This window comes from Leifsonia sp. C5G2 (assembly GCF_013359685.1).
Lineage (GTDB): Bacteria > Actinomycetota > Actinomycetes > Actinomycetales > Microbacteriaceae > Leifsonia.
The window spans coordinates 1-57,404 of the sequence record NZ_JABFMV010000011.1 but is presented as its reverse complement, the minus strand read 5'-3'; the positions used below and the strand labels follow the sequence as shown (position 1 = coordinate 57,404).

Annotated in this window: 51 protein-coding genes and 2 tRNA genes (1 of these 53 running past the window's edge); 23 read left to right on the top strand and 30 right to left on the bottom strand. The window is 71.6% G+C overall.

The annotated features are described in order from the left end of the window. Positions 1-462 carry the start of a cell division ATP-binding protein FtsE gene (gene ftsE, locus HNO83_RS14425; RefSeq protein ID WP_175338220.1) on the bottom strand. The gene continues 633 nt to the left of window position 1, outside the view, so 462 of the gene's 1,095 nt are visible here — the first part of the coding sequence; it begins with the start codon at positions 460-462; the stop codon falls past the left edge of the window. A 107-nt stretch (positions 463-569) separates the two neighbouring features. Further along, positions 570-1,688 carry a peptide chain release factor 2 gene (gene prfB / locus HNO83_RS14420; protein ID WP_175338219.1) on the bottom strand — a complete coding sequence of 373 codons (1,119 nt, stop codon included), beginning with the start codon at positions 1,686-1,688 and terminating at the stop codon, positions 570-572. 77 nt (positions 1,689-1,765) lie between these two features. On the opposite strand from prfB, the gene HNO83_RS14415 reads away from it, so the two are divergent. The 4 genes from HNO83_RS14415 (at position 1,766) to HNO83_RS14400 (ending at position 5,079) form a co-directional block, all read left to right on the top strand. Continuing rightward, a complete protein-coding gene (locus HNO83_RS14415) occupies positions 1,766-3,031 on the top strand; it encodes an MFS transporter (RefSeq protein ID WP_175338218.1) in 1,266 nt (421 codons plus the stop codon). A gap of 64 nt (positions 3,032-3,095) precedes the next feature. Beyond that, positions 3,096-4,133, top strand: coding sequence for an LLM class flavin-dependent oxidoreductase (locus tag HNO83_RS14410; protein WP_175338217.1), 1,038 nt, complete (start codon positions 3,096-3,098; stop codon positions 4,131-4,133). 17 nt (positions 4,134-4,150) lie between these two features. Next, positions 4,151-4,232 (top strand) — tRNA-Leu (locus HNO83_RS14405). A 127-nt stretch (positions 4,233-4,359) separates the two neighbouring features. Continuing rightward, positions 4,360-5,079 carry a DedA family protein gene (locus tag HNO83_RS14400; RefSeq protein WP_175338216.1) on the top strand — a complete coding sequence of 240 codons (720 nt, stop codon included), beginning with the start codon at positions 4,360-4,362 and terminating at the stop codon, positions 5,077-5,079. A gap of 72 nt (positions 5,080-5,151) precedes the next feature. Here HNO83_RS14400 and HNO83_RS14395 read toward each other — a convergent pair whose 3' ends face one another. The 4 genes from HNO83_RS14395 to murI form a co-directional block, all read right to left on the bottom strand. Beyond that, positions 5,152-6,054, bottom strand: coding sequence for a cation diffusion facilitator family transporter (locus tag HNO83_RS14395; RefSeq protein ID WP_175338215.1), 903 nt, complete (start codon positions 6,052-6,054; stop codon positions 5,152-5,154). A 69-nt stretch (positions 6,055-6,123) separates the two neighbouring features. Continuing rightward, positions 6,124-6,711, bottom strand: a complete 588-nt coding sequence (gene rdgB, locus HNO83_RS14390; RefSeq protein ID WP_175338214.1) for an RdgB/HAM1 family non-canonical purine NTP pyrophosphatase — start codon at positions 6,709-6,711, stop codon at positions 6,124-6,126. A gap of 2 nt (positions 6,712-6,713) precedes the next feature. Continuing rightward, complete coding sequence (gene rph / locus HNO83_RS14385; protein ID WP_175338213.1) at positions 6,714-7,472, bottom strand: ribonuclease PH; 759 nt, start codon at positions 7,470-7,472, stop codon at positions 6,714-6,716. Between the two features lie 35 nt (positions 7,473-7,507). Then, positions 7,508-8,326: a glutamate racemase gene (murI, locus tag HNO83_RS14380; RefSeq protein WP_175338212.1), complete on the bottom strand. Its 819-nt coding sequence runs from the start codon at positions 8,324-8,326 to the stop codon at positions 7,508-7,510. 63 nt (positions 8,327-8,389) lie between these two features. Here murI and HNO83_RS14375 point away from each other — a divergent pair, with 63 nt between their 5' ends. Next, positions 8,390-9,709 carry a nicotinate phosphoribosyltransferase gene (locus tag HNO83_RS14375; RefSeq protein WP_175338211.1) on the top strand — a complete coding sequence of 440 codons (1,320 nt, stop codon included), beginning with the start codon at positions 8,390-8,392 and terminating at the stop codon, positions 9,707-9,709. A 3-nt stretch (positions 9,710-9,712) separates the two neighbouring features. Here the strand turns inward: HNO83_RS14375 and HNO83_RS14370 are convergent, their stop codons facing one another. The 3 genes from HNO83_RS14370 to HNO83_RS14360 are packed head-to-tail and all read right to left on the bottom strand — an operon-like array spanning position 9,713 to position 12,604. Continuing rightward, positions 9,713-10,000, bottom strand: coding sequence for a DUF3039 domain-containing protein (locus tag HNO83_RS14370; protein WP_175338210.1), 288 nt, complete (start codon positions 9,998-10,000; stop codon positions 9,713-9,715). A 25-nt stretch (positions 10,001-10,025) separates the two neighbouring features. After that, complete coding sequence (locus HNO83_RS14365) at positions 10,026-11,567, bottom strand: hypothetical protein (protein WP_175338209.1); 1,542 nt, start codon at positions 11,565-11,567, stop codon at positions 10,026-10,028. Positions 11,568-11,578: 11 nt separating this feature from the next. Continuing rightward, a complete protein-coding gene (locus HNO83_RS14360) occupies positions 11,579-12,604 on the bottom strand; it encodes an ABC transporter ATP-binding protein (protein WP_249776756.1) in 1,026 nt (341 codons plus the stop codon). Positions 12,605-12,977: 373 nt separating this feature from the next. Between HNO83_RS14360 and HNO83_RS14355 the strand changes: the two genes are divergently transcribed. The 6 genes from HNO83_RS14355 (at position 12,978) to HNO83_RS14330 (ending at position 17,266) form a co-directional block, all read left to right on the top strand. After that, positions 12,978-13,670, top strand: a complete 693-nt coding sequence (locus HNO83_RS14355; RefSeq protein ID WP_175338208.1) for a phosphocholine cytidylyltransferase family protein — start codon at positions 12,978-12,980, stop codon at positions 13,668-13,670. 71 nt (positions 13,671-13,741) lie between these two features. Continuing rightward, entirely contained in the window at positions 13,742-14,605 is an 864-nt protein-coding gene (locus HNO83_RS14350; RefSeq protein ID WP_175338306.1) for an ABC transporter permease, read from the top strand. Continuing rightward, positions 14,606-15,340, top strand: a complete 735-nt coding sequence (locus tag HNO83_RS14345) for an ABC transporter ATP-binding protein (protein WP_175338207.1) — start codon at positions 14,606-14,608, stop codon at positions 15,338-15,340. A gap of 136 nt (positions 15,341-15,476) precedes the next feature. Continuing rightward, entirely contained in the window at positions 15,477-15,794 is a 318-nt protein-coding gene (locus HNO83_RS14340; protein ID WP_175338174.1) for a hypothetical protein, read from the top strand. 146 nt (positions 15,795-15,940) lie between these two features. Next, complete coding sequence (locus tag HNO83_RS14335) at positions 15,941-16,255, top strand: helix-turn-helix domain-containing protein (RefSeq protein ID WP_175338206.1); 315 nt, start codon at positions 15,941-15,943, stop codon at positions 16,253-16,255. A gap of 75 nt (positions 16,256-16,330) precedes the next feature. Then, positions 16,331-17,266 carry a hypothetical protein gene (locus HNO83_RS14330; RefSeq protein WP_175338205.1) on the top strand — a complete coding sequence of 312 codons (936 nt, stop codon included), beginning with the start codon at positions 16,331-16,333 and terminating at the stop codon, positions 17,264-17,266. Positions 17,267-17,328: 62 nt separating this feature from the next. On the opposite strand, the gene HNO83_RS14325 is transcribed toward HNO83_RS14330, so the two are convergent. The 4 genes from HNO83_RS14325 to HNO83_RS14310 all read right to left on the bottom strand — a co-directional run bounded on the left by HNO83_RS14325 (position 17,329) and on the right by HNO83_RS14310 (position 21,880). Beyond that, positions 17,329-18,213, bottom strand: a complete 885-nt coding sequence (locus HNO83_RS14325) for a glycosyltransferase family 2 protein (RefSeq protein ID WP_175338204.1) — start codon at positions 18,211-18,213, stop codon at positions 17,329-17,331. Continuing rightward, complete coding sequence (locus HNO83_RS14320; protein WP_175338203.1) at positions 18,206-19,024, bottom strand: CDP-alcohol phosphatidyltransferase family protein; 819 nt, start codon at positions 19,022-19,024, stop codon at positions 18,206-18,208. The genes HNO83_RS14325 and HNO83_RS14320 overlap by 8 nt, the downstream gene beginning before the upstream one ends. A 2-nt stretch (positions 19,025-19,026) precedes the next feature. After that, complete coding sequence (locus HNO83_RS14315) at positions 19,027-20,070, bottom strand: glycosyltransferase family 2 protein (RefSeq protein ID WP_175338202.1); 1,044 nt, start codon at positions 20,068-20,070, stop codon at positions 19,027-19,029. A gap of 118 nt (positions 20,071-20,188) precedes the next feature. Then, positions 20,189-21,880, bottom strand: coding sequence for a S1C family serine protease (locus HNO83_RS14310; RefSeq protein WP_175338201.1), 1,692 nt, complete (start codon positions 21,878-21,880; stop codon positions 20,189-20,191). 145 nt (positions 21,881-22,025) lie between these two features. Between HNO83_RS14310 and HNO83_RS14305 the strand changes: the two genes are divergently transcribed. Beyond that, a complete protein-coding gene (locus tag HNO83_RS14305; RefSeq protein ID WP_175338200.1) occupies positions 22,026-23,222 on the top strand; it encodes a pyridoxal phosphate-dependent aminotransferase in 1,197 nt (398 codons plus the stop codon). A 1-nt stretch (position 23,223) separates the two neighbouring features. On the opposite strand, the gene HNO83_RS14300 is transcribed toward HNO83_RS14305, so the two are convergent. Genes HNO83_RS14300 through HNO83_RS14270 form a run of 7 tightly spaced genes read right to left on the bottom strand, consistent with a single transcriptional unit; the run spans position 23,224 to position 29,280 of the window. Then, entirely contained in the window at positions 23,224-24,060 is an 837-nt protein-coding gene (locus tag HNO83_RS14300) for a carbon-nitrogen hydrolase family protein (protein WP_175338305.1), read from the bottom strand. Positions 24,061-24,092: 32 nt separating this feature from the next. Beyond that, entirely contained in the window at positions 24,093-25,871 is a 1,779-nt protein-coding gene (locus HNO83_RS14295; protein WP_175338199.1) for a sensor histidine kinase, read from the bottom strand. After that, on the bottom strand, positions 25,868-26,284 hold the full coding sequence (locus tag HNO83_RS14290) for a response regulator (protein ID WP_175338198.1): 417 nt from the start codon (positions 26,282-26,284) through the stop codon (positions 25,868-25,870). The genes HNO83_RS14295 and HNO83_RS14290 overlap by 4 nt, the downstream gene beginning before the upstream one ends. Then, on the bottom strand, positions 26,277-26,435 hold the full coding sequence (locus tag HNO83_RS14285) for a hypothetical protein (protein WP_175338197.1): 159 nt from the start codon (positions 26,433-26,435) through the stop codon (positions 26,277-26,279). Before HNO83_RS14285 ends, HNO83_RS14290 begins: the two co-directional genes overlap by 8 nt. Continuing rightward, positions 26,432-27,205: a PHP domain-containing protein gene (locus tag HNO83_RS14280; protein ID WP_175338196.1), complete on the bottom strand. Its 774-nt coding sequence runs from the start codon at positions 27,203-27,205 to the stop codon at positions 26,432-26,434. Before HNO83_RS14280 ends, HNO83_RS14285 begins: the two co-directional genes overlap by 4 nt. Then, positions 27,202-28,215 carry an ATP-grasp domain-containing protein gene (locus HNO83_RS14275; RefSeq protein WP_175338195.1) on the bottom strand — a complete coding sequence of 338 codons (1,014 nt, stop codon included), beginning with the start codon at positions 28,213-28,215 and terminating at the stop codon, positions 27,202-27,204. The genes HNO83_RS14280 and HNO83_RS14275 overlap by 4 nt, the downstream gene beginning before the upstream one ends. Then, positions 28,216-29,280 (bottom strand): response regulator, encoded by a 1,065-nt coding sequence (locus HNO83_RS14270; protein ID WP_175338194.1) that lies wholly within the window; start codon positions 29,278-29,280, stop codon positions 28,216-28,218. 119 nt (positions 29,281-29,399) lie between these two features. On the opposite strand from HNO83_RS14270, the gene HNO83_RS14265 reads away from it, so the two are divergent. Next, positions 29,400-29,476: transfer RNA gene (locus HNO83_RS14265), tRNA-Met, on the top strand. Between the two features lie 200 nt (positions 29,477-29,676). Here HNO83_RS14265 and HNO83_RS14260 read toward each other — a convergent pair. Both HNO83_RS14260 and HNO83_RS14255 read right to left on the bottom strand, forming a co-directional pair. Continuing rightward, complete coding sequence (locus HNO83_RS14260; protein WP_349627216.1) at positions 29,677-32,610, bottom strand: UPF0182 family membrane protein; 2,934 nt, start codon at positions 32,608-32,610, stop codon at positions 29,677-29,679. 84 nt (positions 32,611-32,694) lie between these two features. Continuing rightward, positions 32,695-33,834 (bottom strand): YlbL family protein, encoded by a 1,140-nt coding sequence (locus HNO83_RS14255; RefSeq protein ID WP_175338193.1) that lies wholly within the window; start codon positions 33,832-33,834, stop codon positions 32,695-32,697. Positions 33,835-34,003: 169 nt separating this feature from the next. Between HNO83_RS14255 and HNO83_RS14250 the strand changes: the two genes are divergently transcribed. Beyond that, positions 34,004-35,362, top strand: a complete 1,359-nt coding sequence (locus HNO83_RS14250; RefSeq protein ID WP_175338192.1) for a zinc-dependent metalloprotease — start codon at positions 34,004-34,006, stop codon at positions 35,360-35,362. A gap of 59 nt (positions 35,363-35,421) precedes the next feature. Beyond that, positions 35,422-36,222, top strand: coding sequence for a hypothetical protein (locus HNO83_RS14245; protein WP_175338191.1), 801 nt, complete (start codon positions 35,422-35,424; stop codon positions 36,220-36,222). Here the strand turns inward: HNO83_RS14245 and HNO83_RS14240 are convergent. Then, the gene (locus HNO83_RS14240) at positions 36,167-37,939 is read right to left on the bottom strand and encodes an ATP-dependent helicase (protein ID WP_175338190.1); all 1,773 of its coding nucleotides are present in this window, start codon (positions 37,937-37,939) and stop codon (positions 36,167-36,169) included. The two genes, HNO83_RS14245 and HNO83_RS14240, sit on opposite strands and share 56 nt — an antisense overlap. Further along, positions 37,936-38,955: an NAD(+) diphosphatase gene (nudC, locus tag HNO83_RS14235; protein ID WP_175338189.1), complete on the bottom strand. Its 1,020-nt coding sequence runs from the start codon at positions 38,953-38,955 to the stop codon at positions 37,936-37,938. The genes HNO83_RS14240 and nudC overlap by 4 nt, the downstream gene beginning before the upstream one ends. A 60-nt stretch (positions 38,956-39,015) precedes the next feature. On the opposite strand from nudC, the gene HNO83_RS14230 reads away from it, so the two are divergent. After that, a complete protein-coding gene (locus HNO83_RS14230; RefSeq protein ID WP_175338188.1) occupies positions 39,016-40,089 on the top strand; it encodes a phosphotransferase in 1,074 nt (357 codons plus the stop codon). Here HNO83_RS14230 and HNO83_RS14225 read toward each other — a convergent pair. Together HNO83_RS14225 and HNO83_RS14220 are read right to left on the bottom strand one after the other, a co-directional pair. Beyond that, a complete protein-coding gene (locus HNO83_RS14225) occupies positions 40,020-43,373 on the bottom strand; it encodes an ATP-dependent helicase (RefSeq protein ID WP_175338187.1) in 3,354 nt (1,117 codons plus the stop codon). The two genes, HNO83_RS14230 and HNO83_RS14225, sit on opposite strands and share 70 nt — an antisense overlap. Continuing rightward, positions 43,370-46,519 carry an ATP-dependent helicase gene (locus HNO83_RS14220; protein ID WP_175338186.1) on the bottom strand — a complete coding sequence of 1,050 codons (3,150 nt, stop codon included), beginning with the start codon at positions 46,517-46,519 and terminating at the stop codon, positions 43,370-43,372. Before HNO83_RS14220 ends, HNO83_RS14225 begins: the two co-directional genes overlap by 4 nt. 108 nt (positions 46,520-46,627) lie before the next feature. Between HNO83_RS14220 and HNO83_RS14215 the strand changes: the two genes are divergently transcribed. Both HNO83_RS14215 and HNO83_RS14210 read left to right on the top strand, forming a co-directional pair. Beyond that, on the top strand, positions 46,628-46,852 hold the full coding sequence (locus tag HNO83_RS14215; protein ID WP_175338185.1) for a DUF3107 domain-containing protein: 225 nt from the start codon (positions 46,628-46,630) through the stop codon (positions 46,850-46,852). 10 nt (positions 46,853-46,862) lie between these two features. Then, complete coding sequence (locus HNO83_RS14210; protein ID WP_175338184.1) at positions 46,863-47,165, top strand: hypothetical protein; 303 nt, start codon at positions 46,863-46,865, stop codon at positions 47,163-47,165. Positions 47,166-47,252: 87 nt separating this feature from the next. Here the strand turns inward: HNO83_RS14210 and HNO83_RS14205 are convergent, their stop codons facing one another. After that, on the bottom strand, positions 47,253-47,966 hold the full coding sequence (locus HNO83_RS14205) for a ferritin-like fold-containing protein (protein ID WP_175338183.1): 714 nt from the start codon (positions 47,964-47,966) through the stop codon (positions 47,253-47,255). Between the two features lie 123 nt (positions 47,967-48,089). Between HNO83_RS14205 and HNO83_RS14200 the strand changes: the two genes are divergently transcribed. Further along, positions 48,090-49,595: a DEAD/DEAH box helicase gene (locus tag HNO83_RS14200; RefSeq protein ID WP_175338182.1), complete on the top strand. Its 1,506-nt coding sequence runs from the start codon at positions 48,090-48,092 to the stop codon at positions 49,593-49,595. A gap of 107 nt (positions 49,596-49,702) precedes the next feature. Here HNO83_RS14200 and HNO83_RS14195 read toward each other — a convergent pair whose 3' ends face one another. Beyond that, complete coding sequence (locus tag HNO83_RS14195; protein ID WP_175338181.1) at positions 49,703-50,833, bottom strand: coiled-coil domain-containing protein; 1,131 nt, start codon at positions 50,831-50,833, stop codon at positions 49,703-49,705. Between the two features lie 140 nt (positions 50,834-50,973). Continuing rightward, entirely contained in the window at positions 50,974-51,843 is an 870-nt protein-coding gene (locus HNO83_RS14190) for a PHP domain-containing protein (protein WP_175338180.1), read from the bottom strand. Between the two features lie 61 nt (positions 51,844-51,904). Here HNO83_RS14190 and HNO83_RS14185 point away from each other — a divergent pair, with 61 nt between their 5' ends. Then, a complete protein-coding gene (locus HNO83_RS14185) occupies positions 51,905-53,491 on the top strand; it encodes an aminopeptidase P family protein (RefSeq protein ID WP_175338179.1) in 1,587 nt (528 codons plus the stop codon). A gap of 76 nt (positions 53,492-53,567) precedes the next feature. On the opposite strand, the gene HNO83_RS14180 is transcribed toward HNO83_RS14185, so the two are convergent. Next, on the bottom strand, positions 53,568-54,206 hold the full coding sequence (locus tag HNO83_RS14180) for a YflT domain-containing protein (RefSeq protein WP_175338178.1): 639 nt from the start codon (positions 54,204-54,206) through the stop codon (positions 53,568-53,570). A gap of 79 nt (positions 54,207-54,285) precedes the next feature. On the opposite strand from HNO83_RS14180, the gene HNO83_RS14175 reads away from it, so the two are divergent. The 3 genes from HNO83_RS14175 to HNO83_RS14165 are packed head-to-tail and all read left to right on the top strand — an operon-like array spanning position 54,286 to position 57,257. Further along, positions 54,286-55,608, top strand: coding sequence for a magnesium transporter MgtE N-terminal domain-containing protein (locus HNO83_RS14175; protein ID WP_175338177.1), 1,323 nt, complete (start codon positions 54,286-54,288; stop codon positions 55,606-55,608). After that, a complete protein-coding gene (locus HNO83_RS14170; RefSeq protein ID WP_175338176.1) occupies positions 55,595-56,116 on the top strand; it encodes a DUF1003 domain-containing protein in 522 nt (173 codons plus the stop codon). Before HNO83_RS14175 ends, HNO83_RS14170 begins: the two co-directional genes overlap by 14 nt. Further along, positions 56,109-57,257: an Mrp/NBP35 family ATP-binding protein gene (locus HNO83_RS14165; protein WP_175338175.1), complete on the top strand. Its 1,149-nt coding sequence runs from the start codon at positions 56,109-56,111 to the stop codon at positions 57,255-57,257. The genes HNO83_RS14170 and HNO83_RS14165 overlap by 8 nt, the downstream gene beginning before the upstream one ends. Positions 57,258-57,404 lie beyond the last annotated feature (147 nt).

Here is a 57,404-nt window from a genome sequence, read left to right as displayed (position 1 = left end):
GACCACCGCACGGGCGATCGCGACACGCTGCTGCTCACCGCCGGAGAGCTCGTGCGGCAGGCGCTGGGCCTTGCCGTCGAGTCCGACCATCTTCAGCACGTCCGGGACGGCCTCCTGGATGAAGCCGCGCGACTTGCCGATCACCTGCAGCGTGAACGCGACGTTCTGGAAGACCGTCTTGTTCGGGAGCAGGCGGAAGTCCTGGAAGACGACGCCGATGTTGCGGCGGAAGTAGGGGACCTTGCGGGAGGAGATCGTGCCGAGGTCCTGCCCCAGCACGTGGATCCTGCCCTTGGTCGGCTTCTCCTCTTTGAGGATGAGGCGGAGGCAGCTGGACTTGCCCGACCCCGACGCGCCGACGAGGAAGACGAACTCTCCGCGCAGCACTTCGAGGTTGATGCCGTTCAGCGCCGGGCGCGCTGTGCCCGGGTACTGCTTGGATACGTGTTCGAACCGGATCATGACTGTTCGAGACTATGCAGTCGCGCGGCGATCCGCAGTAGCGACATGCCCGGCGGCCGCAAGCCTGACAGCGAGCCGGACGGCCGCCGCACGTCGCCTTTGCGCGATCAGGAGTCGGCGTCGGCCTTGTTGCCCGCACGCCAGCGGATGCCCGCCGCGATGAAGCCGTCGAGGTCGCCGTCGAAGACGGCACTCGGGTTGCCCGACTCGTAGCCCGTGCGGAGGTCCTTCACCAGCTGCTGGCCGTAGAGGAAGTAGGAGCGCATCTGGTCGCCCCAGCTCGCGGTGATGGTGCCGGCGAGCTCCTTCTTCTTGGCCGCCTCCTCCTCGCGCTGCAGCAGGAGCAGCCGGGTCTGGAGGACGCGCATGGCCGCTGCACGGTTCTGGATCTGCGACTTCTCGTTCTGCATCGAGACGACGAGGCCGGTCGGGAGGTGGGTGATGCGCACCGCGGAGTCGGTCGTGTTGACCGACTGACCGCCGGGCCCCGAGGACCGGAACACGTCGACGCGGATGTCGCCCTCGGGGACCTCGACCTCGGTCGCCTCCTCCATGAGCGGGATGACCTCGACCGCGGCGAACGACGTCTGCCGCTTGTCGGCCGAACCGAACGGACTGATGCGCGCCAGCCGGTGCGTGCCGGCCTCGACCGACAGGGTGCCGAAGGCGTACGGCGCGTCCACCTCGAAGGTGGCCGACTTGATGCCCGCGCCCTCCGCGTAGGACGTGTCCATCACTTTGACCGGGTACTTGTGCTGCTCCGCCCAGCGGAGGTACATGCGCATGAGCATCTCGGCGAAGTCGGTGGCGTCGTCGCCGCCCGCACCGGACCGGATGGTCACGATCGCCGAGCGATCGTCGTACTCCCCGCTCAGCAGGGTCTGCACCTCGAGGTCGCCCAGTGCGGTCTGCAGCGACTGCAGTTCGGCGCGCGCCTCCGCGGCGGACTCCTCGTCCTCCGCCTCGTTGGCCAGCTCGACCAGCACCTCGAGGTCGTCGAGCCGCTGCTCGATGGCGGTGATGCGCGACAGCTCGGCCTGACGGTGACTGAGCGCGCTGGTCACCTTCTGCGCGTTGGCGGTGTCGTCCCAGAGGTCGGGCGCCCCGGCCTGCTCGCTGAGCTCGGCGATCTCGGCGCGCAGCTTCGGCACGTCGACGACCGCGGTGATGTCGGAGAAGGTGGAGCGCAGGTCCGCGATCTGGGAGGAGAGGTCGAGTTCGATCATGTCGGCATCCAGCCTACCGGCCCGAGCCTCACCGCCGGGCGGGAGACCCCCGCCGAAAGTTGTACGGTGTTAACGACATGACTTCCGACGAGCGCCCGTTCAGCTTCCGCTCCGTCGCCCTCGCCGCCTTCCTCCCGACGCTGCTCTTCTCGATCGGGGAGGGCGCGATCATCCCGATCATCCCCGTCGCCGCCGGCAACCTCGGTGCAGGACTGGCGATGGCCGGCTTCATCGCCTCCATGGTGATGCTCGGCGAGCTGGCCGGCGACATCCCGAGCGGCTGGGTGGTCTCCCGCCTGGGCGAGCGCACCTCGATGATCGGCGCGGCCGCCGTCGCCATCGCCGGCGTCGCGGTCTGCCTGGTCGCGCCGAACTACTGGGTGCTGATGGCCGGCATCTTCCTCGTCGGGATCGCGACCGCGGTGTTCGCGCTCGCCCGGCACGCCTTCATGACCTCGTACGTTCCCGTCCAGTACCGGGCGCGGGCGCTGTCGACGTTGGGCGGCATCTTCCGCGCGGGATGGTTCGTCGGGCCGCTGATCGCCTCCCTCGTCATCAGCGCGACGGGATCGACGCAGTCGGTGTTCTGGATCTTCATCGTCAGCTGCCTCGGCTCGGTGGTCGTGCTGATCGCCCTGCCCGACCCGGAGAAGATGTTCGGACCGTCCGCCCGCGTCGCCGACGAACGCGGCGAGCGCGTCACCGAGGGCGAGGAGGACGCCGAGGAGCGCACGCACGGGCTGTTCCGCACGATCTGGTCGTTCCGCGAGGTGCTGCTGCGGATGGGCGCGGGGGTCTCCCTGGTCGCCGCGATCCGCTCGGCGCGCACGGTGCTGCTGCCGCTCTGGGCCGTGTCCATCGGGCTGAGCGAGTCGAACACGGCGCTGATCATCGGCATCGCGGGGGCGGTCGACTTCGCCCTGTTCTACGCCAGCGGGCAGATCATGGACCGGTTCGGCCGCATGTGGAGCGCGATCCCGTCGATGCTCGGACTCGGCGCGGGGTTCATCGTCCTCGCCTTCTCCCACGACCTGCCGTCGAACGTCACCTGGTACATCGGCGTCTCGCTGTTCCTGTCGGTCGCGAACGGCATCGGATCGGGCATCGTGATGACGCTCGGGGCCGACCTCGCTCCGAAGGACCATCCTGCCCCCTTCCTCGGCGCGTGGCGGTTCTCGGCCGACGCCGGGCAGGCGGCGGCTCCCCTGTTCGTCTCGCTCCTGACCGCGCTCGTCTCCATCTCGTTCGCCAGCGGGGTGATGGGCGTGCTCGGGCTGGCGGGCGCCGCGATGCTGGCGCGCTACATCCCGCGCTACGTCCCGCGGAGGGCGCGCCCGGCTTGATCGGGAATACCCTCGAAACGCGTCGCGCTAGCATCCATGCAGACGCATGAATCGAGGGGATGACATGGCCGGGACACTCGAACTCGGGATCGACACGTTCGGCGACGTGACGCTGGACTCCGACGGGGCCGCGCTGCCCCAGGCGCAGGTGCTGCGCAACGTGGTCGCGGAGGGGGTGCTGGCCGACCGCGTCGGCCTCGACTTCTTCGGCATCGGCGAGCACCACCGCTCCGACTTCGCCGTGTCCGCGCCCGAGGTCGTGCTGGCGGCGATCGCCGGCCGGACCGAGCGCATCCACCTCGGCTCGGCCGTCACCGTGCTGAGCTCCGACGACCCGGTGCGCGTCTTCCAGCGGTTCGCCACGCTCGACGGCGTCTCGGGAGGCCGCGCCGAGGTGATCCTCGGCCGCGGGTCGTTCATCGAGTCGTTCCCGCTCTTCGGTCTCGACCTGGCGAAGTACGAGGAGCTGTTCGAGGAGAAACTCGCGCTGTTCGCCGAGGTGCGCAAGCAGCAGCCCGTCACCTGGACGGGCGAGCTCCGCGCTCCGCTCACCGAGCAGTCCGTCTATCCGCACGTCGAGCACGGCCTGCTGAAGACCTGGGTCGGTGTCGGCGGCAGCCCGGAGTCGGTCGTCCGCGCCGCCCACTACGGCTTCCCGCTCGTGCTCGCGATCATCGGCGGCGGCCCGATGCGCTTCCAGCCGCTGGCGGAGCTGTACCGCAAGGCGCTGGAGCAGTTCGGCCAGGACACGACGCTGCCGATCGGCGTCCACTCCCCCGGCTTCATCGCCGAGACCGACCAGGAGGCGAAGGACACCCTCTGGCCGCACTACGAGGTGATGACCAACCGCATCGGCCGGGAGCGCGGCTGGCCGCCCGCATCCCGCGCCCGGTTCGAGCACGAGGCGGGGCCGGACGGCGCGCTCGTCGTCGGCTCGCCGGAGACCGTCGCGCAGAAGATCGCGTACGCCGCGAAGGGGCTCGGCGCCTCCCGCTTCGACATCAAGATGAGCAACGGGACGCTGCCGCACGAGGACCTCATGCGCTCGATCGAGCTCTACGGCACCGAGGTCGCTCCGCGCGTGCATGAGCTAATGTCGTAGCCGCGCGCTGACGCGTCGCGGGAGTGGTGAAACTGGCAGACACGCAGGATTTAGGTTCCTGTGCTTCACGGCGTGAGGGTTCGAGTCCCTTCTCCCGCACCGGTGGGTCAGACCAGGGGATGATCTTTCTCGGGCGACCGGGAATTCGCACGCTTCGTGCAGCTTCCGGCCATGGGCCGACGCTAAACTCGGGCTCAGCTTTCCCACCGATCCCTCATGGAGAACAGTGATCCATCACGCCGGCCTCATCCCGTGGCTCGACCCGCACACCATCATCTCGGCGGCGGGTCCGTGGGCGCTGCTCGTGGTCGCGGGGATCGTCTTCTCCGAGACCGGCCTGCTGGTCGGCTTCCTGCTCCCGGGCGACACCCTGCTCATCATCTCCGGGCTGCTGACCCACACGTCTCTCGTGTTCGGCGTCGACATCTGGTGGGTCTGCCTGGCGATCGCGTTCGCCGCGTTCCTCGGCGGAGAGGTCGGCTACCTGATCGGCCATAAGGCCGGTCCGCGGATCTTCGAGCGGAAGGAGTCCGGCTTGTTCTCGATGGAGAACGTGCGTCGGACGAACGCCTTCTTCGAGCGCTTCGGCGCCCTCGCGATCATCGTGGCGCGGTTCGTGCCCATCGTGCGCACGTTCGCGCCGGTCGCGGCAGGCGTCGGCCACATGAGCTACAAGAAGTACTCGCTGTACAACGCGATCGGCGCGCTGCTCTGGGGCGCGGGCCTGACGTTCTTCGGCTACCTGATCGGGTACATCCCGCCGGTCGCGGACTTCGTCTCGAGCTACATCGACGTCATCCTGATCGGCGCGGTGCTCATCACGCTCATCCCGACGCTCTTCCACTACTTCCAGTCGCTGCGGAAGGCGAAGCGCAAGCCGGCCGCCGACGACGTGACCGCGCCGCCCGTCGTCGACGCGCCCGCACCCTCCCACCCCGAGGTCTGACCCTCCGCGATTCGTCACGAATCGCGGCCGTTCGTCACGTGTCGGGGCGATTCGTGACGAGTGACGGCCGAATCAGCGGTGGAACTCGTCCTCGTGGGCGGCGTGCTCGGCGGGTTCGAGCTGGAACGTGGAGTGCTCCACGTCGAAGTGCTTCGCCAGGCAGCCCGAGAGCTCGTCCAGCAGGACGCCCGTGCGGCCCGAGCGGAACACCTCCGGCTCGCACACGACATGTGCCGTGAACACCGGCGCGCCCGATGTGATGGCCCAGACGTGGACGTCGTGCACCGCCACCACCCCGGCCGTGCCGAGGATGTGATCCCGGATCTGAGCGACGTCCGTGTCGGCCGGGGCCGCCTCGCTGAGCACGCGCACCACATCCCGCAGCAGCGTGAACGCCCGCGGCACGATCAGCACCGCGATGAGCAGAGACGCGATCGCGTCGGCGGGCATGAATCCGGTGGTCAGGATGACGACGGCCGCGACGATCACGGTCGCCGACCCGATCAGGTCGCCGAGCACTTCGAGGTAGGCGCCGCGCATGTTGATCGAGTGCCCGGCCGCCGGCCGCAACAGCAGGAGCGCACCGAAGTTCGCCACCAGGCCGATCGAGGCGACGATCAGCATCGGGACGCTGTGCACCTCCGTCTCGCCGCCCACCAGCCGGCCGATCGCCCCGACGGTGACGCTCACCGCGACGACGACCAGGATGAGGCCGTTGATGAGCGCCCCGAACACCTCGGCCCGGCGGAACCCGAACGTCTGCCGGTCCGTCGCCGGGCGGGCCGCGACGATGGTCGCCAGGAGCGCGATGATCAGCCCGGCGAGGTCGCTCAGCATGTGCCCGGCGTCGGCGAGCAGCGACAGCGACCCGCTCAGCCAGGCGCCGACGACCTCCACCACGAGCACCGTCGCCACGATGGCGATGGCGATCGACAGGCGGTTGCGGTTGGCGGTGTGGCCGTGGTCGTGACTCATCGCTTCTACGGTAGGGAGAACTTGTCGCTCCCGCCAGGGCTGCGGCCTAGTTGGGAATGAGTGCCGTTCTCAGCCGAGCTCGCGCAGCGCCGGGACGATGGCCGCGAGGGCGCGGGCGCGGTGGCTGTCGGCGTTCTTCTGCTCCGCCGTCAGCTCCGCCGCGGTCGCCTCGCCGCCGTCGGGCACGAAGATCGGGTCGTAGCCGTGGCCGTTCTCCCCGCGCGCCTCGCGCGCGATCCGGCCCGGCCAGACGCCCTGCACCACGGTCGGCTCCCCGTCGGGGACGACCAGCGCGAGCGTCGCCGTGAAGTGCGCACCGCGGTCGGTGTCCGGGATGTCGGCCAGCTGGTCGAGCAGCAGGCTCAGGTTCGCCTGCGCGTCGCCGTGCGCGCCCGCCCATCGGGCGGAGAAGATGCCGGGCGCGCCGCCCATCACGTCCACGCAGATGCCGGAGTCGTCGGCGAGCGCCGGGAGGCCGGTGTGCCCGGCCGCGGCGCGCGCCTTGATCAGCGCGTTCTCCTCGAAGCTGGTGCCGTCCTCCACCGGCTCCGGGCCGTCGTAGGCGACGATCTCGAGACCGGGCACGGCCGCGCCGAGCAGCTGCTGGAACTCGCGCGCCTTGTGCGGGTTGTGCGTGGCGAGGACGACGCGGACCACGCTCAGCCCTCCGCGGAGGTCGCAGCGGCGGGGGCGAGGGCGGCCGCCTGGATGCCGGCGAGCTCGCTCGTGCCGCCCAGCGCCAGGTCGAGCAGCGCGTTCAGCTCGGTGCGGTCGAACGGCGCGCCCTCCGCCGTGCCCTGCACCTCCACGAACAGGCCGCGCCCGGTGACGACGACGTTCATGTCGGTCTCGGCGCGCACATCCTCGACGTAGGCGAGGTCGAGCATGGGCGTCCCGTCGATGATGCCGACCGAGACGGCGGAGACGGAGTCGACCAGCGGCGTCGCCTTCTGGCCGATGAAGCGGTGCTCGCGACCCCACTCCAGCGCGTCGGCGAGCGCGACGTACGCACCGGTGATGGCGGCCGTGCGGGTGCCGCCGTCGGCCTGCAGCACGTCGCAGTCGAGCACGATCGTGTTCTCGCCGAGGGCCTTCATGTCGACGACGGCCCGCAGGCTGCGCCCGACGAGCCGGCTGATCTCGTGGGTGCGGCCGCCGACACGTCCCTTGACCGCCTCGCGGTCCATCCGCTCGTTGGTGGACCGCGGCAGCATGGCGTACTCGGCGGTCACCCAGCCGCGGCCCTTGCCCGACATCCAGCGCGGGACCCCGTTGGTGAACGACGCCGTGCACAGCACCTTGGTGTCGCCGAACGAGATGAGGGCCGACCCCTCCGCCTGGCGGCTCCAGCCGCGCTCGATCGTCACCGGGCGGAGCTGGTCGGGGGTGCGCCCGTCGGCGCGGGTGATGTCGGTCACTTCGGTCTCCTCGATGGGGGGATGGACGGGGTGGCTCAGAAGGGCAGCTCGATGACGCCGGTCTGCACCAGGTCGACGCGGGAGACCTCCGGGCCGATGAACCGGTGCGCCAGGCGCAGGAAGTAGTCGGCGTCGGTGCCGGTGGCCTCGTAGCGGATGGTCGGCGGCAGCGGCGAGCGGCGCTCCAGCCCCTGGCCGACGAGGGTGCGGTAGACGTCCTTCGCGGTCTCGGTGTCGCTCGAGACCAGCGAGACGCCCTCCCCCATCACGTACGAGATCGCGCCCTTGAGGAACGGGTAGTGCGTGCAGCCGAGCACGAGCGTGTCCACCTCGGCCTCGCGGAGCGGTCGCAGGTACTCGGCGGTGACCCGCAGCACCTCGTCGCCGCTGGTGATCCCGGCCTCCACGAACTCGACGAAGCGGGGGCAGGCCTGCGTGAACAGGTCGAGGGTGGGCGCGGCGGCGAAGGCGTCCTCGTAGGCCCGCGAGGCGATGGTGCCGACCGTGCCGATCACGCCGACGCGGCCGGTGCGCGTCGCCGCGACCGCCCGGCGCACGGCCGGCTGGATGACTTCGATGACGGGCACGTCGTAGCGCTCGCGCGCATCCCGCAGCACAGCGGAGGACGCGGTGTTGCACGCGATGACGAGCAGCTTCACGCCCTGCTCGACCAGGAAGTCGAGCACCTCCAGCGAGTACTGGCGCACCTCGGCGATCGCCTTCGGGCCGTACGGCGAGTGCGCGGTGTCCCCGACGTAGAGCAGGGACTCGTTCGGCAGCTGATCGCGGATCGCGCGGGCGACGGTGAGCCCGCCGACTCCCGAGTCGAAGATCCCAATCGGCGCATCCGTCACAGCAGACCAGCCTACCCGCCCGGGCCGGGACGGCGGTGTGCGCGCGTGAGTAGGCTGAACGGCGTGACCGAGACCAGCGCGTCCTCCGCCCTCCTGACCGATCGCTACGAGCTCACGATGATCGATGCGGCCCTGCTCGCGGGCACGCACGACCGCGAGTGCGTGTTCGAGGCGTTCACCCGGCGGCTTCCGGCCGGCCGGCGCTACGGCGTGCTCGCCGGCACAGGCCGGCTGCTGGAGCTGATCGAGCAGTTCCGCTTCGGAGACACGGAGCTGCAGTTCCTGCGCGACAACGACGTGGTGCGCGGGGAGACGATCGACTGGCTCGCCGACTACCGCTTCTCCGGCACGATCCGCGGCTACCGGGAGGGCGAGCTGTTCTTCCCCGGCTCGCCGTTCTTCATCGTGGATGCGCCCTTCGCCGAGGGCGTCGTCCTGGAGACCCTGCTGCTCAGCGTGTTCAACTACGACTCGGCGGTCGCATCGGCGGCCGCGCGCATGGTGTCGGCGGCGGTCGGGCGCCCGCTGGCCGAAATGGGATCGCGCCGCGCGAGCGAGCGGTCGGCGGTCGCGGCGGCGCGCGCAGCGTTCATCGCCGGCTTCTCCGCCACCTCCAACCTGGAGGCGGGACGCACTTGGGGCGTGCCGACCATGGGCACCGCCGCCCATGCGTTCACGCTGCTGCACGACACCGAGGAGGCCGCGTTCCGCGCCCAGGTCGACGCGCTCGGCCCCGGCACGACGCTCCTGGTGGACACGTTCGATGTCGAGAAGGCGATCGAGACGGCCGTGAAGGTGGCCGGTCCGGAGCTGGGCGCCGTCCGGCTCGACTCGGGCGACCTCCCGAAACTCGTCACGCAGGTGCGCGAGCAGCTCGACTCGCTCGGAGCGACGAAGACCCGCATCACGGTCACGAACGACCTCGACGAGTTCACGATCGCGGCCCTCGCCGCCTCCCCCGTCGACTCCTACGGCGTCGGAACGTCGGTCGTCACCGGCTCGGGCTATCCCGCGTCGGGCATGGTCTACAAGCTGGTCGCGCACCGCCGCGCCGACGGCGCGGGCGAGTGGATCCCGGTGGCCAAGAAGTCGGAGCACAAGGCCAGCGTCGGCGGCCGCAAGCATCCGATCCGCCGTCTCGACGCCACGGGCACCGCGGTCGCCGAGGTGGTGCACATCGTCGAGAAGGGCGACACCCCCGACGACACCGGGCGCGACCTGCTGGTGCCGCTCATCACCGACGGCGAGGTCCACCGCGAGCACCTGGGCGCCGACGGGACGCGGCGGGCGCGGGAGCACCGCGAGCTCGCCATGAGGGAGCTCCCCGACGAGGCGTTCCGGCTCGGCCGGGGCGACCCGGTGCTGCCGACGATCTTCGAGTGAGGCCTACTCGTCCTTCAGCTTCTCGTAGATCTCGCGGCAGGTGGGGCAGACCGGGAACCGCTGCGGGTCGCGGTTCGGCGTCCACATCTTGCCGCACAGCGCCTTGACCGGCTTGCCGGTGACCGCCGACTCGAGGATCTGCTCCTTCTTCACGTAGTGCGAGAAGCGCTCGTGGTCGCCCGGCTCCTGGTTCTGCAGCAGCTCGTCGAGCTCACGGTCGAGCGTCGTCGTCCCACCGCCGGAAGGCAGCCCGTCCGGGCCGCCGGGCTCGGTGATGCTCGCGTCGTTCATACCTCAAGTGTAGACGCGCGGGACGTCAGTCGTTCCGGTTGGCGAACGCCATCAGCTCCGGCCCGCGGCGGTCGAAGACGCGACCCCCCAGCCAGAGGCCGAGGAACAGCGTCCCGAAGCCGATCAGCACTGCGACCACCGGCGCGATCGCCAGCCAGAACGCGTTCACCGTGAGCCCGAGCACCAGGAAGACCAGCACCGGGGAGGCGAGGATCAGGATGGCGAAGAAGCTGAGCGCCTGCACCGTCGCGGCCGACGCGCCCGAGGTCTGCGGCTGCGTGAAGGCGCTGTCGCCGGGCTTCGTCGCCGGGTACGGGAACAGCACCGACGAGATGCTGGAGAGGCCGAGCCCGATCACGAGGACAGCCCCGCTCAGCGCGGCGACCGACGGGAGGACCGCCCAGTCGCCGAACGCGATCGTGGTCGCGATGGAGCCGACGACGAGCACCGGGATGCCGACCACGACCGGCGGGAACATCCGTCCCGCCCGGTCGGCGATCCCGCGCGTCCCGGAGACCAGGTGCAGCCAGATCGCGGTGCTGTCGAACGCCAGGTCGTTGTGGATGCTCCACCCCAGGAACAGGCAGACCAGCGGCAGCGGCACGAGCGCGACGTAGTGCGCAGGCAGCCCGGCGAGGATCAGCACGACGATCACGAAGATCGGGATGACGGGCACGAGCACGATCGACACCCAGTAGCGGGCGTCCCGGCCCCAGTACGTCATCGAGCGGGCGGCGATCGCGGCGGTCGGGCCGCCGGGCAGCCGGTCGAACCAGCCGAGCCCGTGGTAGGCCTTCGAGCGTGCCTCCCGCTCGGGCGTCGCGACGACCCGGCCGACGAGGCCGACCCAGGCCAGCCACAGCAGGCCGAGGGTCGCGAGAGCGATCAGCAGCTGTAGGAGCGCCGGGCCCCACTCCCCCTGCGCCGCGGCGCCAGGAGCGGACCAGGCCGCACCCAGCGGCGTCCACGCCAGCCAGCCGGCGGCGCCGCCGAGGGCGCCGAGCCCGTCGCGCGCCCAGTCGACGGTGACCAGCAGGAGCAGGACCGGCGCGATGAGCACGAGCAGCAGGATGCCGATCACGCCTCCCGCCTCGCGCGAGCGGCGGGTGGACAGCATGGCGTGCGCGACCGCGGTGGTGACCCGGGAGGCGAGCACGCACGTGAGCACAACCGCGACGGCGGCGACCAGCGCGATCACGACGGTGCCCGGGTTCTGCGACCAGGTGACCACCGTCGCGGCGCTGCAGACGATGAGCACGAGCGAGGGGATGCCGATCAGCCCGGCGAGCAGCAGGCCCGTCGCCAGCGTCCGGTTCGGGATGCCGAACAGCGCGAACTCGCGCGGGTCGAGCGTGTCGTCCACGCCGAACAGGAGCGGGAGCAGCGCGAACCCCGCAACCACGACGGCGCCGATCACGACGACCACGCTGTGCGTCGCCGACAGGTCCGTGACCAGCCGCGCCGTCACCAGCGAACCGACGACGAGCACGGTGATGAACGCCCCGTAGAGCAGCCCGATCACCAGGCCGAAGACCTGCCACGGGCTCCGCCGGAAGGCGTTGCCCATGATCCGGAGCTTCAGTCCGAGAAACTGTGCAACCACTCCATGCCTTCCGCTGCCTTGCGACCGCCCGCGAGGTCGACGAAGCGCTCCTCCAGCGTCTGCTCGCCACGCACCTCGTCGATCGTGCCGGCGGCCAGCACCTGACCGCGCACGATGATGGCGACGCTGTCGCAGACGCGCTGGATCATGTCCATGCCGTGGCTGGACACCACCACCGTTCCGCCCGCGGCCGTGTAGCGCTGCAGGATGTCGATGATGTTGGCGGCGGAGACCGGGTCGACCGACTCGAACGGCTCGTCGAGCACGAGGAGGCGCGGCGAATGGATCATCGCGGCCGCCAGCGCGATCTTCTTGGTCATGCCCGCGGAGTAGTCGGCGACGAGCCGGTCCAGCGCGTCCTCGATGCCGAAGGCGGCAGCGAGGTCGTCGGTCCTGGCCCGGACGGTCTTCGCGCTCAGACCGCGCAGGGTCCCCGCGTAGCGCAGGAACTGGGCGCCGGTCAGCCGGTCGAACAGGCGCAGCTTGTCCGGGAGCACGCCGACGATGTGCTTGGCGCGCACCGGTTCCGCCCACACGTCGACGCCGTGCACGACGACGCGGCCGGCATCCGGGCGCAGCAGCCCGGTCACGATGGACAGCGTGGTCGTCTTGCCCGCGCCGTTCGGGCCGACGATGCCGTAGAACGAGCCCTCCTTGACGTCGAGGGTCACGCCGTCGACGGCGACGGTGTCGCCGTAGCGCTTGCGCAGGCCGTCGACCGTCAGAACGGTCGGCCGGGTGTCGACCGGGCGTTCCGGCGCGGCGGGCGCCGCCTCGGCGGTGCGGGCCTGCGCGGTCTTGCGCGTCCGCGGCTTGGGCGTCGTGGTGCGCGCTCGCGGCGCGCGCGTGCTCGGCGCGGCGGCCGCGGCCGCCGTCTTCGCCGGTGTCCGCTTCTGCGCCGGGCGCGCGGACGTCGCCGCGCCGGCCTCCGTCGCGTCGGTCTCCTCGGCTGTCGTGGCCTCGGCGCTCCCCGAGACCGCCGTCTCGGCCGTCTCCGCCATGATCTCCCCCCTCTGCGGCACCGCCGCCGCGACCAGCGCCCCGTCCTCGACGGTCTCGGGCTCGGTACGCGCGCGCTCGGAACTCACCCCGCTAACGTACCAATTCACACCACGCTGCGTAGCCCCCGCGCGTGAGGAAGAGGTCGCTTTCCGCACCTCTTAAAACCCTGTGAGGAACATAACGACCCCCTAACGACATCCGTCAACCCCTGCCCCCACACGGGGGCCGTCGGTATTCTGGCGGAGGCATGAAGGGGTGTCGAAACGCGTAAGCGCGGATGAATCCTGGGTGAACCTCTCCCGGGCGCAGGCCGACGGCGACCGATGAGGCGCCGCCACCGGTCTGGTTCGCGTCGACTCAAGGAGATTGATTGTGACGACCCAGGTAGTGATTCTCGCGGCCGGCATGGGCAGCCGGCTCGGACGGAGCCTCCCGAAGCCGCTGACCGAGCTGAGCGACGGCCGCACGATCATGCAGCAGCAGTTCGACAACATCCACGCGGCCTTCGGCAAGGACGTCCAGGTCACGATCGTCGTCGGCTACAAGCTCGAGCACATCATCGAGGCGTTCCCCGACGCCCAGTTCGTCTACAACGAGCAGTACGACCAGACGAACACCTCCAAGAGCCTCATGCGCGCCCTGCAGGCCTCCGGCCCCGGCGGCGTGCTCTGGATGAACGGCGACGTCGTCTTCGACCCGGCCGTTCTCGTCCGCGGCGCCGCGAACGTGGCACGCGACCAGACCTTCGTCACCGTCAACACCTCGTCGGTCGCCGACGAGGAGGTCAAGTACACGACGGGCACCGAGGGCTTCATCCAGGAGCTGTCCAAGACCGTCAAGAACGGGCTCGGCGAGGCCGTCGGCATCAACTACGTCTCCTCGAAGGACAAGGCCGCCCTGCTGCGCCAGCTGCAGCGCGTCGGCGACCAGGACTACTTCGAGCGCGGCATCGAGCTCGCGATCGAGCAGGACCGCATGCTGGTCGAGCCGGTCGACATCTCCGACCTGTACGCGGTCGAGGTCGACTTCCAGGAGGACCTGGAGCGCGCGAATCTTTTCGTATAGTCGAAGCCGCGTGAGCACTCACGCAGTTTCGATCAATACGATGGGTTGCCGTGACCAGTATCCCCACTGAGGTGCGCCCTGCGCAGCGTTCCCGCTTCACGCGGTACCGGCACTCCCTGTGGCTGCTGACCAAGCGCGACCTGAGCGTCCGCTACTCCACCAGCGCCCTCGGCTACCTGTGGTCGATCCTCGACCCGCTGGTGATGAGCCTGATCTACTGGTTCGTCTTCACGGTCATCTTCCACCGGTCGGTCGGCGAGAACCCCTACATCGTCTTCCTGCTCGCAGCCCTGCTGCCGTGGATGTGGTTCAACGGGGCGGTGTCGGACAGCACCCGCGCGTACATCCGCGAGGCGAAGCTGATCCGCTCGACGATGATCCCGAGGACCATCTGGGTGAACCGGATCGTGGCGTCCAAGGGCATCGAGTTCCTGCTCTCGCTTCCGGTGCTCGCCGCGTTCGCGATCTTCACCGGAGCGCGGGTGAACGTCGACATCCTGCTGTTCCCCCTGGCGATCCTCATCCAGACGGTGCTGACGGTCGGCGTCGGGCTCATCGTGGCGCCGCTCGTCGTGTTCTTCCGCGACCTGGAGCGCGCGGTGAAGCTGGCGCTGCGGTTCCTCTTCTACGCGTCCCCCATCATCTACAGCGCCCGCGATCTGCCCGGCGGCTGCGGAGGAGGAGTCGCGGCGAAGCACTGCGCGGCCTACCTGGCGACCCATCCCGGCGCGCAGACCGATGTGCTGTTCTCGCTGCACTTCTGGTCGGCGTTCAACCCCCTGACGGGCATCTTCAGCCTGTACCGGGCGGCGTTCTTCCCGGAGGAGCTGGACTGGTTCCTCGTCGGGGTGAGCGCGGCGATGTCCGTCGTGCTGCTCGGGATCGGCTGGGCCGTGTTCAAGCGCTTCGAGCGCGACGTGCTGAAGGAGATCTGAGTGGCACCGGTCATCGCGGTCGACGACCTCGGCGTGCGCTTCCGCCGCAACCGCGGCGCACGGCGTTCGTTCAAGGACCTGTTCTCGTCCCGGCAGCGGCGCACGCGGCCCGACGACTTCTGGGCGCTCCGCGGCGTCAGCTTCGACGTGCAGCCCGGCGAGGCGATCGGCGTGGTCGGCCGCAACGGCCAGGGCAAGTCGACCCTGCTCAAGCTGGTGGCCGGGGTGATGCTGCCCGACGAGGGCTCGGTGAAGGTCACGGAGGGCGTGGCGCCGCTGATCGAGATCACCGGCGGATTCGTCGACGACCTGACCGTGCGCGACAACGTCTACCTCACGGCGGGGCTGCACGGGATGTCGCGGTCGGAGATAGACGGCCGCTTCGGCGACATCATCGACTTCGCCGAGATCGGCGACTTCGTGGACACCCCCTACAAGCACCTCTCCAGCGGTATGAAGGTGCGCATCGCGTTCTCCGTGATCGCCCAGCTGGAGGAGCCTGTGCTGCTCGTGGACGAGGTGCTCGCCGTGGGCGACCGCGGGTTCCGGGAGAAGTGCTATCGCCGCATCGAGGAGCTGCTGGCGGGCGGGCGGACCCTGTTCTTCGTCTCGCACAACGAGAAGGACCTGCGCCGGTTCTGCCAGCGCGGGCTCTACCTCGACAAGGGGTCGCTCGTGCTCGACGGGCCGATCGACGACGTGCTGTCGCTCTACAACGCCGACTACGGCAGCTGACGTACGCCACTGCCGCGGCCCCTTCCCCAGCGCCGAAAGGTGTCCACAGAAAAGAATCCGGCGAGTTATCCCCCGAAGTGGCATATGTGCCCGATTCCGGGCCGAGAGCGTCGGAGGGGCTGGTTAGCGTCATCGCATGAATCGACTCCGCTTTCTCCGAAGCCCCTCGCCCGCCCCGCGTCCGCGCCGGTTCGCGTACCCCGTCCCCTGGCGTGTCGACCGCTCCGCGGCACCCCATCTCCGGCTCGTCAACGACGGCCGTGAGCCGCTCAGCGGCGTCACCGTGAGCGTCGCCGGCGGCTCCCGCCTGCGCGTGAGCGGCCCGAGCTCGGTGCAGCCGGGCGAGGCGGTGCGCGCCAGCGTCTCCGGCCGCCATCCCGAGCGCGACACGGTCCTCGTCGTGCGCTGGTTCCCGCCCGACGGCCGCGAGTACCTCTGGCAGATCAGCCTCTGAGGGCGATCCTCGGGCCGCCGGTCCCGGCGGCCCGAGGATCCCGCAATGCCTGCAACGCTGGCATTTCCGGTCGGCAACGCGCGAGGTCCGTGCCGCGTGGCTCAGCCGCTCTGGAGTCCCGGGACGGCCGGCATTTCACTGGGAGCATGAACAACACGGTCGAACCGGCGGCCAAGCTGCTCGGCGAGCGCATCCGTCTGGCACGCGTCCTGCTGGGCCTCAGCCAGGAGGCGATCGCCAGCCTCGCCGCCATGCACGTCACCAACTACGGCAAGATCGAGCGCGGCAACGCCAATCCCAGCCTGCTCACGATCGTCCGGATCGCCGCAGTGCTCGGCACCGACGTCGCCTCCCTGACGAAGGACATCACGCGGGAGCACCTCCCCGAGGGCGTCCGCGTGCTCGGCGCGCAGGAGTTCCTGGCCGAGCGCAAGCGCCGGTCCCGCCGCTCCAAGGCCTGACGCATCCTGGGGGCTCCCCGCGAGCCCGCCCGGCAGGCGTCGACACCGCGGCGGAGCGGCCTACACTCTGTGGGGATGGCCAAGAAGCAGCAACCGATCATCTCCGTCACCGGAGGCCCTGCGCAGGGCGGGGACACCCCGCGCGCCCTCGATGCGACGCTGGACCGCGTCCTCGCCATCCAGCGTCCCGTGGTGCTCGCGCACCTGCGCAGCATCCGGCGCCGGCACCCCGACGCCACCGCCGACGAGCTCGCTCGCGTGCTGGAGCGGCGCTACGTCGCCGCTGTGACGAGCGGAGGTGCCGCAGTCGGTGCGACGGCCGTCATCCCCGCCATCGGGACGGGTGTGACCCTGGCCCTCTCCGGCGTGGAGACCGCCGCCTTCCTGGAGGCGACGGCGCTCTACGCCCAGTCGATGAGCGAGCTGCACGGCATCGCGGTCGACGACCCGGAGCGCGCGAGGGCGCTGGTGCTCACCATGATGCTGGGCCGCGAGGGCTCCGACCTGGTGCGTCAGCTCGCCGGGCAGTTCGGCGGCGGTGGTGTGACGCGCACGGCGTACTGGGGCGAACTCGTGACCTCCAGCCTCCCGGCGATGGTGGTCGGGCCGCTCGTCGACAAGCTGAAGAGCACGTTCATCCGGCACTTCGCGGTGCGCGGCGGTGCGAGCATGCTGGCCCGGGCGATCCCGTTCGGGGTGGGCGCGGTCATCGGCGGGGCCGGGAACAACATCCTCGGCCGCCGCGTCGTGCAGAACGCCCGGCTGGCCTTCGGGCCCGCGCCGCTCGTCATCCCGGAGGCACTCGCTCCCGTCGAGGGCCCCGGCGCGGTCCGGCGGCTCGGCTCGGCGACGGGCGGCGGCATGGTGCGCCTCGGCCGGGCGACGGGCGAGCGCGCCGCCCGCGTCGGGAAGGCGCTGGGTTCGGCCGTGCCCCGACGCACCAAGCCCGCGCCCGAACTCCTCGCGCTCCCGCCCGCCGAGGACGACCTCCGCGCCGCGAGTGGTGAGTAACCGCGGTTAAGTCGGGCGAGTGGTGACATCGTGTCACCACTCGGCGAGCGGGCGAAAGCTGCTCAGATGACCGGCGGGCGTCCCGCAGCGGTCATGCGGAGGACGGTGCGCCAGCGGAGCGGGCGGCGCTCGCCCGGGTCGGCGCGCCAGCCCTCCGCCCAGCCGCCGAACCAGGCGCGCAGCACCGCGGGCTTGCGGAACCAGCGGAGCAGCTGGATGCCGGTCCACGACCCGACGTAGAGCGGGATGAGCACGGCCGGCAGGTTGCGGCGGGCGAGCCAGACCCGGTTCCGCGCGTTCAGGCGGTAGTAGTACGAGTGCCGGGTCGGCGAGACGGACGGGTGCTCCGCCACCAGGTCGCCCGCGTACCAGACACGCCGGCCCTGGTCCCAGACCTTCCAGGCCAGATCGATGCCCTCGTGCGCGTAGAAGAACGGATCCGCCCAGCCGCCGGCGCGCTCGAAGACCTCCCGGGGCAGCACCACCGCCGCCTCCAGCACGGCGAACACGTTGCTGGAGCGTTCCGGGTCGCCCTTGCGGATGCGCGGGATCCAGCGCCTCGGCGACGGGGCGCCGCCCGGCACCCGCAGGCGCGGCTGCAGCATCCCGATGCCCGGATCCGCCTGCAGCTTCGCGACCGCGTCGGCCAGGAACGCGGGCGACGGGATGTCGGCGTCGTCGTCGAGGAAGAACAGCCACTCCCCCGCCACGAGCGGAACGCCCGCGTTGCGGCCGGCCGGGATGCCGACGTTCTCCGGCAGCGCGAGGGTGCGCACGCCGTCGGGCAGCGCGGGGTCGGACGTCGCCGGATCCCAGCCGTTGCCGACCACGACGATGTCGGTGGTCACGCCGTGCTGCGCGAGCACCGAGTCCACGCCGCGGCGCAGCTCCACCGGCCTGGCGCCCTGCGTGAGCACCACGACCGCGACGGCCGGCAGCTCAGCCACGGACCCGCCGCGACGCCATGATGGTCACGAAGTGGCCGATCAGCGCCAGGATCGACAGCGGCACGAGGGCGCACAGCAGGATGCGGTCGGCCAGGGTGGACCCGATGAACAGCCCGACGATCGAGAACACGAAGATCAGGATGGTCAGCTCGACCGAGTGGTACAGCCGGTGGAACGGCAGGAACCGGGCGGCGCGGCGCAGCGTGGCCACCACGCCGTGGGTCGGCGCGTACTCCGACTGCGTGTCCGCCAGCTTCGGCAGGCCCGCATTCGCCCGCGCGACGCGCACCATGTCGTTGAGCGCCTTGTTGAGCACGATCACGAGCGCCAGCAGGGTGCCGAGGTTGGTACAGAGGTAGTCCTCCGGCGCCTGGAACGGATACCCGGCCGCGCGGATGCCGAGCACGATGGCGATCAGGGTCTCCGTCGTGTAGTGGCCGACGTTGTCGAGGAAGATGCCCGCGGGCGACGATGTTCCGCGCCAGCGGGCCACCTCGCCGTCGCAGCAGTCGACGAGCATCTGCAGCTGGCCGAGCACCAGCGCGAGCGCGGCGCCCGCGATGCCGGGGATCAGCAGCGATGCCGCGGTCGCCCATCCCGTCAGGATCATGAGGCCCGTGACGCCGTTCGCCGAGATCGAGGTCTTCAGCAGGAACCAGGTCAGGTACGGCGAGAGGTTGCGCAGGTACAGAGACGCGGTCCAGTGCTCGGCGTTGCGGCGTCCGCGCACCTCCGGCGGCTGGGCGACGGCCCGGAGCTCGGCGATGGAGGTGGGACGGGCGCCGTGTGCGGCTGCTCCGGGTGCGGACATGCCTACCTTCCCGTGTGGGCTGTGATGTTGCGGGTGAGCGACAGGTATCCGAGGACGAAGCCGATCCCCCAGCTGAAGTGGATGCACGGCAAGACTACGAGAAACCACAGGAACGGGCGAAAACCGTCGCGGCGGCCCCAGACCAGGGCCGAGACGACCACGATCACGAGGTACAGCAGCGGCGCGGCGAAGCCCCAGAGCAGCCACGGGGTCGCACCGAGGGCGGCCTGCACGATCCCGGCGATGCCGAGCAGGGTTCCGACGGTGACGCCGATCACCATGACCGGCGGTGCGAAGTAGCGCAGGCCGTTCGACGCCGGGAACCGGCGCGCGAGCTCGCCGCGCCAGATGCCGGTGGAGAAGAACTGCCGCGCCAGACGGTACAGGTTGGGCCGCGGGCGGTACGTCACCTTGAGCCGCGGTGTGAACCACACGGTGCCGCCCGCCGTCCGGATGCGGCGGTTGAGCTCCCAGTCCTGCCCGCGCTTGATCTCCTCGTCGAACAGCCCGACCTGGAGCAGGCGGTCGCGGCGGAAGACGCCGAGGTACACGGTCTCGGCCGGGCCGGCCTCGCCGCCGACGTGGAGCTTGGTGCCGCCGAGGCCGACCCGGCTGCCGTAGGCCCGCGCGACGGCGCGCTCGAAGTCGGTGGTGCCCTGCGCGTCCATCAGGCCGCCGACGTTGTCGGCGCCGGTCTCGAGCATGGTCTCGACCGCGATGCGGGCGTACTCGGGCGGCAGGACGCTGTGGGCGTCGACACGGATCACGATCGGGTACTGCGATTCGCGGATGGCCAGGTTGAGCCCGGCGGGCGTCGAGCCGACGACGTTGTCCACGACCCGGATGCGGTCGTCCACCGCCGCCAGCTCTTCGACCAGCTCGGTGGTGCCGTCCATGCTGGGACCGAGGGCGATCGTCACCTCGAACGGGCCCGCGTAGTCCTGTTCGAGCAGGCTGTCGACCGCTGCCCGGACGTGGGTGACCTCGTTGAGCACGGGCATCACGTACGAGACACCGGGGAGGGTGTTCACGGCGGGGTCCGGCATCTGATCCTTCGGTCGTACGGGTCGGCGTCGAGCCTACCAGCCGCCCCTGCGACGAGCCCGGGAGGAACGGCGGAGGGCCGCCCCGCGTCGGCGGGACGGCCCTCTCAGCGCTTCCGGGTCACTGGGCGGGAAGCGAGCCCAGCGTCACCGAGGCGGTCTTGGTCTGACCGCCGCGGATGTACGTGAGGTCCACCTTCGCGCCGGCCGCCTGCGCCCGCACCTGGGCGGTCAGGTCGGTCGCGTCGGTGATCGGCGAGCCGGCGAAGTTCACCACGACGTCACCGGCCTTGAGGCCCGCGTCCGCCGCGGCGCCGCCCGACGTGACGTTCTTGATCAGCGCGCCGACCGTCGTCGCGTTGCTGTCGCTGCTCGCATCGGCGACCGAAGCCCCGAGCAGGCCGTGGCTGGCGGATCCGTTCTTGATGATCTCGTCGGAGATGCGCTTCGCGAGGTTCGACGGGATGGCGAAGCCGACGCCGATGCTGCCCGACTGGGAGCCGTCGGTGCTGGAGCCGCCGGCGCTCGCGATGGCGACGTTGACGCCGATCAGCTGGCCCTTGTCGTTCAGCAGCGCGCCGCCCGAGTTGCCGGGGTTGATGGACGCGTCGGTCTGGATGACCGGCAGCGAGATCGTGCCCTGGGACTGCTGCTGTTGCTGCTGCTGTCCGCCCTGTCCGGGGAAGTCGAAGTTGAACGGGTTCTGGCCGTTGTCGTTCCCATTGCCGTTGCCGTCGCTGTTGGAGTCGCCCTTCGGCGCGGCGGACGACGCGATGCTGATGCTGCGGTTGAGCGCGGAGACGATGCCGTCGGTGACCGTGCCGGAGAGGCCGAGCGGGGCGCCGATGGCGACCGTCGTGCTCCCGACGTTCAGCTTGCCGGAGTCGCCCCAGCTCATCGGGGTGAGCCCGGAGGCCTTGTCGAGCTTGATCACGGCGAGGTCGGTGGTCGGGTCGGTGCCGACGAGCTTCGCGGTGTAGATCTTGCCGTCGTTGTCGGTCACCGTGATGCTGACGTTCGACGCCTGGCCGTCGAGCGTGACGACGTGCGTGTTGGTGAGCACGTAGCCGTCGCTGGTCAGGACGATGCCGGAGCCGGTGCCGCCCGAGCTGGACGCGCTGACCGAGATGGTCACGACACTCGGCGAGGCCTTCGCGGCGACGGCGGTGACCGTCGTGGCGTTGTTGGAGTCGTTGACCGTGATGTTCTGCGGGCCCGACACCGTCTTGATGGTGGCGTTGCCGCCGTTGGTGGCGGCGTAGAGGCCGACCCCGGCGCCGGCGCCGGCGATGCCGCCGACGAGTGCGCCGATCGCGAGCGTCGCGATGATGAGGCCGGTGTTGCCGCGCTTGGCGGGCTTCTGGGCCGGGGCGGCGCCGGGGGCGCCCGGGGTGCCGGGGGCCGCGGCGTAGGCCTGCTGGTGCCCGTTCGGCGCGTACGGCTGCTGGCCGTATCCGGACGGCTGGCCGAAGGAGCCGCCGCCGTAGTTCGGCTGCTGCCCGTACGGCTGGCCGTAGGGCTGCGGGTGCACGGGCTGGGTGGGCTGGGTGTGCTGCGCTCCCGGCTGCACCGGCGCGGGCTGCGGCACGGTCGGCTGGTGGTCGACCGGCTGCTGCGGGACCGTCGGCTGCGGGACCGTCGGCTGCACCGCGGTCGGCTGCGACGCGGTGTCCTGAGCGGCGCTCTCGGTGTGCTGGGGGGCCGCCGTCTCGGCGGAGGGGGCCTGCTCGGTGCCGGCAGCATCCACGACCGCGTCGGTGTCGGCGTCATGCTGGGGCTTCGCGGGCTCCGGAGTGTTCGGGGTGTCGGTCATGGTGTTGCTCCTTCCAAGCACGAACAGCTTGGGATGCCAACCTGAGCGTTCTCTTTCCCGATGCTGTGGACGACCTTCTGCAAGTCGATGACTCTCCACAACGTAACCGATGGGTGAGGTGGGAGTAAGGCCGTACGGTGGATCCATGACGATCTCCGGAGCCTGGCGACGCGCCGCCGAGGGCGCGGGGCTGCTCGGCGCCGACGGGTCCGTCCGGCCGACCATCTTCGCCGAGATGAGCGCGCTGGCGGCACGCACGGGCGCGATCAACCTCGGCCAGGGCTTCCCCGACGAGGACGGGCCCGCCGAGGTGCTCGATGCCGCGGTCGCGGCCATCCGCGGCGGCGACAACCAGTACCCGCCCGGAACGGGCATCCCCGACCTGCGCCTGGCCGTCGCCGAGCACCAGCAGCGGTTCTACGGGCTGGAGGTCGACCCCGACCGTGAGGTGCTCGTGACCGCGGGCGCCACGGAGGCCATTGCGGCCACGCTGCTCGCACTCCTGGAGCCCGGCGACGAGGTCGTGACGTTCGAGCCGTACTACGACGAGTACGGCGCCGTCATCGCCCTCGCCGGCGGCGTGCACCGCACCGTCCCGCTCGAGCCGCCCGCGTTCCGCCCCGATCTCGACCGGCTGCGCGACACGGTGACCGACCGGACGCGGGTGATCCTCGTGAACACTCCGCACAATCCCACCGGCGCCGTGCTCGACCGCGAGACGCTCTCCGTCGTCGTGGAGCTGGCCGAGCGGCACGACGCCGTCATCGTCACCGACTCGGTGTACGAGCACCTGACCTTCGGGCCGGAGCACATCCCGATCGAGTCGCTGCCCGGAGCCCGGGAGCGCACGGTCGCCATCTCGTCCGGCGGCAAGACCTTCAACACGACCGGCTGGAAGGTCGGCTGGCTCACCGCGCCGGCCCCGCTGGTGACCGCCGTGCTCGCTGTGAAGCAGTTCCTCACGTATGTGAACGGGGCGCCGTTCCAGCCGGCGATCGCCGCCGGGCTCCGGCTCCCCGGCGCCTACTTCCACGGCATCGCCGACGCTCTCGCGTACAAGCGCGACATCCTCTCCGACGGCCTGCGTTCGGCCGGTTTCGGCGTCTTCCCGAGCGACGGCACCTACTTCGTCGTCGCCGACGCGGCGCCGCTGGGGTTCCCGGACGCCGTGGAGCTGTGCCGGACGCTGCCGGAGCTCGCCGGGGTGGTCGCCGTGCCTCTCGGCGCGTTCAGCCGCGGAGAGTACGCCGCGCGAACCGCGTCTCTCGTCCGGTTCGCGTTCTGCAAGCGCACCGAGGTGCTGGAGGAGGCGGCCCGCAGGCTGTCGTCGCTTCCGCGCTGAGTCAGCGCGGGACGACGCGGTAGCGGCGCAGCGCCAGTGCGGGGTTCCGCTCCCGGACCTCGCGGATCCGGGCGGTCGACACCTCCGCCACCGCGACGCCGGTCGTCTCGCCGAGCCCGGCGACCGTGACGCCCATCGGGTCGACGATCGCGCTCACGCCGACGCCGATCGACGGCGGATGGTCCGCCGCGGCGACGTACAGGGTGTTCTCGATCGCCCGCGCGGCCAGCAGCGTCGTCCAGTGGAACTCCTTGAGCGGGCCGCGCACCCACTCCGCCGGCACCGCGACGAGGTCGGCTCCCGCGTCCGCCAGGCGGCGCGTGACCTCCGGGAAGCGCAGGTCGTAACAGGTCTGCAGACCGACGGTGACGCCGTCCACGTCGAAGGTCTGCGGCTCGTCCACGGGACCGGGGACCACCCACTCCGACTCCCGGGAGCCGAAGGCGTCGTACAGGTGCTGCTTGCGGTAGGTCGCCAGCACATCGCCCGACTCCCCCACCGCGACGAGCGTGTTGGAGAACTTGCGGGCTTCGTCCGTGCGCTCGATCAGTCCCGCCACGATCGTGACACCGTGCTCGCGCGCCGCGGCGGCGAGCCCGCCGACGAACTCGCCGTCGAGCGGCTCCGCGTTGCGGGCGAACGAAGGCCCGAGCGGGTCGGTGAAGTACGACGCGTACTCGGGCAGCACGACCAGCCGGGCACCGCGCGAGGCGGCGACCGCGATGAGCCCGGCCACCACATCCCGGTTGTGGACGCGGTCCTCCCCCGGCGCGAACTGGACGACCGCGACGCCGATGCTCCGCCCCTCGACGGTCAGCTCCGCCGGCCGGTCGCCCACAGCGCCACGGTCGCTCACAGCGCCACGGTCGTTCACGGCGCCACCTCGACGCGCGGGATGGCCGCCGTCACCGGCTCCGGCGTCTCCACCGGCAGCACGATGCTGATGGAGGTGCCGACGCCCTCCTCGCTGGCGATGTCGAGCCGGCCGCCGTGGGCCGTGACGATGGCCTTCGTGATGGTGAGGCCGAGGCCGACTCCGGGCACCGCGTTGCGCGTGGCCGTGGACGCCCGGAAGAAGCGCTGCGAGAGCCGGCTGAGCTCCACGGCGGGGATGCCGATGCCGGTGTCCGAGACGGCGATCACGGCCGTCTCGCCGTCGGCGCGCAGCGCGACGGTGACGGTCCCGCCGGACGGCGTGAACTTGATCGCGTTGGAGACCAGGTTGTCGACCGCCTGCCCGAGGCGCACCGCGTCGCCGCGGACCTGGAGCGGCCCGTCCGGCAGGTCGCCCACGATCGTCACGCCCGCGTTGGCGGCGAGCGGACGCGCCGACTCGATGGAGGCGGACACTACACTCCCGAGTTCCACGTCGCGGATGTCGAGCGGGAACCGGCCGGATTCCACCTGCGCGGTGAACAGCAGGTCGCCGACCAGCCGCAGCAGCCGGTGGGCGTTGCGCTCGGCGACGCCGAGGTACTGCAGCTGCTCCTCCGAGAGCGGCGCCTCGTCGTCGTCCCGCATGAGCTCCAGGTAGCCGAGGATCGACGACAGCGGCGTTCGCAGCTCGTGCGAGATCAGCCCGACGAACTCGTCCTTGAGCCGCGCGAACTCCCGTGCCTGTGTCATGTCGGTCGCCACGAAGATGAAGCCGACGCGGTGCCCGTTCTCGTCGAGCCGCGGCGTCGCCGCCACCTGCACCGCGACACGCTTGCCGTCGGGCCGCACGTAGGTCCAGTCGCGGACATCGGCGGAGCCGGCCCGGACGGTGTCGACCAGGGCGGAGAACTCGTCGACGCTCGACACCGTGGTGACCCGTGCGTCCATGTCCTCCAGCCGCTGCTCGATCTCCTGCGTGTCGTGGAAGTCGATGATGTGGTGCTTGCCGTCGAGCACCTGCTTCTCGGTCAGGCCGAGCATCTTCGCGGCGCCGGGGTTCCAGACGTCGATGAGCCCGTCGAGGTCGGTGCCGATGACCGACTGCTCGGTCACCGCGTTCCAGATGCTCTGGATGAGCCGGTTCGCGGTCTTCAGCCGCGCCTCGTTGAGCACCAGCTCGTCCTGCGCGGTGACCGCCTGCGCCAGCAGCTGCTGCTGCTGCTCGACCGCCTCGCGCGCCACCCTGAGCTGCACGCGCATCCGGTGCGCGATCTCGTTGATGACGACGGCCACGATCAGGTAGAGCACCGGCGAGAAGAACGCGCGGACGATGTCGGCCGGGGATCCGCCCCCGCCGTCGACCACGAGCGGGGCGAGCAGGACGATGAAGGTTCCGACCGCCGCGATCAGGATGTTGACACGCCCCTCCTCGGAGGCGATCCACACGAACGGGAGCAGTGTCAGCACCACGAACGGCGACGCCGACGAGCCGGTGCCGAGACGCATCAGTCCGACCGCGAGAAGAGACAGCACCGGGACGATGACCGCCCACTCCGCGGCGAAGCGTCGCCAGGGCACGGCGAGGGACAGCACCGTGGCGATCAGGACGAGCACGATGCTGGCGACGAATTCCGGCCAGTTCGTCACGGGCACCCCGTTGGGCATCAGGGCGATGAGCACGACGATGCCGAACCCGACCAGCGTCGGAAGCTGCTTCATGAACGCCGACGGCGAGTCGAGCGGGATGCGGCTGATCCAGCGATCGATCGTCATACCCGTTCCTCCAGGTCGAGCATCTCGCGGATGCGGGTCGAGAGCAGCCGCGGACTGAACGGCTTCACGATGAAGCTGTCGGAGCGGTCGGCGACCACGCCGTGGTCGGTCAGCAGCTGCACGGAGGCGGACACCATGAGGATGAGCGTGTCCTTCGTGAGCGCATCCGAGCGGATGGCCTCGGCGACCTCCACGCCGTTGAGCCCCGGCATCGAGATGTCGAGCACGGCCAGGTCGACCCCGCCCGAGCGGACGGCGTCCAGCGCGTCCCGGCCGTTGTCCACGGCGGCCACGATGTCCACACCGGCACGCGAGGCGGCGATGGTCATCAGGCCCCGGATGTCGGCGTCGTCGTCCGCGATGACGACGCGCTTGCGGTCACCCGCCACGGGCTCCACGCCAGCCTCAGACATGCAGGAACACCACCCGGACGACCACGATGGCCGCGCACACCAGCAGGGCGACACCGGCGTACACCGGCAGCCGGTACTCCCAGCGGCGGTTGCGCTCCAGCTCCTCCTCGATCTGCTGCCGCACCTCGGCCGGCGGTTCGACGGGACTCATCGGGCCTCCTCGGTCTCGGCTGCGACGCGGGCGGACGCCGCGTCGAGGAGCGCGGGGACGCGCTCATAGCGCCCGACGTCGGCGGCGACGTGGCTGTCGGTGGAGGCAACGATACGCGCTCCGGCGCGCAGCAGCGCGGCGATGGCGTCGGGCCCGGGGCACGCCCACTTCTCGTTGACCTCGACGATCGTGCCGGTGGCGGCCGCCGCCTCCGCCCAGGCGAGCAGGCGCTGGGGGCCGAGCTGCGACTCGTCGAGGCCCACCTTCGGCAGGATCGAGAACCAGTGCGCCAGCTGGGCGTGCGGGGTGCGCTCCATCGCCCGGATGCCGGCCTCGACGAGCAGGTCGAGCGCGTCGTCCGCGGAGAGGCCGGCGTCGAGCCGCTCCCGGGTCGCGGTCGGCGACCACGGGCCGTCGGTGCCGGGGAACTGGTGGTCGCCGATGACGACGGCATCCACCCCGCCGGGCCCGACGACGAGGCCGGCCGGGGTGTCGACCGTCCCTGCCGCATCCAGCAGCTTCGCCTCCACGCCGGTCAGGACGGTGAGACCCTCCGGGATGCGCTCCGCGCGGACTGCGGACAGGAACTCCGGCACCCACGTCGTCGTAGCGCGCACGTGGTCGGTCAGCCGCAGCGTCGCGAGGCCGGCGGCGGAGGCGGCGGCGATGTTCTCCGCGAGCGTGCTCCTCGCGTCGTCGGAGAACGTGGAGTGGACGTGGAAGTCGCCGTGGAGCACGGCGGTCAGCCGAGCGGCCTCCGTCCCGCTCACTCCTCCGGTCCCTCCGTGTGCGCCGCGTTCTCGGAGACCAGCACATCGGCCGGACGCAGGAAGACGTCCTCGAGGAAACGGACGTTCGCCAGCTCCTCGAAGTCGACGGCGGACGGCACAGGGCGGCCGAGCACGAGGTCGAGCAGCAGCGACGGCATGTCCACGCCCGCCGCGATCGTCAGCGGCATCGCGCCGGGGAAGCGCGGGTTCACCTCCAGCAGTGCCGGGACGCCGTCGGAGCTGTAGCGCAGCTGGACGTTGGCGACGCCGGTCAGGCCGATCGCCCGCGCGACGTCGGCGGCCGTGTCGGAGAGCTCCGCCCGCCGCACGGTGCGCCCGGCGATCGAGACGCCGGAGTCGACCCGCTCGCGCGAGCGCGGAACGGCGGCGATGACCTCGCCGTCGAGACCGGCCAGCACGTCGACCGAGAACTCCTCGCCCGGCAGATTCTCCTGGATGATGATGCTCTCGTCGGTGCCGAGCGCCTCCAGCGTCCCGCGGTCCGGGATGAGGCGCACGCCGCGCGAGCCCGCGCCGCTCCGGGGCTTCACGATCACCGGGAAGGTCCAGTCGGCTCCGACGCCCTCGCGGTTCAGCAGCCGGGTCACGGGGATGCGCGCTCGGCCGTCGACGCGCTGCACCAGCGCGTACTTGTCGAGGCACGTGACGAGGGTGTCGTGCGTGGGAGCGGCCAGCGCCGTGCCGACTGCCGCGAGCTCGTCCCGCCGCGCGGCGAGCCCCGGGAGCTCGACGTCGACGGTCGAGAAGAGCACGTCGATGCCGTCCTCGCGGCTCATCGCGATGAGCGCGTCGACGAAGCCGTCGGAGCGGCCCGGCGGCACGATGCGGCGGCGGTCCGCCGGCACGAGGTACAGGCCGCTCGCCCAGCCGTCCATGTCGGCGGCGAACACGTCGACGTCGTCGCGGGCGAGCAGCGAGCGGATCACGGCGACGCCGGCCGGGCCGCCCGCGCCGGTGACCAGGACGCGGGTTCGGGTGGTGTCGGTCATCTACGCGGTCCTCCGGATGCGGGCGTCGGTCTGGATGCTGGAGGCCGGCACCGAGATGTCGGCGGTGTCGCGCATGACCTCCAGGGGTTCGCAGTTCTTCCCGCCCCCGAAGCGCGACCAGTAGCGGGCGGTGGCGAGCACGAAGTCCGGCTCGAGGTAGGCCCGGAGCTCGGTCTGCGAGCGGAAGCAGTCGAGCAGCTGCAGCTTGGTCTCGGTGAACCCGTCGATCGGCACGAACCGGGTGGGCCGGAAGTCGATGGTCGCCGACGGGCTCTGGTAGCAGCACACCGTCCGCACCGATCGCGTCGCCACGTTGGTGGCCGCGTGGACGGCCCGGTGGTCCTGGTGCCGGTCGTGCGACGAGTGCGTGTAGACGATGTCGGGCTGCACCTCGGCGACGACCCGCTCGATGATGCTCACGGTCGGGTCGGCGGCGGAGATGTGCGTGTCCTCCAGGTCCTCCAGGAACAGCCGGGCGCCCAGCAGCTCCGCCGAGGCGAGCGACTCGTGCTGCCGGTCGTCGGCGTCGCCGCCACGGGCGCCGCGCGAGAGGGTGAGGATGACGACGTCGTTGCCTGCGTCGCGGTGCGCGGCGAGGATGCCGCCGACGCCGATCTCGACGTCGTCCGGGTGGGCGCCGATCGCCAGCACCACCTGCCGGCGCTGGCCCGCGCGCTTGACGCGCCCCTCGGCCGCGAGACGGTTCACGATCTCCACCAGCTCGGCGGAGGCGACCGGCTTGGTGAGGAACTCGTCTGCTTGCGCCCGCAGTGCGGAGACGGCGTAGTCGACCGAGACGTGCGCGGTCATCACCACGACAGGCATGCCGGGATACCGGCTGCGCAGCTCCTTGAGCAGGTCGAGGCCGGAGATGCCCGGCATCTCGATGTCGGTGATGACCAGATCCGGATCGACCTCCGCGATCGTGTCCAGAGCCACCGAGGGGTCGGTGACGGCGATCGCCATCGCATCCGCCCGCTTCTCCAGCACGGTCTTCATGAAGAAGGCCACGTCCGGGTCGTCCTCGACCACCACCACCCGGAACTTCGTCACGGCACTCGCCATCGCATCCCCTATCTGGGAAAGACTCTAGTAGGACGACCGGTCCACACGGATCGACGCGCCCGGGCGGTCGTTCGCGATTTCACCCCTCTCCGGAACCGTGCTAGAGTCAATTCTTGTGCCGCGGGGTGGAGCAGCTCGGTAGCTCGCTGGGCTCATAACCCAGAGGTCGTAGGTTCAAATCCTGCCCCCGCAACCAATAAGGCCCCTGACCGGGAAGTTCTCCGGTCAGGGGCCTTTGCTGTCCCCCGCGACTGCGCCCCCGCGTCAGGTCTGCGGGTGCGCGCGCACCCGCAGACGTCACAGGCGGCCGCAGTCGCCTCGTGAGCGCCGGAGGGCGGAGACGGCGAAGCGGCCCGCACCCGGAGGTGCGAGCCGCTTCTGCGACGATCGGGACGGCTACTTGGCCGCCGGCTGCCCCTCGGCCGCGACGGCGTCGGAGATGGCCTGCTGCAGGCGCTGCTGCGCCGCGCCGTACGCCGTCCAGTCCCCCGACTTGAGCGCGGCCTGGCTGTCGGACAGGGCCTGCCTCGCGCGCTGCAGCGCATCCTGCAGAGCGGCGTTGTTCGCCGACGAACTGCCGCCGGTGCCGCCGCCCGAGGTCTCACCGCCGGACTGGCCGCCGGTTCCTCCGCTACCGGTGCCGGTGCTCGGGACGTTGTTGTCTCCCGCGCTCGCACCCGAGTCGCCGCCGAACAGCGCGTCGAGCGCCTGGTCGAGCGTGTCCTCGAACTCGATCTTGTCGCCGAACGCGACGAGCACCTTCTGCAGCAGCGGGTAGCTGGTCTCACCCGACGAGCGGACGTAGACCGGCTGCACGTACAGCAGTCCGCCGCCGACGGGCAGCGTCAGCAGGTTGCCGTTGATCACCTCCGACTTGCCCTGGCGCAGCAGGTTCAGCTGCTGCGACACGGTCGGATCGGAGTCGAACTGGTTCTGCATCTGGCCCGGGCCGGGGATGCTGTCGCCGGACGGCAGTTGCAGGAGTCTGAGCTTGCCGTAGCCGGAGGCGACCTTGCCCTTCTGGTCGCCCGCGTCCGCATCCACCGACAGGTACCCCTTGAGCACCGAGCGGCTCGACTCGCTCGTCCCCTGCGGGATGAAGGTCGAGTAGAGCGAGAACGTCGGCTCCTTCTGACCCGGCATCTTCAGCGTCAGATAGTACGGAGGCTGCAGCGCCGGGTTGCTCGACGGCGAGGTCGGGTCGTTCGGCGTCGTCCAGGCGTCCTCACGCGAGTAGAACGAGCCGGCGTCGGTGACGTGGTACTGACCGAGCACCGACCGCTGCACCTTGAACAGGTCGGACGGGTAGCGCACGTGGCTCATCAGCTGGGCGCTCATGTCGCTGACCGGCTTGACCGTCGACGGGAAGATCTTCTGCCAGGTCTTGAGAACCGGGTCGGTGGTGTCCCACGCGTAGAGGGTCACCGAGCCGTCGTAGGCGTCGACCGTGGCCTTCACCGAGTTGCGGATGTAGTTGATGTCGTCGAAGGCGTAGGCGGGCTTCGGCGTGTCCTTGTCGGCCGTGGCGTCGCTCAGGCTGCCGACGTGCGAGTACGGGAACTGGTCGCTCGTCGTGTAGCCGTCGACGATCCACTTGACCCTGCCGTCGACCACGGCCGGGTACGCCTGCGAGTCGAGCGTCAGGTAGGGCGCGACCTTCTCCACGCGCTTGATCGGGTCGCGGTCGTACAGGATCTGCGAGTTGTTGTTCACCGCGTCGGACAGCACGATCTGCTCGTCCTGGAACTTCAGCGCGTAGACCAGCCGCTTGAAGATGTTGTCGAGCTTCGGGCCGCCGTTGCCGTTGAACGTGGTGTACGTCTGCTGAGCGCCCTCGCTCCCGCCCGGGTAGTCGAGCTCGACGGGCTTGCTGCCCTTCGGGCCACCGACGATCGAGTAGGTGGGCGACTGCTCGCCGAAGTAGATGCGCGGCTGGTACGAGCCGAGCGTGCCGGAGGTCGGGATGCCCGACTCCAGGAACACCGGCTGGCCGTCGGTCGAGCGCTTGTTGCCGTAGGCGGCGACCAGGCCGTAACCGTGCGTGTACACGATGGTGTCGTTGAACCAGTTGCGGGCGCCGCTGAGACCGGACTGCTGCAGCTCGCGCACGGCGACCACGGCGTCCTGCTGGGTGCCGTCGAGGTTGTAGCGGTCGACGTTCAGCTTCTCCGGGAACGCGTAGTACTGCCGGAACTGCTGGAGCTGGCGGAACGACGGGCTGACGACGGCGGGGTCGAGGATGCGGATCTGCGCGGTGGTCTGCGCATCCTGACGCAGGGCGCCCTGCTCCGCGGTCGTCTTGGCGTTGTAGGGGATGGTCTCGATGTCGCTCAGGCCGTACGCCTCGCGCGTATAGTCGATCCCCTTCTGCACGTAGGGCGATTCCAGCGTCTTCTGGCTCGGGTCGACCTGGAAGCGCTGCACGACCCAGGGAACGATCGCGCCGACGACGAGGGCGGCGACGACGAGCAGCGCCGTTCCGACGATCGGGAACCGCCAGCGGCCGATGAACGCCGTCAGGAAGAACAGGATGGCGACGAAGATCGCCGCCCCCGCCAGGATCGCCCGGCCGGGGATGGTCGCGTTCACGTCGGTGTACGAGGCGCCGTTGATCATGTCGTTGACATTGGAGTCGGTGACGGTCGCGTAGCGGTCGAGCCAGATGCTCACGCCCTGCAGCAGCAGGTAGAGCCCGGCGACGACGGAGATCTGCACGCGCGCGGCGCGGGAGATGCGCACCTCCCGGCCGCTCACCCGGATGGAGCCGTAGAGGTAGCAGGTGGCGAGCGTCGCGAGCAGCGAGATGAGCACGACGGCCGACGCGAAGCCGACCAGGCTGCGCAGGAACGGCAGGTCGAAGAGGTAGAAGCCGATGTCGAGGTGGAACAGCGGGTCGGACTTGCCGTACGAGGTGCCGTTCAGCCAGAGCGCGGCGGTCTGCCAGCGGCTCGCCGCCGAGACGCCGGCGAAGATGCCGAAGACGATCGGGATGCCGTACATCGCGAGCCGGCGCAGCGGCTCGATGACCTGCTGGTAGCGGTCGAGCTGCGAGTTCAGCTTGGCGTAGACCGGCCGGAGCCGGTAGGCGAGCTGGATGCACAGCCAGAGCGGCAGCGCCATGCCGAGGAAGCCGATGAAGAACATGGCGAGCCCGGCCAGCCACTGGGTGGTCAGCACGTTCAGGTAGCCCAGCTGGTCGTACCAGAGGATGTCCGCGTACAGCCCGGCGAACACGAAGAAGAGGATCACCACCGCGACGATCACGCCGAGAGTGATCCAGATGGCCGCGCGCCGGCGGCCTGCGGGTCGAGCTGCTGCTGTTGAACTCACGTATGGCCTTCTTGGTCTCGCGTGACGGGTGTGACATCCATCCTAGGCAGCCGACGCTGGGAGAATGTTGCGGCTCCGCCGACCTCAGCCTGCGGGGCAGGTGGGAAGATCCGCCGTGCTCGACCCGTCGCGCACGGCCTCGAGGACCTTGAGCGAGTCGGACAGCGTCTTCACCGCGAAGACCTGCAGCCCGGCCGGAATGTGGCCGGTGACCTCGTCGCAGTTCGACGCGGGGGCGAGGAAGTAGGCCGCCTCGCCCTCGTCGCGAGCGGCGTACATCTTCTGCCGGATGCCGCCGATCGGCCCGATCTGGCCGGTGTTGTCGATCGTTCCGGTGCCGGCGACGCGCTTGCCGCCGTTCAGCGACCCCGGGGTCAGCTTGTCCATGATCCCGAGCGCGAACATCTGGCCGGCGCTCGGGCCTCCGACGTCGTTGAGCTGGATCTTCACGTCGAACGGGAAGGTGTAGTCCATGCCCGCCCCGATCCCGAGCACGACCTGGCCCTGCGACTCGGTCGGGGTGAGCGAGACGGTGGTCGCGGCGCCGTCGCGCACGATGCCGAGCTCGGCCGCCTTCTCCGCTCCGTTCGCTTTGACGGCGTTGCGCAGCTCGTCGACGCTGCTCACGGTCGTCCCGTTGACCGAGGTGATCTCGTCGCCGACCTTGAGCACTCCGGCGGCCGGCGTCTTGGGGATGAGCTGCTTCACGGCGACGTGCTCCGGGAAGGTGTAGCCCAGCTGGTTGAGCGCCGCGGCGATCGCGTCCTGCTGCGAGTCGACCATGAGGGCCGCGTTCTGGGCGTTGGACTGCTCGGTCGTGGTGCCGGGCGGGAAGACGCTGTCGATCGGCAGAACGGCCTTGCTCGGCTGGAACCATGCGCCGACGATCTCGACCCAGCTCGGCCGCTGCTCCGGATTCCCCACCAGCGAGACGGTCAGCAGATCGAGGGAGCCCTTCGTCGGGTAGGTCTTCTGGCCGGGGATGCTGATCAGCGGCTTCGCACCGTCGCTCGGTGCGGCACCCACCTTCTGGTCGGTGCCGAGCGTGTTGTACACCGGGCCCGGCTGCTCGATGACGAAGGGCGCGGGGACGAAGGCGAGCACGAGCGCCAGCAGCACGGCGACCGCGATGGCGACCCAGCCGACGATCACGCGCTTCGGCGGCGCCACGCGCTCCGGTTCCTGCCTGTACAGCGCCGGATCGTCGTCGCTGAACAGGGTCACGGGCCCATCCTCTCGGTCGTGTTCGCCACGGGCGCACGGCCCGAAGGCGAGCATAGGGCAATTCCCATCCGCCTCCCCGGGGCCAGCGGCTAGCGTAGACGACAAGCCTGAAGCCGAGCCGACGGCGTCACGTCTCGGGCCGGCACACTTCGAGAAGAGGACCCTGACGATGGCCGACGATCGGAACGACGACCGGGACCCGGACCGCGACGACGACGAGCTCCGGGACATGCTGAACCAGTTCCTGTCGGGGGACGGCGCATCGATCGACCCGAGCCGGCTGGCCGGCGCCGCCGGCCTGCCGAACGACCCGGCCAGCATCCAGGCGCTGCTCGGGCAGCTGCAGAACGCGCTGATGAACCCGGGCGGCGGCATCAACTGGGACATCGCGGAGCAGCAGGCGAGGCAGCTCGCCGCCGACGGCGCCCACACCGTCACGCCCGCCGAGCGCGCGTCGCTCGACCAGGCCTTCCACGTCGCCTCGCTGTGGCTCGACGAGGCGACCGGCGTCGCCGGGCTGAGCGCGTCTCCCGAGCTGATCGGCCGCGCGGAGTGGGCCAGGCAGACCATGCCGCTCTGGACGCAGCTGGCCGAGCCCGTCGCGCTCAGCATCTCCGACGCGCTCACGCAGGTGCTCGCCGAGCAGGCCCCGGAGGAGATGCAGGCGATGCTGCAGAACGCCGGCCAGGTCATGCGCTCGATCGGCGGCGCCCTGTTCGCGATGCAGCTCGGCCAGGTGGTCGGGCAGCTGTCGAAGGAGGTCGTCTCGGGCGGTGACATCGGCATCCCGCTGCTGCCGGACGGCGCTGCGGCGCTCATCCCGCAGAACGTCGCGGAGTTCGGCGACGGCCTCGACATCCCGGACGACCAGATCCAGCTCTACCTCGCGGTGCGCGAGCTGGCCCACGCCCGGCTGTTCCGGCACGCCAAGTGGCTGCGACTGCAGCTGATCACGCAGATCACCGCGTTCGCGAAGGGCATCAGGATCGACACCGACGCCCTGGAGTCGCTCGCCGAGAACTTCGACCCGTCGAACCCGGAGGAGCTGCGCGAGGCCATGGTCAGCGGCCGTCTCATCCCGCCGCGCACCGAGGAGCAGCAGGAGGCGCTCGCGCGCCTCGAGACCGTGCTCGCGCTGGTCGAGGGCTGGGTCGACGTGGTGACCGCGAACGCGACCCGGCTGCTGCCGCGCGCCGACGCCATCGCCGAGACCGTGCGGCGGCGCCGGGCGTCCGGCGGCCCCGCGGAGTCGGCCTTCGCGACCCTGGTCGGACTGGAGCTGCGGCCCCGCCGCCTGCGCGACGCCGCGGCGATGTGGCGCGCGGTGACGGACGCGGTCGGCATGGACGCGCGGGACGACCTGTGGTCGCACCCGGACCTCCTCCCCCAGTCGTCCGACCTGGACGACCCGTCGGCGCTGGTCGCCCGGCTCACCGCCGCCGCCACCGGCCAGCCGCCGGAGCAGGACGAGTTCGACCAGGCCATCGAGGACCTGCTGCGGGAGGACCGCGACCGGCCGACGGAGTAGCCGCCGCCCGGCCTGTGGATAAGGCCGGAACGCGGACCGGGATGCGGCAGGATGCCGGAATGGTGCTGCTGCTCGACCCCCGCCTCCCGCGCGTCTGGCGCACGCCGGAGTCCGTCCAGTTCGGCGTCGACCGGCCGGCGCTGGTGCTCGACGACGTCACGGCGGCGGAGGAGCGCATGCTCGCCGCCCTGGGCGACGGCGTGACCCGGCGCGGGCTGGAGGTGATCGCGCTGCGGTCGCGCGCCTCCCGGTCGGAGGTCGCCGCCCTGCTGCAGAAGGTCGCGCCGATCCTCGTCGAGCCGGCCCCTCCCGCGCCCCGCCCGGCGCTCGTCGTCCTCGACGGCGCCGGTCCGACCGCCGCGACGGTCCAGCGGCTGCTGACGGACGCCGGGGTCGAGGTCCGCGGCGGGCTGCGGTGGACGGACCCGGCGGTCGACCGTGCGCATGCTGCCGTGCTCGTCGCCTCGTACGCGGTCGAGCCGCAGCGCCATGCGCGCTGGCTGCGCCGCGACATCCCGCACCTCGCCGTGGTCTACTCCGACGGCGGCGTGACCGTCGGGCCGATGGTCCGGCCGGGCAGCGGGCCGTGCCTGCGCTGCGTCGACCTGCACCGCACCGATGCCGACCCGGCGTGGCCGGCGATGGCGACCCAGCTGCACAGGCGGTCGCCACCCGGCGAGACCGCCGTCTCCGCCGCGGCGGCGGCCGCCCGTGCGGCGGCCGAGCTGCTCGCCGCGTCGGCGCCGCGCCCGCGGGCGATGGTCGGCCGCAGCGCGCACCTGCCCTCCGGCGCGACCGAGTGGATCAGCCGCGACTGGGAGCCGCACCCCGCGTGCGGCTGTCTCGGCCCTCCGCCGTGACGGCCGGGCGCAGCTCGCCGAGGAACCGCGAAGGCTGCCGCAGCGACGGCCGTCCCGGCTGGTTGCCGCGCGCCGACCAGCTGAGCCGGAGGCGCCGCCGCGCGCGCGTGATGCCGACGTAGAGCAGGCGCCTTTCCTCGTCCACCTGCTCGAAGGTGGTCGCATAGCTGATCGGCACGAGCCCCTCGCTCAACCCGACCAGGTATACCGACGGCCATTCGAGGCCCTTCGCCGCGTGCAGGGTCGCCAGGGTCACCGCCGACATCGTCGGCTCGTGCTGGCCGGCCTGCCGCGCGAGCAGCTCGTCGGTGAAGCCGCGCAGCGTCTGCCCGGTCGGCTGCTCATCCACCAGGCCCATGATCGCGTTCAGCGACTCCCAGCGCTCGCGAACGGCGCCACGGCCCTCTGGGGGCTGCACCGACCAGCCGAGCGAGCGCAGCACGTCGCTGACCGACTTGAACAACGGGTCGTCGGTGGCCGCGAGGCTCGCCGCGCGCAGCGACATGATCGCCTGGCGCACCTCCGGGAGGTCGAAGAAGCGCTTCGACCCGCGGATCTGGTAGCTGATCCCGCGGTCGCCGAGGGCCTGCTCCAGGGCGGCGGCCTGCACGTTGACGCGATAGAGCACCGCGATGTGCTCCGGACGCGCGCCCGCGGCGAGCTCCGCCGCGATCTGCTCGGCGACGGCGCGGGCCTCCGCCCTGTCGTCCTCGTAGGCGGCCGGTTCCGGCACCGGCTCGGCGGCCTCCGGCGTGTGCGAGGTCTCGGCGGGGCGGAGGGTGAGAGCACCTGACCGGCCCCGCATCAGCCGGTTGGCCGCGTCGATGACAGGCGCGGTCGAGCGGTAATTCTGCTCCAGTCGCAGCACGGTGGCCCCGGGGTGCTCGCGCTCGAAGCCGAGCAGGTAGTCCGACCGGGCACCGGCGAACGAGTAGATGGTCTGGCTGGCGTCGCCGACGACGCACAGGTCGGTGCGCGTCCCGAGCCACAGGCCGAGCAGCTGGTGCTGCAGCGGGGAGACGTCCTGGTACTCGTCGACCACGAAGAACCGGTACTGCTCGCGCACCTGCAGCGCGACCGCCGGCTCGCTCTCGATCATCCCGGCGCAGGCGAGCAGCACGTCCTCGAAGTCGATCTGCTTGCGGTCGTCCTTCAGGTCCTCGTACCGCTGCAGCAGGTCGGCGACCTGCTCGGCGGAGAGCGAGCCGGGCGTCGGCCGGCCGGCCGCGGTGTACTGCTCGACGCTCAGGCCGGAGACCTTGCGCCACTCGATCTCGGCGGCCACATCGCGCAGGGTCGCGGTGTCCACCTTCAGCTTGAGGGTCTCCGCCGCCTGCCCGAGGATGCGCCCCTTGCCGTCGAGCACCGACGGGAGCTGGCCGCCGACGACCTGTGGCCAGAAGTAGTTCAGCTGCGCCAAGGCGGCGGAGTGGAAGGTGCGGGCGGAGACTCCCCCGGCGCCCAGCTGGCGCAGGCGGCCGCGGAGCTCGGCCGCGGCGCGGCTGGTGAACGTGAGCGCCATGACGCGGTTCGGCGCATATGCGCCCGACGCGACGCCGTAGGCGATGCGGTGCGTGATGGCGCGGGTCTTGCCCGTGCCCGCGCCGGCGAGGATGCAGACCGGGCCGAACAGTGCCTCGGCGGCGACGCGCTGCTGCGCGTCGAGGCCGGCGAGGAGCGCGTCCGGGGTCGCCGGAACGCCCAGCGCGGCGCTCACGGCGCCGGCGGCTCGTCGAGCGGGCCGCCGTACCAGTCCTCGATCAGGGCGCGCGCGATCGACGAACGACCGGGCAGGATGATCTGCTCGCGCGCCTCCCAGAGCTGCTCGCGGCTGAACCAGCGCAGGTCGAGGATCTCCTCGCCGTCTGGGTCGAGCGCCGCGGCCTCCTGGTCGTCGGCGAGACGCGCCGTCATCCCGACCATGACCGACGCGGGGAACGGCCACGGCTGCGAGCCCTTGTAGCGGGCGTCGACCACGCGGATGCCGGCCTCCTCGAACATCTCGCGAGCGACCGCCGCCTCGAACGATTCGCCCGGCTCGACGAACCCGGCGAGCAACGAGTAGCGGGAGTTCTCCCACATGGCGTTCGAGCCGAGCAGCAGCCGGTCGTCGGCGTCGAGCACGGCGACGATCACCGCGGGGTCGGTGCGCGGGAACACCTCGGAGCCGTCCTCCAGACAGCGGCGCACCCATCCCGCCTGCTCCACGACCGTCGGCGTCCCGCAGCGCGGGCAGTGCGTGTGCGTGGCGTGCCAGTTCGCCATCGCCAGAGCCTCGGTGAAGAGGCCTGCGTCGCGGTCGCTCAGCGCGGTCGCGACCGTGCGCAGGTTGCCCCAGCGCGCCTCGTCGGGTTCCAGCTCCTGCGCTGCGGCGTCGGTGAGCACCTCGAGCACGACCGCGGTGCCGGCCGGCTCGGTCTCCGTCGCGACGAGCGTCCGGCCGAGGTAGACACGGATCAGCGCAGAGGTCACCCGCTCGACCGGCAGCAGGTCGAGGGCGGCGGGACCGGCGTCCGGGGCCGACCAGCCGTCGGCTGCGGGGGTCGCGGCGGCGATGCTCGCCGGAGTCAGCAGCGCCCGGCCCTTCCACAGCGCGAGCACGCGCGTGGACGGCTCGCCCCACAGTTCGTCGAACAGCGCGGGACGCGAGCGCGCCGCGTGGTCGCGATCCGTCGCGTGCCGGGACAGCGGCAGCGCGGCGAGCGGCAGAGCGGGGGCGGGAGCGGACGACATCGAGGTCCTTTCGGGGCGTGGCGGACGGCCGTCGCAGGGCGGTTTGATTAGCCTAGGTGCATGGCCAGATCCCATCTCACTCTAGCCGCGCTGGCCACCTCGGCCGTCCCGGGCCTGGACGTCTCCGGCGCCCGCGCGTACAGCCACGGCGGTGCGGGCGAGTTCGACTCCGCGCTGCTGAACACGAGGGACGGCTCCACCGTGATCGTGCGCGTGCCCACCTCGCAGGTCGCCGAGACCGAACAGAGCGCAGACCTGGTGGCGCTCCGCGCGCTGACCACCGGGATCCGCAGCAGGCTTCCCTTCGACGTTCCCCGGTACCTCGGCCAGGCTCCGGTCGGCGGGACGCGCGCGGTCGTCTACGACTACCTCCCCGGCTCGCACATCGCCGTGGAGGAGGTTCCGCCCGGAGACGGGCTGGCCGGCTCCATCGGGCACGCCATCGCCGCCATCCACGCGCTCCCCACCGCGTTCGTCGGCGAGGCCGGCCTCCCGGTCATGTCGGCGGCGGAGTGCCTCACCGCGGCCACCTCGGTCATCGAGTCCGCCGCCTCCACGGGTCTCCTGCCCGTGGCGCTGCGCGACCGCTGGCGCGACGCCGCGGCCGACCACTCGATCTGGCAGTTCCAGCCGACGGTCATCAACGGCTCCCTCACCGCCGACTCGTTCCTCGTCGAGGACGAGGCCGTGACCGCCGTGCTCGGCTGGTCGGCGCTGCGCGTCGGCGACCCCGCCCGCGACCTGCACTGGCTGCTGGCGATGGACCCCGGCGCCACCGACGGCGCGCTCGGGGCCTACGCCTCCCGGCGGCAGGTCGCCACCGACCGGCAGTTCACGCAGCGCGCCATGCTGTACGCGGAGCTCGAGGTCGCGCGCTGGCTGCTGCACGGCCGCGAGGTGCGCGACCAGCACATCGTGGACGACGCCGTCGAGATGCTCGACGGCCTGGTCGACCGTGTGCACAGCAACGCGATGAACCCGCTCTCGACCGCGACCGGCCCGATCATGGCGGTGAACGATGTCGAGGCCATGCTCGACCGCACCCCCGGCGACCGCCCGGACGGCTACCGTCGCTCCGGCGGCATGAAGCCGGTGGCCGACGACCAGAGCGACGTCAGCTCCTCCTCCGCGTAGAGGCGCTCCGGCCGCACCACGCGGTCGTCGGCGACGAAGTAGAAGACGGCGTCGATGCGCTCCGGGTCGATTCCCGCGTAGCGCGCGAACGCCAGCCGGTACAGCGCCAGCTGCAGCTGCTTGCGCTCGAGGTCCTGCGCGTCCCGGGGCGCCTTGCCCGTCTTCCAGTCGACGATCTGGAAGTCGTGCTGACCGTCGTCCGCCCGGTAGACCGCGTCCAGCTTGCAGACCACGACCTGGCCGGCGAGCGTGATGTGGATCTCCAGCTCGACCTCTTCCGGCTTCCGTCCCGACCACTCGCTGCGCTCGAAGGTCGCCTTCAGCTCGTCGAAGCGCTCGGCCTCCAGCACGTCGCCCGCCGGATCGTCCAGCTCCGGGCCGTAGGCGTCGAGCACGTCGGCGCTGCCGACGACCGTGCCGAACCGCTCCTCCACCCAGTGGTGGAAGAGGGTGCCGAGCCTGGTCTGCCGGTACGGCCGCTCCGGCATCGGGCGACGGAGGGAGGCGGCGACCGCGGCGGGATCGCTGATGTAGTCCTTGAACCGCGAGGCCGGGATGCGCGCGGGCAGCTCGACGAGACCGGCCTCTTCGGAACGCCGGGCGCGCTCGGCGAGCAGCAGGTCGAGGTCGCGGGCGTACACGCCGCCGTCTCCCGCGCCGTGCTCTCGCGCCCTCCGGACGGCCTCCGCCGCCGCCTCCACGCGGGTGCGGCGGGCGCCGAGCGGGTCGAGCGGCCAGGTGACCGTGGACGCGCTCAGCGCGAGCGGGTTCTCGTCCGGCTCGTCGCAGTCGGGGAAGGCGTCCTCCGGAAGGAGCCCAGCCGCCTGCAGCTCGAGCAGGTAGGCGCCGGGGCCGCGGGGCCGGGTCTGGGTCGACCAGTACGAACCGGTCAGCAGCAACCGGCGCCGGGCGCGCGTGACGGCCACGTAGATGAGGCGGCGCTGCTCGTCCAGGTGACGGGCGAGGTTCTCCCCCTCGAACGCGGCGATGGAGTCGTTCACGTCCTTCTGCGTCTCCGCCGTCCGCCAGGCGATCACCGGCAGCTCGGCCGAGTCGCCGCGGAACTCGTTCGGCAGCTGCCCGAAGGCCAGCCAGCCCTTCCTGCTCTGCGGCGGCCCCGGCAGCTCGCCGTCGACCAGGCGCGGGATGGCGACGACGTCCCACTCCAGCCCCTTCGAGCCGTGGATGGTCAGCACCTGCACCGTGCCCGGCTCCGGGTCCTCGCTGCGGGGCGCGAGGTTGTCGCGCTGCTCCGCCTCGGCCAGCCAGGAGAGGAAGGAGCCGAGCGTCGCCTGGTCGTCGGCGGCGAGGTACGAGGCGACCTGCTCGGCGAACGCGTCGAGGCTCGCCTGGCCGAGCTGCGCGGTCTCGTTGGCGGCGACCTCGATGTCGAGCAGCAGCTCCTGCTGCACGAGCGTGACGAGGTCGAGCAGGTCGAGCCCGGCTCGCGAGCGCAGGTGGTCGAGCCGGCGGCCGGCGTCGCGCATCCGCTCCAGGCCCTCCGCACTGAACGCCTGCAGCCGGCCGTGGCCCTCCGGCGCCTCCACCACGAAGTCGAGCGCGTCGACGAGGGAGGCGGACTCCTCCCCCGCCACGGACCGCCGCAAACGGTCGCGCAGTTCCGGGTCGAGCTTCTGGTGCCGGTGGTCGCGCTCGGCGAGCCAGGAGGCCACGTCGCGCAGGGCGGCGATGTCCTTGGGGCCGACGCGCCACTTCGCACCGGTGAGCAGGCGGATCAGCTCGGAGCCGGCGGTCGGGTCGTGCATGACCCGCAGCGCGCTGACCAGGTCGGCGATGACGGGCTGCTCCAGCAGCCCGCCCAGCCCCAGCACGTGGTACGGGATGCCGTGCCGGGCGAGCGCGCTCGTGAAGACGTCCACCTTCTTCAGCGACCGGCAGAGCAGCGCCGCGCTCGGGGGCGCGCCGGCGTCGTCGCGCTCGCGCAGCCGCCCGCCCAACCAGCGGGCGACCGACTCCGCCTCGTCGGCCACGGTCTGCTCGAACACGGCGGTCAGCTCGCCCGCGACCGCGCCCGGCCGCGGCTGCAGCCGCTCGACGTGCACCGGGGAGGCCGCCGTCAGCGGGGCGACCAGGGCGTTGGCCGCATCGAGCACCCGGGTCGGATTGCGCCAGCTCGTGCTCAGCGCGTACTCCTCGGCGCCGTCGCGCTCCCCGGTGAAGTCGAGCGAGAACCGGCCCAGGTTCGCCGCGCTCGCACCGCGCCAGCCGTAGATGGACTGGTGCGGGTCGCCGACCGCCATCACCGGACGGCCGGCGAAGAGGCGCGACAGCATCCTGGTCTGCACGACGGACGTGTCCTGGTACTCGTCGAGCAGCACGACGCGGTAGCGGCGGCGGTAGTCGGCCACCACCTCCGGCAGCCGCTCGCACACCGCGAGGGCGAGGGCGACCTGGTCGGAGTACTCCACGAAGCCGCGGCGGCGCTTCTCCTCGTCGAACGCGCGGGCGAGATCGAGCAGCGGAGGGAGCGAGCCGACCGCGTCGACGGCGGAGCGGACGGACGCGTAGACGTCCTTGACCCGGCCGTTGCCCGTGGGCAGCTCGGCGATGCGCGCGAACTGTTCCACCATCCGCTCCACGTCCCCCGCCTCGGCCACGTTCTCGCTCAGCGCGCGGCTGAGCGACACGACGGCGCTCGTCACGGCCTCCACGCCGCGGTCGAGCTCGACGAGGCGCTCGTCCGTAGAGCTCACCACGAGCCGCCGGGCCAGCTGCCATGCCGACGCCTCGCTCAGCACCGCCGACTCCGGCTCGCGGCCGATCAGCAGCGCGTTCTCGCGGAAGATGGCGTTCGCGAAGGCGTTGTAGGTCGCCACCTCCGGCGCCTCGAACGGGTCGAACTCCACGTCGGTCACACCGGAGGCGACGAGCTGCTCGATGCGCGTGCGGATGCGGCCCGCGAGCTCACCCGCCGCCTTGCGCGTGAAGGTGAGGCCGAGGATCTCCGGCACCCGGACGTGCCCGTTGGCGAGCAGCCAGACGACGCGGTTCGCCATCGTCTCGGTCTTGCCGCTTCCGGCCCCCGCGACGACGATCGCCGGACGCAGCGGCGCCTCGATCACCGCCTGCTGCTGCGGCGTCGGGATGGGCAGGCCGAGCGCCTCGGCGATCTCGGCGGCGCTCAGCGCACGCGCCGGCCGCCCGCGCTCCTGCTCGGTCTCCTCCTGCAGAGAGAAGGCCTGCTCGACCAGGTCGAGGTCGGCCTGCTCGGTCGCCCACACCAGCAGCCCCTCATCGTCGATGTGCGTCGCCTCGTCCGTCATGCTCCTCCTCCCGCACTGACCGCCGGCACCAGGTGGATGCGGTACTCGTACGACCCGTGCGGGTCGCGCTCGCCCAGGTCGACGACCCCCGCGAAGGTCGCGGCCGCCATCCCCTCGGCGGCCGCGGCGACGCGCTCGCGCAGCCGCTCCAGCCGCTCCTCGTCGACGCGGTCCTGCGCGACCTCGCGGTAGCCCTTCCCGCGGACCCCCTTCGCGACGAACAGCAGCTTCGCCCCGCCGGAGGTCAGACCCTCCGCCTGCTCGATCGCGCCGTGCTCCATCGCGAGCTGGTAGGCGCCCAGCTGCGCGTGTTGCTCCGCCTCGGCCGCCGTCGGCGTGCGGTTGCCGGTCTTCAGGTCGACGATGACCACCGTGCCGTCTGGAGTGCGCTCGACCCGGTCGATCGTGCCGCGCACGAGCGCGCGGCCGATCCGCAACTCGAAGGAGCCCTCCGAGCCGAGCAGGGTGCCGCCGGCGCGCTCGAAGTCGCGCAGATACTCGGAGACGCCCGCGGTGAGCGTTCGCGTGCGCCGGCGCTCCTTCTCCTCCAGCCACGGCGACTCGAAGGCCAGCTCGCCCCAGCGGCGCTCGATGCCGCGCCAGAGCCGCTCGACGCTGAGGTCACGGTCGTCGCTGGTGCTCGCCTCCTCCATCACGGCGTGCACGACGGTGCCGATGCCGGCCGCGAGCCCGCTCGGCGAGGCCGCCATGGTGTCGACGAACCAGGCGAGCGGGGATTTCTCGAAGGTCTCCAGCCGCGAGGGCGAGACGCGCACGACCGCCTCCGGGTCGTCCAGGTCGACGAGCGGGTCGGTGGTCGACGGCGCGAGCAGCCCGTACCAGGATGACGGGTCGGCGCCCTCCACCTCGGCGTCCGCGAGCCGCGCGAGCGCCTCTGCTGCGTCCGGCGCTCCCGTGGTGACCAGCCGGCGGCGCAGCCGGCCGACCATGCCGCGCAGCGAGAGGGGATGGGCGCCGTCGTCGGCGTCGTCGACCGCGAGGTCGCCCGCCAGCCGTAGGAAGGGAGAAGGCTGCTCGTCGTCGTTCGCCGTCGCGGTGAGCAGCACCTGGCCGCGGGCGCGGGAGATGGCCAGCGCGAACATCCGGAGCTCGTCGCCCAGCACCTCGGCTCTGGCGTCCTCGGTCTCGGTGGTGCGGCCCTCGATCGCGTCGGCGAGCTCCTGCGGGTGGAGGAGGGAGCCGCGCAGCCGGAGGTTCGGCCACACGCTCTCCTGGAGGCCGGCGACCGCGACGACCTCGAACTCACGGCCGATCGTCGCGCTCGGAGTGCAGACGAGAACGGCGTCGCCGGCGGTGCCGGGGGCGAGCGTGTCCTCCGGGACCTCGGCGCCGAGCAGCTCGACGACGAAGTCGGCGGCCGGCCGTTCCGGGTAGCGCTCGACGAAGCGACGAGCAGCGGTGAACAGCGCGACCACTCCGTCGAGGTGGCGGTTGGCCTCGTCCGCGACGATGCCGGTGCGCTCCGAGTGCTCCAGCCAGCGCCCGGCGAGTCCGCTGCGCTCCCAGACGTGCCAGAGCAGCTCCTCGATGGAGGCGCCCTGCGCCGCCTTCTCGCGGCCGGAGCGCAACGTCTCGGCCAGCCGGCCGGCGCGCCGGGCGGGGGCGGCGTCGATGGTGGCCAGGTGCGCGGGATGCTGCAGCGCCTCCACCAGCAGCTCGTCGCCCGGGCGGTTGCCGTCGCCGGCGAGCTCCTCCTGGCGCAGTGCGAGGCGCAGCCGGCGCAGGCTGACGCTGTCGAGGCCGCCGAACGGTCCGAGCAGCAGCTCGGTGGCGACGATCGGGGTGAGCTCGATGGTGCCGAGCTGAACGCCCGCGACGGTGATCAGCTGCCGCGCCGCGAAATCGTCGCGCAGCGGACGGCCGGCGATGCTCGTGGTCGTCGGCACCTCTGCGACCGCGAGGGACCTGGCGAGCGCGGGGACATGGGCGCCGGACCGGACGATCACCGCCATGTCGCTCCACGGCACGCCGTCGAGCAGGTGCCGCTCGCGCAGCTTGCGGGCAAGCCTCGACGCCTCGGCGGGGCCGGACACGGCGATCAGGCGCACGACCTCGGGCGGGCGCCCTGCCGCATCGGCGTCGTCGGCGGGCTCCGGGCGCCCGGCGGCCGCCATGCGCTGCACTCCGGCCGCAGCGGTGCCGATGCGCTCCGTGGCGCGCGCGGTGAGCTCGCGCAGCGCGGGCGTCTGGCGGTGCGCGGTGGTCAGCACGAACCGGGAGACCGGGACGCCCAGGCGGGACTCCAGCTGGCCGAGCGCGGTCGCCTGGGCGCCGCGGAAGGTGGTGGACGCGACGTCCGGGTCGCCGAACGCGATCACCGCGACGCCGCGCTCGGCGAGAGCGCGCAGCAGCGTCAGGGTGGCGACCGTGGCCTCCTGCAGGTCGTCGACGAAGACGGCGCGCAGACGGTCGAGGGAGCTGCCCTCCTGCACGACCGTCACGGCCGACGCGATGAGCTCGGCCGAGTCGACGAAACCGCCGCGGTAGCTGTCGACGACGAGCTGGTACTCCGCGATGAAGCGGGCGGCGGCACGCCACTCGTCGTGGCCGGTGATCGCGCCGAGCTCCGAGAGCCGGGAGGGGCCGATCCCGCGCTCGGCGCAGCGCGCCATCAGCTCGCGCAGCTCGGTGCGGAAACCGCGGAGGGCGCGCACCTCGTCCACCAGCGGCTCCGGCCAGTGCGGACCCGTCCCGTCCTCCATGTGGCCGCTGAGGAGCTCGGCGATGATCTGGTCCTGCTCACCGCCTGTGAGCAGGCGAGGCGGCTCCGCGCCCAGGCGACGGGCGCGCTCCCCCACCAGCTGGAACGCCAGCGAGGTCGCGGTGCGGGCGAGCGGGCCGTTCGTCGGCACTCCGAGCCGCAGCGCGATGCGGTCGCGCAGGGCCGTCGCGGCGGTGCGCGAGGCGCTCAGCGCGAGCACCTCCTCCGTCGCGTACCCACGCTGCGCGACGCGCTCGGCGACGGCCTCGACGAGCACGGTCGTCTTGCCGGTGCCCGGCGCGCCGAGCACCGCGGCGGACGCGCCGTCGGCCAGCAGGAGCACCTCCACCTGCGCCCCGTCGAGCTGCGGGACGCCGGCGGACGCGGCCCGTGCCGGTCGCATCCGGAAGCCTCGCGTCGTCATGGTTTTCACGCTATCGGCGTCCGCCGACAGAGAACGCGAGCGGGGGCCGCGAGCCGTGTGCCGTAGTCTGAACTCACACCCGCCGGTCAGACTCGAAAGGCACCACAAGTGGAGATCCGCATCGGAATCGTCAACGCCCCTCGCGAGCTCAGCTTCGAGTCGTCGCAGTCCGCGGAGGAGCTCGCCGCGCAGGTCGAGTCCGGCCTCAGCAGCGGCACCGGCGTCCTGAAGCTGACCGACGACAAGGGCCGGCTGTACGTGGTCCCGACCGCGGGCGTCGCCTACATCGAGATCGGCACCGAGGAATCGCGCCGCATCGGCTTCGTCGGCTAGCCTCCCTCTCGTGGAACTGCTCTTCGTCGTCCTCGGCGGGGCCATCATCGGCCTGGCCGGGCGCTATCTGCTGCCCAACCGCCACACGCACGGGTCGGTGCTGATACCGGCCGTCGGCGTCGCCGCGGCGTCCATCCTGTGGGTCGCCCTCACCTGGGCCGGCCTGAAGTGGGACGGCGGCTGGATCTGGTGGATCACGCTTCTCGGCACGGCCGCGATCGTCGCCGTCGCCGACATCGTGATCGGCCGCGTCCGCTCCACGGCCGACGACCGCATGCTCCACACGCTGGCCCGCGGGGCCGTCGCCCGCTGACCCCGTCCGCGACTGCGCCCGTTGGGAACATCTGCGGGCGCGCGCGCAGGCGCAGAAGTTCCGAACGGGCGCACTCGCGCGCAATCGTCAGGCCGTGAGGCCGAGGGCGTCCATCCGGCGCGTGTGTGCGGCGATCAGCTCGGTGAAGATGGGCTCGATCCGCTCCTCGTCGGTGGCGCGGTTGCCCGACAGGTGCAGGGCGGAGCGCGCGACCAGCAGCGTGTCGCCGACCAGCCGGCGCCCCCACATCGCCAGACGCGAGGCCAGCTGCGGGTCTGCGGCGATCTCGCCGCGCAGCACCTCAAGCACGCCCTCCTGTCCCGACTCCGAGCCGAGCAGGTGGGCGATCCGCGGACCGACGTCGCCGGGCAGGCCGGCGGCGAGGCGGATGAAGAAGTCGTCGAGCAGGCCGCCCGTCACCAGTGCCGACAGCAGCGTCTCGCGCCAGTCGGTCCCGACGATCAGCTGGCTGAAGCCCTCGATCTCGTCGGCGAACGGCTTCATCGCCTCCGCCGGGTCGTCGCCGCGACGGCGCAGCTCCGCCACGATGCCCTGGTGCTTCGAGAGCGCGTGGCCGGCCGCGGCCGAGATCAGGCTCTTCGCGCGCAGGTCCGCCGCCTCGGCGGCCACGCGCGACAGGGTCTCGAACTGCTCCAGCTGGAGGTAGGCGGCCTGACCGAGGTACGGCACGGGCTCCGGCATCACCTCGTGCAGGTCCACCCGCACGGTCGCGACCGGACGCCGCGGCGTCAGTCGCGGCAGCTCGACAGCGGGCCGTCTCCGGGTGAACCAAGTTGACACGCTCAGCAGTGTATCGGGACCGTCCAGTAGGCTTGGAACGCCGTCGGCACTGGATCGACGGCCTCACGCCTGCGGCACGGACAGGGCGTGAACACTCCGACCCAATCGACAGGCAATCACCCAGTGACTTTCTCAGAACTGAACATCGACCAGGACATGGTGGACACGCTCGCGGCCAAGGGCATCGTCGAGCCGTTCCCCATCCAGGCGCAGACCATCCCGCTGGCCCTCACCGGCCAGGACATCATCGGCCAGGCCAAGACCGGCACCGGCAAGACCCTCGGCTTCGGCCTCCCCCTCATCCAGCGACTCGGCCTCGACCCGGAGCCCGGCGTGAAGGCGCTCGTCGTCGTCCCCACCCGCGAGCTCGCCATCCAGGTCTACGAAGACCTCGAGCTCGCCGCGGCCGGCCGTCCGACCGCCATCGCCAGCATCTACGGCGGCAAGGCCTACGAGGGTCAGATCGCGCAGCTGAAGGCCGGCGCGCAGATCGTCGTCGGCACGCCGGGCCGCCTCCTCGACCTCGCCGGGCAGCGGATGCTGAACCTCGACAACGTGCAGGAGATGGTGCTCGACGAGGCCGACAAGATGCTCGACCTCGGCTTCCTCGCCGACATCGAGAAGCTCTTCGCGCAGACGCCGCCCACCCGCCACACGATGCTGTTCTCGGCGACCATGCCCGGCCCGATCGTCGCGCTCGCCCGCCGCTTCATGACGCGGCCGGTGCACATCCGCGCGTCCGACCCGGACGAGGGCCAGATCCAGGCCAACATCAAGCACCTGATCTACCGCGCGCACTCGCTCGACAAGGACGAGGTGATCTCCCGCATCCTGCAGGCCGAGGGCCGCGGCAAGACCGTGATCTTCACGCGCACGAAGCGCGCCGCCGCCAAGCTCGTGGAGGAGCTGAACGACCGGGGCTTCAACGCCGCAGCCGTGCACGGCGACCTCAACCAAGAGCAGCGCGAGCGCGCGATGGCCGCGTTCAAGGCGGGCAAGAAGGACATCCTGATCGCCACCGACGTCGCCGCCCGCGGCATCGACGTCGACGACGTGACGCACGTCATCAACCACACCATCCCGGACGACGAGAAGACGTACCTCCACCGCGCGGGCCGCACCGGCCGCGCCGGCAAGACCGGCATCGCCGTGACCTTCGTCGACTGGGAGGACCTGCACAAGTGGGCCCTCATCAACAGGGCGCTGGAGTTCGGGCAGCCGGAGCCGACCGAGACCTACTCGTCGTCGCCGCACCTCTACACCGACCTCGACATCCCGCAGGGCGTGAAGGGCCGTCTCAAGCCCACGCCCGCCGTCAAGGCGGCCGGGACCACGGGCAGCCAGTCCGCCCGCGGCGGCCGCAGCGACTCCACCGGTCCCGACGGTGGCGAGCGCTCGGGCAGCCGGCGCCGTCGCACCCGCGGCGGGTCCGGCCAGGGCGGTGCCGAGCACGCCACGACCGAGGGCGCTCCCGCGACCTCCGCTGAGGGCGCCGACGGCGGCGAGCCGAAGGCTCCGGCCGCCGGCACGCACGACGGCGGCGGGTCGCAGCACCGCGACGGCAACAGCGCTCCGCGCCGTCGTCGTCGCCGCTCCCGCGGCGGCTCCCCCGCCACGCCCGCCAGCTGACCCGGGGCACTCCCCCAGGCCAAGAGCTCCTGAGTTTTTCGACCGATTCCGCAAGAAGAGGTCGGAAAACTCAGGAGCTCTTGGTGTTGGAGTCCGGGTGGGAGGGGTCAGTACCAGTGCGGGTCGCGCGCGAGCCACTTGCTGAGGGCGGCGCACGGGGAGCCGTAGACGCTGTTGATGTAGTTCAGACCCCAGTCGATCTGCGTGTTGGCGTTCGTCATCCAGTCGGGGCCGGCGCTCGACATCTTGCTCGGCGGGAGCGACTGCGGGATGCCGTAGGCGCCACTGGAGGTGTTGAGGGCGTTCGCGCGCCAGCCCGACTCGCCGTTCCACAGCCGGATCAGGCAGTTCATCTGATCGCCGCCCCAGCCGTACCCGCCGATGCGGCTGGCCGCATAGGCCTGCGCTGCGGCCGGGTCTACCACCATGCCCGGGGGCGGCGCGACCCCGTCGGCCCCTCCGCCGGAGTTCGCGGCCTGCTCGGCCACCTGCCTCGCTGCTTCGCCCTCGGCGTACTTCTGCTCGACGGACGCCTCGGTGTTCTTGAGGGTCGCCAGCTGCGCGTACAGGGTGGTGGCGTGCTGCTTCTGGTCGGCGAGCTGCGCGTCCGCCGACTGCTTCGCCGCGACCGCGACGTCGTAGGCCTTCTTCGCGTCGGTGGCGAGCTGGTCGCGCACCTTCTCGGCCGTCGTGGCCTGCGCGCTCAGCGACGCCGCGAGGTTCTTCTGCGCGCTCGCCTGCGCGTACAGGGAGCTCGCCCGCTGCCCCAGCCGGGACAGTGCGCCCAGCTGGTATAGGAGCGAGTCCGACTTCTGCGCGGTCGGGCTGAGGAACAGCCGCACCGAGACGGTGGAACTGCCGGAGCGGGTCAGCTGCTCGGCGAGCGCACCGCTCTGCGACTTGAGCTCGTCGGCCTTCGCGGAGGCGTCCGCCGCGCGCGTGGCCAGGTCATCGGCCTTCTGCGTCGCCGTCTGAAGGGCCGCCTCCGCCTGCCCGTACTCGCCGAACCGCTTCACCGCGAGGTCGCCCGCGGCGTTCGCGGCGGTCTGCAGCGCCGTCAGGATGCCGTTGATCCGGTCCACCTCGGCCTGGGCCGCCGACGCGTTGGCTTTCGCGGCCTGCACGTCGTCCCACGACGGGTACGACGGGTCGGCCTGCGCGGGGGCCAGCCCCGCCGAGAGGACCAGGGTCGCCGCGAGGGCGGCCGCGACCGCCGAGCCTCGCCAGAACCGTCTCACTCACGCACCTCGCTTCCCGATCCCCGGGCACCAGGCTACGTGCTGGCCGGCGCTCAGCCCGAAAGCGGCCAGCGCCTGTCGCGACTTCGTCACCGGATCCGGACGCGGTCGAGCGTTCAGGCGGGCGGCCGGTCAGGCGGTCAGGCGTAGAAGGGTGCCGCGCCGGTCGCCTCGGCGAGCATGGCGTCGACGACGGCCGGGTCGGTCGTGTTCTCGCCCAGCCGGTTCGGCTTGCCAGCACCGTGGTAGTCGCTGGAGCCGGTGATCTTGAGTTCGTACAGCCCTGCGAGGTGTCGCAACCAGGAGGTCGCTTCGCGGGTATTCTCCCGATGGTCGAGCTCCAGACCGAACAGACCGGCTTCCTTGAGGCGCCACAGCCGGTCCTCCGGGATGACGCGCGAGCGCCCTCCCGTCGCCGGGTGTGCCAGCACAGGCAGTCCGCCTGCGCCGCGGATGAGCCGGACCCCCGTCAGCGGGTCCGGAGCATAGTGCGGCTGGAAGTAGCCGCTGCGCCAATGCAGGATGCCGGCGAACGCGGCGCTCCGGTCGCTGGCGAGCCCGCGCGCCACCAGGGCGTCGGCGATGTGCGGGCGCCCGACCGTCGCCCCCTCCGTCGCCTGGGCGAGCACGTCGTCCCAGGTGATGTCGTAGTCCTCGGAGATGCGGCGCACCATGTCTTCTGCGCGCCGCATCCGACCCTCCCGGATGCGCTTGGTCTCGGCGACCAGCGCGGCATCCGTCGGGTCGAACAGGTAGCCGAGCATGTGCACGCTGGCGAACTCGATGCGCGTCGACAGCTCCATGCCCGGGATGACGGTCACGCCGGAGCGCACCGCCTCGGCCGCGGCGTCCGCCCAGCCCGCGGTGGAGTCGTGGTCCGTGAGCGCCACCGTCCCGAGGCCCGCCGCGGCAGCCGACCGGACCAGCTCCGCCGGCGTCTCGGTGCCGTCGGACACGCTCGAGTGGGTGTGCAGGTCGACGGGACCACGGAACCGTCGCGCATCAGCCATGCTGACCATCCTAGGAGGGGCCGGCCGCGCACGGCCCCCGGCCGGAGCACCGGGTGGAAGAATGGACGCCATGTCCTCCCAGTCGAGCACCCCCACCTCCGCGCCGGCGACGGACGCCGCCGTCGCGACGACGACCGAGACCCCGGCGGCCGCCGAGACCGACCAGGCGCCCCGCGCGACGCAGAACCGGTCCACCACTCCGGGCTCGGACGCGTTCCGCGAGTACATCGGCAGCGGGTGGGCGGAGCATCCCGAGGTCATCCCGGAGCCGCGGCGGCAGGCGCAGTACGCAGCCGCGCGGCGGGCGCGCGTATCGGAGCTGTTCCCCGGCAAGCGCCTCATCGTCCCGGCCGGGAGGCTCAAGCAGCGCTCGAACGACACCGACTTCCCCTTCCGCGCCCACTCGGCCTTCGCTCACCTGACCGGCTGGGGCTCCGACTCCGAGCCGGGCAGCGTGCTCGTGCTGGAGCCGACGGCGGACGGGCACGAGGCCACCCTCTACTTCCGCGAGCGCGCCGGGCGCGACTCCGACGAGTTCTACGCGAACCCGGAGATCGGCGAGTTCTGGATCGGCCCCCGACCGTCGCTCGCGCAGGTCGCCGGCGACCTCGCGCTCGCCACGCGCGGCATCGCCGACGTGCGCCAGGTGCTCGACACGGTCGACGGCGACACCCTCGTGCTGCGCGAGGCCGACCCGGCCATCACCGACGAGGTGGACGCCGCCCGGATGCTGCTGTGGGACGACACCGACGGCGACCGCGACCCGGAGGACCACGCCGAGGACGACCGGCTCGCCCGCGACCTCTCCGAGCTGCGGCTGGTGAAGGACGACTTCGAGGTCGGCGAGCTGCGCGCAGCGGTCGCCGCGACCGCCCGCGGCTTCGACGACGTGATCGCCGAGCTGCCGCGCATCACGACGCACCCGCGGGGCGAGCGGCTCGTGGAGAGCGTCTTCTACGGCCGCGCCCGGGCCGACGGCAACGCGGTCGGCTACGACACGATCGCGGCGAGCGGGCCGCACGCCTGCATCCTCCACTGGACCCGCAACGACGGCCCCGTGGTGCCCGGCGACCTCATCCTGATGGACGCCGGCGTGGAGCTCGACACGTATTACACGGCCGACATCACGCGCACCTTCCCCATCGACGGGACCTTCGGCGAGACGCAGCGGCAGGTGTACGAGGCGGTGCTGGAGGCGGCCGACGCGGCGTTCGCGATCGTGCGTCCCGGCATCCGGTTCCGCGAGATCCACGCCGCCGCCATGGCCGTGATCGCCCGCCGGACCGCCGAGTGGGGGCTGCTGCCCGTGACGGCCGAGGAGGCCCTGGAGCCGGAGAACCAGCAGCACCGCCGGTACATGGTGCACGGGACGAGCCACCACCTAGGACTCGACGTGCACGACTGCGCTCAGGCCCGCCGCGAGCTGTATCTCGACGGCGTGCTGGAGCCGGGCATGGTGTTCACGATCGAGCCGGGCCTGTACTTCCAGCCGGACGACCTGACCGTGCCGGAGCGCTTCCGCGGCATCGGCGTGCGGATCGAGGACAACATCCTGGTCACCGAGGACGGCGCCGAGAACCTCTCCGCCGCCATCCCGCGCACGCCGGACGACGTCGAGTCCTGGGTGCGCCGCCTCTCCCAGCGCTGACCCCTGCCGCTGAGGTGCTCGTAGACGTCGCGCCGACCGGCGTGTCGGCGACACCTGCGAGCACCTCAGCGGAGGGTCAAGCGGAGGGTGGCGCCGGCGGGAGGTCGTCGGACGGCGGGGACGGCGGGGCCGGCGCGGCGGGCGGGGCCGGCGGCGGGTCGGACGGGTGCTGCGGCTGCGCGGGCGGCGTCCAGCCGGACGCCGGCGCCGCCTCGGCCGGCGCCTGGGCGCCGCCACCGGCGAGCAGGTTGCGCGCGCGGTTGCCGAGGTCGGAGTCGACCAGCACCGAGTAGCTGGTCGCGATCACCTGCTGGATGGACGTGAAGTCGCGTCGGCGACGGTTCACCGCGTAGGTGACGATGCCCCAGAGCATGCCGAAGCCGGCGCCGATGAGCAGCGCCGCGAGCACGAAGCCGAGGCTCACGGTCGGCGAGAAGATGATGAGCAGCAGGCCGAAGAAGATGCCCAGCCAGGCGCCGGAGGCCGCACCGGCCAGCGCGACGCGGCCCCAGGTCAGCTTGCCGGTCACGCGTTCGACGCTCTTCAGGTCGCTTCCGACGATCGAGACCTTGTCGACCGGGAAGTCGGCGCGCGCAAGGACGTCGACCGCCTCCTGCGCCTGCGGATAGCTCTCGAAGGTGGCGACCACCTCGCCCCGCGGCAGGGTCGGATAGAGGAGACGGTTGCGCCCGTTCAGCTGCCCAGGTGTGCTCATCCACCCATTGTTCCATTCCGGGCTCGCGCGTGGCACGGGAATCAGCTGCCGTTCACCGGTGAGGGCTTAGGTTTGTCTCGTGACTTCGACCAGAGTTTTCGTCGCCCGCCTCGCCGGCACGACCGTGTTCGACCCCGTCGGTGACCGGGTCGGCAAGGTCCGCGACGTGCTCGTGGTGTACCGCAAGAGCGATCCGCCGCGCGTCGTCGGACTGATCGTCGAGATCCCGGGCAAGCGAAGAGTGTTCCTCTCGATCGGCCGCGTGACCAGCATCTCCAGCGGCCAGATCATCACCAGCGGGATCATCAACATGCGCCGCTTCGAGCAGCGCGGCGGCGAGGTGCGCGTCATCGCCGAGCTGCTCGGCCGCAAGGTCGTCTTCGCCGACGGCACCGGTGAGGCCACGATCGAGGACGTCGCGATCGAGGAGACCGGCACAGGCGACTGGGCGGTCAGCCAGCTGTTCGTCCGCAAGCCCAAGACCGGCGCCTCCCCGTTCGCCAAGGGGGCGACGACGTTCGTCGCCTGGAACGAGGTGCGCGAGAAGCAGAAGCGCGGCGAGGCGCAGTCCGCCGAGCAGCTGATCGCCACCTACTCGGAACTGAAGCCCGCCGACCTCGCGAACACCCTGCTCGACCTGCCGCAGGAGCGCATGCTGGAGGTCGCGGAGGAGCTCCCCGACGACCGCCTCGCCGACGTGCTGGAGGAGATGCCGGAGAGCGAGCAGGTGCAGATCCTCGCGAAGCTCGACGACGACCGTGCCGCCGACGTGCTCGACCAGATGCAGCCGGACGACGCCGCCGACCTCATCGCGCAGCTCTCCGACGAGCGCGGCGAGCACCTGCTGGAGCTGATGGAGCCGGAGGAGGCGGAGGACGTCCGCATGCTCCTCAGCTACAACCCCGACACCGCGGGCGGCCTGATGACGACCGAACCGATCATCGTCTCGGCCGACGCGACCGTCGCGGAGGGCCTCGCCCTGATCCGCCGGCACGAGCTCGCCCCTGCGCTCGGCGCCGCCGTCTGCGTCACGCTCCCGCCGTACGAGCCGCCGACCGGCCGCTTCCTCGGCGTCGTGCACTTCCAGCGGATGCTGCGCTACCCGCCGCATGTCCGTCTCGGCACCCTCCTCGACCCGGGGCTCGAGCCCGTGACGGCCGACACGTCCGCCGCCGAAGTGTCCCGCATCCTGGCGTCGTACAACCTCGTCTCCGTCCCCGTGGTCGACGACAAGCACCGTCTCGTCGGGGTGGTGACCATCGACGACATCCTCGACTACCTGCTCCCCGACGACTGGCGAAGTCAAGACGAGGACGACCCCGTGAAACACGCGGAGCCGTCCGACGAGACCGGCAGCATCCGCGTTGTGAACGGAAGGAGGGGCGGAAGTGGCACGAGGTAGGCAGGACACGGGGCTCGACGCCCCGAAGGGCCTCCGGACGCCGGTGCTCCGGCGGGACAACGTCGAGTCGCGCGACCGGTTCGGGCGGTTCACCGAGTGGATCGCGCGCGCCATGGGCACGCCCTGGTTCGTGCTCGGGCTGACGATCTTCGTGGTCGCCTGGATGGGCTGGAACACGCTGGCGCCCAACTCGTGGCGTTTCGACTCGGCCGCACTCGGCTTCATCGCGCTGACGCTCGTGCTGTCGCTGCAGGCGTCGTATGCGGCCCCGCTCATCCTGCTCGCGCAGAACCGGCAGGACGACCGCGACCGCGTGCAGATCGAGCAGGACCGGCAGCGTGCGGAGCGCAACCTGGCCGACACCGAGTACCTGGCGCGCGAGGTCGTGGCCCTGCGCCTGGCGGTCAAGGACATGGCGACGAAGGACTTCATCCGCGCGGAGCTGAGGTCGCTGCTCGAGGACCTCGAGAGGAGCGACGCGGGCGAGGGCGAGCAGGCCCGTGCCTGAGGCCGCTCTCGCCGAGGCGGTGCGGAGCGCGCTGGCGTCCGTCCTCGATCCGGAGATCCGCAAACCCATCACCGAACTCGACATGGTCGGCGACGTGGCGGTGGATGCGGACGGCCGCGCGAGCGTCGCCGTCAAGCTGACCATCGTCGGCTGCCCGGCGGCGGACGCGATCGAGCGGGATGTGCGCACGGCGACCGCCGCGGTCCCCGGGGTGACCGGGGTCGCGGTGGACGTCTCCGTGATGACGCCGGCCGAACGGCGCGCCCTCACCGAGAAGCTGCGCGCCGGGCGGCCCGCCCGAGGGCAGCAGTTCGGGCCTGACTCGCTCACCCGCGTCTATGCGGTGACGAGCGGCAAGGGCGGCGTCGGCAAGTCGACGCTCACGGCCAACCTCGCGGTGGCGCTGGCGGAGCGCGGCCTGCGGGTGGGGATCGTGGATGCCGACGTGCACGGGTTCTCGATCCCCGGCATCCTCGGCCTCACCGACGCCGACGGGGTCGCGCCCCGGCCGACGCGCGTGGACGACATGATCCTGCCGCCCGTCGCGTACGGCGTGAAGGTGGTGTCGATCGGGATGTTCGTCGACTCGGCGTCCGCCGCGGTCGCGTGGCGCGGGCCGATGCTGCACCGCACCATCCAGCAGTTCCTGTCGGACGTGTTCTTCGGCGATCTGGATGTGCTGCTGCTCGACCTGCCTCCCGGCACCGGGGATGTCGCGATCTCGGTCGGGCAGCTGCTGCCGGGCGCCGAGGTGCTCGTCGTGACGACGCCGCAGCCCGCGGCCGCCGACGTGGCGGAGCGCAGCGGCGTGGTGGCCCGCCAGACCGGCCAGAAGGTCATCGGCGTGATCGAGAACATGGCCGGGCTGGTGCAGCCCGACGGCAGCGTCCTCGACCTGTTCGGCTCGGGCGGCGGCGCCGAGGTGGCGCGGCGGCTGTCGGCCGGGCAGGACGAGGAGGTGCCGCTGCTCGCGAGCGTGCCGCTCAGCATCCCGCTGCGGGCCGGCGGTGACGCGGGGGCGCCGATCGTGGTGACCGACCCGGCCGACCCGGCCGCGGCCGCGATCCGCGCGGTCGCGGAGCGCCTCTCCACCCGCCCGCGCGGCCTCACCGGCCGCAAGCTGGGCCTTTCCCTTCGCTGAGGTGCTCGAGTGGTGACATCTCGTCACGACCCGGCCGGGGAAACCCCGATTACTCACGTTTCGGGGTCAGGCTGGGGGTTCTACGGCTCGGGCCAGGAGTTCGGTGAGGAGGCGGGTGGCCAGGGGGCGCGGGAGGGCCTCCACGAG

Bases quoted from the DNA above. Each gene is read 5' to 3' on its own strand.
- HNO83_RS14245 (WP_175338191.1), top strand. From the start codon at position 35,422: ATGGTGCTGCTGCTCGACCCCCGCCTCCCGCGCGTCTGGCGCACGCCG.
- HNO83_RS14185 (WP_175338179.1), top strand. From the start codon at position 51,905: ATGGACGCCATGTCCTCCCAGTCGAGCACCCCCACCTCCGCGCCGGCG.
- HNO83_RS14180 (WP_175338178.1), bottom strand. From the start codon at position 54,206: ATGAGCACACCTGGGCAGCTGAACGGGCGCAACCGTCTCCTCTATCCG.
- HNO83_RS14395 (WP_175338215.1), bottom strand. From the start codon at position 6,054: ATGAGTCACGACCACGGCCACACCGCCAACCGCAACCGCCTGTCGATC.
- HNO83_RS14225 (WP_175338187.1), bottom strand. From the start codon at position 43,373: ATGACGGACGAGGCGACGCACATCGACGATGAGGGGCTGCTGGTGTGG.
- HNO83_RS14290 (WP_175338198.1), bottom strand. From the start codon at position 26,284: ATGTCTGAGGCTGGCGTGGAGCCCGTGGCGGGTGACCGCAAGCGCGTC.
- HNO83_RS14285 (WP_175338197.1), bottom strand. From the start codon at position 26,435: ATGAGTCCCGTCGAACCGCCGGCCGAGGTGCGGCAGCAGATCGAGGAG.
- HNO83_RS14305 (WP_175338200.1), top strand. From the start codon at position 22,026: ATGACGATCTCCGGAGCCTGGCGACGCGCCGCCGAGGGCGCGGGGCTG.
- prfB (WP_175338219.1), bottom strand. From the start codon at position 1,688: ATGATCGAACTCGACCTCTCCTCCCAGATCGCGGACCTGCGCTCCACC.
- HNO83_RS14340 (WP_175338174.1), top strand. From the start codon at position 15,477: ATGAATCGACTCCGCTTTCTCCGAAGCCCCTCGCCCGCCCCGCGTCCG.
- HNO83_RS14190 (WP_175338180.1), bottom strand. From the start codon at position 51,843: ATGGCTGATGCGCGACGGTTCCGTGGTCCCGTCGACCTGCACACCCAC.
- HNO83_RS14315 (WP_175338202.1), bottom strand. From the start codon at position 20,070: ATGCCGGACCCCGCCGTGAACACCCTCCCCGGTGTCTCGTACGTGATG.
- nudC (WP_175338189.1), bottom strand. From the start codon at position 38,955: ATGTCGTCCGCTCCCGCCCCCGCTCTGCCGCTCGCCGCGCTGCCGCTG.
- HNO83_RS14310 (WP_175338201.1), bottom strand. From the start codon at position 21,880: ATGACCGACACCCCGAACACTCCGGAGCCCGCGAAGCCCCAGCATGAC.
- HNO83_RS14335 (WP_175338206.1), top strand. From the start codon at position 15,941: ATGAACAACACGGTCGAACCGGCGGCCAAGCTGCTCGGCGAGCGCATC.
- HNO83_RS14320 (WP_175338203.1), bottom strand. From the start codon at position 19,024: ATGTCCGCACCCGGAGCAGCCGCACACGGCGCCCGTCCCACCTCCATC.
- HNO83_RS14250 (WP_175338192.1), top strand. From the start codon at position 34,004: ATGGCCGACGATCGGAACGACGACCGGGACCCGGACCGCGACGACGAC.
- HNO83_RS14330 (WP_175338205.1), top strand. From the start codon at position 16,331: ATGGCCAAGAAGCAGCAACCGATCATCTCCGTCACCGGAGGCCCTGCG.
- HNO83_RS14270 (WP_175338194.1), bottom strand. From the start codon at position 29,280: ATGGCGAGTGCCGTGACGAAGTTCCGGGTGGTGGTGGTCGAGGACGAC.
- HNO83_RS14370 (WP_175338210.1), bottom strand. From the start codon at position 10,000: ATGAACGACGCGAGCATCACCGAGCCCGGCGGCCCGGACGGGCTGCCT.
- HNO83_RS14360 (WP_249776756.1), bottom strand. From the start codon at position 12,604: ATGGCGGAGACGGCCGAGACGGCGGTCTCGGGGAGCGCCGAGGCCACG.
- HNO83_RS14415 (WP_175338218.1), top strand. From the start codon at position 1,766: ATGACTTCCGACGAGCGCCCGTTCAGCTTCCGCTCCGTCGCCCTCGCC.
- HNO83_RS14365 (WP_175338209.1), bottom strand. From the start codon at position 11,567: ATGGGCAACGCCTTCCGGCGGAGCCCGTGGCAGGTCTTCGGCCTGGTG.
- HNO83_RS14295 (WP_175338199.1), bottom strand. From the start codon at position 25,871: ATGACGATCGATCGCTGGATCAGCCGCATCCCGCTCGACTCGCCGTCG.
- HNO83_RS14230 (WP_175338188.1), top strand. From the start codon at position 39,016: ATGGCCAGATCCCATCTCACTCTAGCCGCGCTGGCCACCTCGGCCGTC.
- HNO83_RS14275 (WP_175338195.1), bottom strand. From the start codon at position 28,215: ATGACCGACACCACCCGAACCCGCGTCCTGGTCACCGGCGCGGGCGGC.
- HNO83_RS14410 (WP_175338217.1), top strand. From the start codon at position 3,096: ATGGCCGGGACACTCGAACTCGGGATCGACACGTTCGGCGACGTGACG.
- HNO83_RS14220 (WP_175338186.1), bottom strand. From the start codon at position 46,519: ATGACGACGCGAGGCTTCCGGATGCGACCGGCACGGGCCGCGTCCGCC.